The 57,671-nt window shown below is 33.9% G+C and carries 56 protein-coding genes and 1 riboswitch (2 of these 57 only partly in view); of the genes, 10 read left to right on the top strand and 46 right to left on the bottom strand.

The annotated features are described in order from the left end of the window. The 11 genes from BW731_RS04655 to BW731_RS04705 form a co-directional block, all read right to left on the bottom strand. On the bottom strand, positions 1-283 hold the 5' portion of the coding sequence (locus BW731_RS04655; protein ID WP_079346157.1) for a YjbQ family protein. The gene continues 233 nt to the left of window position 1, outside the view; the window shows 283 of its 516 coding nt (coding positions 1-283); its start codon is at positions 281-283; its stop codon lies beyond the left edge, outside the window. 1 nt (position 284) lies between these two features. Further along, on the bottom strand, positions 285-974 hold the full coding sequence (locus BW731_RS04660; RefSeq protein ID WP_079346159.1) for a triose-phosphate isomerase: 690 nt from the start codon (positions 972-974) through the stop codon (positions 285-287). Further along, positions 971-1,810, bottom strand: coding sequence for a class II fructose-bisphosphate aldolase (locus BW731_RS04665; protein WP_079346162.1), 840 nt, complete (start codon positions 1,808-1,810; stop codon positions 971-973). The genes BW731_RS04660 and BW731_RS04665 overlap by 4 nt, the downstream gene beginning before the upstream one ends. 11 nt (positions 1,811-1,821) lie before the next feature. Further along, a complete protein-coding gene (locus BW731_RS04670; RefSeq protein WP_079346164.1) occupies positions 1,822-2,103 on the bottom strand; it encodes a PTS sugar transporter subunit IIB in 282 nt (93 codons plus the stop codon). Between the two features lies 1 nt (position 2,104). Then, the gene (locus tag BW731_RS04675; RefSeq protein WP_079346166.1) at positions 2,105-3,445 is read right to left on the bottom strand and encodes a PTS galactitol transporter subunit IIC; all 1,341 of its coding nucleotides are present in this window, start codon (positions 3,443-3,445) and stop codon (positions 2,105-2,107) included. 14 nt (positions 3,446-3,459) lie between these two features. Further along, positions 3,460-3,945 carry a PTS sugar transporter subunit IIA gene (locus tag BW731_RS04680; RefSeq protein ID WP_233120438.1) on the bottom strand — a complete coding sequence of 162 codons (486 nt, stop codon included), beginning with the start codon at positions 3,943-3,945 and terminating at the stop codon, positions 3,460-3,462. After that, the gene (locus BW731_RS04685; protein WP_079346168.1) at positions 3,930-5,861 is read right to left on the bottom strand and encodes a BglG family transcription antiterminator; all 1,932 of its coding nucleotides are present in this window, start codon (positions 5,859-5,861) and stop codon (positions 3,930-3,932) included. The genes BW731_RS04680 and BW731_RS04685 overlap by 16 nt, the downstream gene beginning before the upstream one ends. Before the next feature lie 399 nt (positions 5,862-6,260). Continuing rightward, positions 6,261-6,752 (bottom strand): LURP-one-related/scramblase family protein, encoded by a 492-nt coding sequence (locus tag BW731_RS04690; protein WP_079346170.1) that lies wholly within the window; start codon positions 6,750-6,752, stop codon positions 6,261-6,263. 70 nt (positions 6,753-6,822) lie between these two features. Then, positions 6,823-7,503 carry a YjjG family noncanonical pyrimidine nucleotidase gene (locus BW731_RS04695; RefSeq protein ID WP_079346172.1) on the bottom strand — a complete coding sequence of 227 codons (681 nt, stop codon included), beginning with the start codon at positions 7,501-7,503 and terminating at the stop codon, positions 6,823-6,825. A gap of 88 nt (positions 7,504-7,591) precedes the next feature. After that, complete coding sequence (locus BW731_RS04700) at positions 7,592-8,116, bottom strand: folate family ECF transporter S component (RefSeq protein WP_079346174.1); 525 nt, start codon at positions 8,114-8,116, stop codon at positions 7,592-7,594. Between the two features lie 39 nt (positions 8,117-8,155). Then, a riboswitch (THF riboswitch) is annotated at positions 8,156-8,260 on the bottom strand. A 61-nt stretch (positions 8,261-8,321) separates the two neighbouring features. Next, positions 8,322-8,699 (bottom strand): methylglyoxal synthase, encoded by a 378-nt coding sequence (locus tag BW731_RS04705; RefSeq protein WP_079346176.1) that lies wholly within the window; start codon positions 8,697-8,699, stop codon positions 8,322-8,324. Positions 8,700-8,815: 116 nt separating this feature from the next. Here BW731_RS04705 and BW731_RS04710 point away from each other — a divergent pair, with 116 nt between their 5' ends. Beyond that, positions 8,816-9,922 carry an ABC transporter ATP-binding protein gene (locus tag BW731_RS04710; protein WP_079346178.1) on the top strand — a complete coding sequence of 369 codons (1,107 nt, stop codon included), beginning with the start codon at positions 8,816-8,818 and terminating at the stop codon, positions 9,920-9,922. A gap of 48 nt (positions 9,923-9,970) precedes the next feature. On the opposite strand, the gene BW731_RS04715 is transcribed toward BW731_RS04710, so the two are convergent. From BW731_RS04715 to BW731_RS04750, 8 genes are all read right to left on the bottom strand, one after another. Beyond that, complete coding sequence (locus BW731_RS04715; RefSeq protein ID WP_079346180.1) at positions 9,971-10,537, bottom strand: hypothetical protein; 567 nt, start codon at positions 10,535-10,537, stop codon at positions 9,971-9,973. 79 nt (positions 10,538-10,616) lie between these two features. Further along, a complete protein-coding gene (gene rsmA / locus BW731_RS04720; protein ID WP_079346182.1) occupies positions 10,617-11,501 on the bottom strand; it encodes a 16S rRNA (adenine(1518)-N(6)/adenine(1519)-N(6))-dimethyltransferase RsmA in 885 nt (294 codons plus the stop codon). Then, the gene (rnmV, locus tag BW731_RS04725) at positions 11,494-12,069 is read right to left on the bottom strand and encodes a ribonuclease M5 (RefSeq protein WP_079346184.1); all 576 of its coding nucleotides are present in this window, start codon (positions 12,067-12,069) and stop codon (positions 11,494-11,496) included. Before rnmV ends, rsmA begins: the two co-directional genes overlap by 8 nt. Next, entirely contained in the window at positions 12,062-12,838 is a 777-nt protein-coding gene (locus BW731_RS04730) for a TatD family hydrolase (protein ID WP_079346186.1), read from the bottom strand. Before BW731_RS04730 ends, rnmV begins: the two co-directional genes overlap by 8 nt. A gap of 78 nt (positions 12,839-12,916) precedes the next feature. Beyond that, positions 12,917-14,926: a methionine--tRNA ligase gene (metG, locus tag BW731_RS04735; RefSeq protein ID WP_079346188.1), complete on the bottom strand. Its 2,010-nt coding sequence runs from the start codon at positions 14,924-14,926 to the stop codon at positions 12,917-12,919. Positions 14,927-15,055: 129 nt separating this feature from the next. Then, the gene (locus BW731_RS04740) at positions 15,056-15,673 is read right to left on the bottom strand and encodes a DUF1054 family protein (RefSeq protein WP_233120439.1); all 618 of its coding nucleotides are present in this window, start codon (positions 15,671-15,673) and stop codon (positions 15,056-15,058) included. Positions 15,674-15,756: 83 nt separating this feature from the next. Next, positions 15,757-17,145 carry an MmgE/PrpD family protein gene (locus tag BW731_RS04745; RefSeq protein WP_079346190.1) on the bottom strand — a complete coding sequence of 463 codons (1,389 nt, stop codon included), beginning with the start codon at positions 17,143-17,145 and terminating at the stop codon, positions 15,757-15,759. A 24-nt stretch (positions 17,146-17,169) separates the two neighbouring features. Beyond that, complete coding sequence (locus BW731_RS04750; protein ID WP_079346192.1) at positions 17,170-18,135, bottom strand: AEC family transporter; 966 nt, start codon at positions 18,133-18,135, stop codon at positions 17,170-17,172. A gap of 239 nt (positions 18,136-18,374) precedes the next feature. Here BW731_RS04750 and BW731_RS04755 point away from each other — a divergent pair, with 239 nt between their 5' ends. The 8 genes from BW731_RS04755 to BW731_RS04790 all read left to right on the top strand — a co-directional run bounded on the left by BW731_RS04755 (position 18,375) and on the right by BW731_RS04790 (position 26,897). Beyond that, entirely contained in the window at positions 18,375-20,588 is a 2,214-nt protein-coding gene (locus tag BW731_RS04755; protein ID WP_079348564.1) for a glycoside hydrolase family 3 C-terminal domain-containing protein, read from the top strand. Positions 20,589-20,758: 170 nt separating this feature from the next. Beyond that, positions 20,759-21,355, top strand: a complete 597-nt coding sequence (locus tag BW731_RS04760) for a TetR/AcrR family transcriptional regulator (RefSeq protein ID WP_079346194.1) — start codon at positions 20,759-20,761, stop codon at positions 21,353-21,355. 13 nt (positions 21,356-21,368) lie between these two features. Continuing rightward, positions 21,369-21,773, top strand: a complete 405-nt coding sequence (locus BW731_RS04765; RefSeq protein ID WP_079346196.1) for a DUF2871 domain-containing protein — start codon at positions 21,369-21,371, stop codon at positions 21,771-21,773. A gap of 62 nt (positions 21,774-21,835) precedes the next feature. Further along, positions 21,836-22,903, top strand: coding sequence for an ABC transporter permease (locus BW731_RS04770; protein WP_079346198.1), 1,068 nt, complete (start codon positions 21,836-21,838; stop codon positions 22,901-22,903). A 6-nt stretch (positions 22,904-22,909) separates the two neighbouring features. Continuing rightward, the gene (locus tag BW731_RS04775) at positions 22,910-23,590 is read left to right on the top strand and encodes an ABC transporter ATP-binding protein (protein WP_079346200.1); all 681 of its coding nucleotides are present in this window, start codon (positions 22,910-22,912) and stop codon (positions 23,588-23,590) included. A gap of 139 nt (positions 23,591-23,729) precedes the next feature. Further along, positions 23,730-24,683, top strand: coding sequence for a glycosyltransferase family 2 protein (locus tag BW731_RS04780; RefSeq protein ID WP_079346202.1), 954 nt, complete (start codon positions 23,730-23,732; stop codon positions 24,681-24,683). 2 nt (positions 24,684-24,685) lie between these two features. Then, complete coding sequence (locus BW731_RS04785; RefSeq protein WP_079346204.1) at positions 24,686-26,464, top strand: hypothetical protein; 1,779 nt, start codon at positions 24,686-24,688, stop codon at positions 26,462-26,464. Further along, entirely contained in the window at positions 26,457-26,897 is a 441-nt protein-coding gene (locus BW731_RS04790) for a GtrA family protein (RefSeq protein ID WP_079346206.1), read from the top strand. Before BW731_RS04785 ends, BW731_RS04790 begins: the two co-directional genes overlap by 8 nt. 25 nt (positions 26,898-26,922) lie before the next feature. Here BW731_RS04790 and BW731_RS04795 read toward each other — a convergent pair whose 3' ends face one another. From BW731_RS04795 to BW731_RS04855, 13 genes are all read right to left on the bottom strand, one after another. Next, positions 26,923-27,789, bottom strand: coding sequence for a MurR/RpiR family transcriptional regulator (locus BW731_RS04795; protein WP_079346208.1), 867 nt, complete (start codon positions 27,787-27,789; stop codon positions 26,923-26,925). Between the two features lie 28 nt (positions 27,790-27,817). Continuing rightward, complete coding sequence (anmK, locus tag BW731_RS04800; RefSeq protein ID WP_079346210.1) at positions 27,818-28,939, bottom strand: anhydro-N-acetylmuramic acid kinase AnmK; 1,122 nt, start codon at positions 28,937-28,939, stop codon at positions 27,818-27,820. Further along, positions 28,924-29,847: a BadF/BadG/BcrA/BcrD ATPase family protein gene (locus tag BW731_RS04805; RefSeq protein WP_079346212.1), complete on the bottom strand. Its 924-nt coding sequence runs from the start codon at positions 29,845-29,847 to the stop codon at positions 28,924-28,926. Before BW731_RS04805 ends, anmK begins: the two co-directional genes overlap by 16 nt. 79 nt (positions 29,848-29,926) lie before the next feature. Beyond that, complete coding sequence (locus BW731_RS04810; protein WP_079346214.1) at positions 29,927-30,241, bottom strand: PTS lactose/cellobiose transporter subunit IIA; 315 nt, start codon at positions 30,239-30,241, stop codon at positions 29,927-29,929. After that, positions 30,241-30,972, bottom strand: a complete 732-nt coding sequence (locus BW731_RS04815; protein WP_079346216.1) for an alpha/beta hydrolase — start codon at positions 30,970-30,972, stop codon at positions 30,241-30,243. The genes BW731_RS04810 and BW731_RS04815 overlap by 1 nt, the downstream gene beginning before the upstream one ends. Further along, entirely contained in the window at positions 30,969-32,063 is a 1,095-nt protein-coding gene (locus tag BW731_RS04820; protein ID WP_079346218.1) for a DUF871 domain-containing protein, read from the bottom strand. Before BW731_RS04820 ends, BW731_RS04815 begins: the two co-directional genes overlap by 4 nt. Positions 32,064-32,077: 14 nt before the next feature. Beyond that, the gene (locus BW731_RS04825; RefSeq protein ID WP_079346220.1) at positions 32,078-32,374 is read right to left on the bottom strand and encodes a hypothetical protein; all 297 of its coding nucleotides are present in this window, start codon (positions 32,372-32,374) and stop codon (positions 32,078-32,080) included. A 68-nt stretch (positions 32,375-32,442) separates the two neighbouring features. Continuing rightward, positions 32,443-33,741 (bottom strand): PTS sugar transporter subunit IIC, encoded by a 1,299-nt coding sequence (locus tag BW731_RS04830; RefSeq protein ID WP_079346221.1) that lies wholly within the window; start codon positions 33,739-33,741, stop codon positions 32,443-32,445. A gap of 21 nt (positions 33,742-33,762) precedes the next feature. Continuing rightward, the gene (locus tag BW731_RS04835) at positions 33,763-34,068 is read right to left on the bottom strand and encodes a PTS sugar transporter subunit IIB (RefSeq protein ID WP_071456110.1); all 306 of its coding nucleotides are present in this window, start codon (positions 34,066-34,068) and stop codon (positions 33,763-33,765) included. 193 nt (positions 34,069-34,261) lie between these two features. Further along, positions 34,262-35,221, bottom strand: coding sequence for a siderophore ABC transporter substrate-binding protein (locus tag BW731_RS04840; RefSeq protein WP_079346223.1), 960 nt, complete (start codon positions 35,219-35,221; stop codon positions 34,262-34,264). An 18-nt stretch (positions 35,222-35,239) separates the two neighbouring features. Then, positions 35,240-35,998 carry an iron ABC transporter ATP-binding protein gene (locus tag BW731_RS04845; RefSeq protein ID WP_079346225.1) on the bottom strand — a complete coding sequence of 253 codons (759 nt, stop codon included), beginning with the start codon at positions 35,996-35,998 and terminating at the stop codon, positions 35,240-35,242. Continuing rightward, positions 35,995-36,951, bottom strand: coding sequence for an iron chelate uptake ABC transporter family permease subunit (locus BW731_RS04850; RefSeq protein ID WP_079346227.1), 957 nt, complete (start codon positions 36,949-36,951; stop codon positions 35,995-35,997). The genes BW731_RS04845 and BW731_RS04850 overlap by 4 nt, the downstream gene beginning before the upstream one ends. Next, the gene (locus BW731_RS04855; protein ID WP_079346229.1) at positions 36,948-37,895 is read right to left on the bottom strand and encodes an ABC transporter permease; all 948 of its coding nucleotides are present in this window, start codon (positions 37,893-37,895) and stop codon (positions 36,948-36,950) included. The genes BW731_RS04850 and BW731_RS04855 overlap by 4 nt, the downstream gene beginning before the upstream one ends. A 143-nt stretch (positions 37,896-38,038) precedes the next feature. On the opposite strand from BW731_RS04855, the gene BW731_RS04860 reads away from it, so the two are divergent. Beyond that, a complete protein-coding gene (locus BW731_RS04860) occupies positions 38,039-38,503 on the top strand; it encodes a YueI family protein (RefSeq protein ID WP_079346231.1) in 465 nt (154 codons plus the stop codon). Positions 38,504-38,535: 32 nt separating this feature from the next. On the opposite strand, the gene BW731_RS04865 is transcribed toward BW731_RS04860, so the two are convergent. The 14 genes from BW731_RS04865 to BW731_RS04930 form a co-directional block, all read right to left on the bottom strand. Then, positions 38,536-39,912: an aldehyde dehydrogenase gene (locus BW731_RS04865; RefSeq protein WP_079346233.1), complete on the bottom strand. Its 1,377-nt coding sequence runs from the start codon at positions 39,910-39,912 to the stop codon at positions 38,536-38,538. A gap of 98 nt (positions 39,913-40,010) precedes the next feature. Continuing rightward, complete coding sequence (locus BW731_RS04870; RefSeq protein ID WP_079346235.1) at positions 40,011-40,853, bottom strand: Cof-type HAD-IIB family hydrolase; 843 nt, start codon at positions 40,851-40,853, stop codon at positions 40,011-40,013. An 82-nt stretch (positions 40,854-40,935) separates the two neighbouring features. Next, positions 40,936-42,405: a glycoside hydrolase family 1 protein gene (locus tag BW731_RS04875; protein ID WP_079346237.1), complete on the bottom strand. Its 1,470-nt coding sequence runs from the start codon at positions 42,403-42,405 to the stop codon at positions 40,936-40,938. Between the two features lie 43 nt (positions 42,406-42,448). Continuing rightward, positions 42,449-44,335, bottom strand: coding sequence for a beta-glucoside-specific PTS transporter subunit IIABC (locus BW731_RS04880; protein ID WP_079346239.1), 1,887 nt, complete (start codon positions 44,333-44,335; stop codon positions 42,449-42,451). A gap of 130 nt (positions 44,336-44,465) precedes the next feature. Further along, a complete protein-coding gene (locus BW731_RS04885; protein WP_079346241.1) occupies positions 44,466-45,314 on the bottom strand; it encodes a PRD domain-containing protein in 849 nt (282 codons plus the stop codon). 195 nt (positions 45,315-45,509) lie between these two features. Further along, positions 45,510-47,792 (bottom strand): bifunctional glutamate--cysteine ligase GshA/glutathione synthetase GshB, encoded by a 2,283-nt coding sequence (gene gshAB / locus BW731_RS04890; protein WP_079346243.1) that lies wholly within the window; start codon positions 47,790-47,792, stop codon positions 45,510-45,512. 125 nt (positions 47,793-47,917) lie between these two features. After that, positions 47,918-49,864: a PTS fructose transporter subunit IIABC gene (locus BW731_RS04895; protein WP_079346245.1), complete on the bottom strand. Its 1,947-nt coding sequence runs from the start codon at positions 49,862-49,864 to the stop codon at positions 47,918-47,920. Positions 49,865-49,875: 11 nt separating this feature from the next. Beyond that, the gene (gene pfkB, locus BW731_RS04900) at positions 49,876-50,796 is read right to left on the bottom strand and encodes a 1-phosphofructokinase (RefSeq protein WP_079346247.1); all 921 of its coding nucleotides are present in this window, start codon (positions 50,794-50,796) and stop codon (positions 49,876-49,878) included. Further along, on the bottom strand, positions 50,793-51,545 hold the full coding sequence (locus BW731_RS04905; protein ID WP_071456096.1) for a DeoR/GlpR family DNA-binding transcription regulator: 753 nt from the start codon (positions 51,543-51,545) through the stop codon (positions 50,793-50,795). Before BW731_RS04905 ends, pfkB begins: the two co-directional genes overlap by 4 nt. A 103-nt stretch (positions 51,546-51,648) precedes the next feature. After that, positions 51,649-53,343, bottom strand: coding sequence for an arginine--tRNA ligase (argS, locus tag BW731_RS04910; RefSeq protein ID WP_079346248.1), 1,695 nt, complete (start codon positions 53,341-53,343; stop codon positions 51,649-51,651). Between the two features lie 227 nt (positions 53,344-53,570). Further along, complete coding sequence (gene argF / locus BW731_RS04915; protein WP_079346250.1) at positions 53,571-54,593, bottom strand: ornithine carbamoyltransferase; 1,023 nt, start codon at positions 54,591-54,593, stop codon at positions 53,571-53,573. Positions 54,594-54,698: 105 nt separating this feature from the next. Next, positions 54,699-55,181 carry an arginine repressor gene (locus tag BW731_RS04920; RefSeq protein WP_079346252.1) on the bottom strand — a complete coding sequence of 161 codons (483 nt, stop codon included), beginning with the start codon at positions 55,179-55,181 and terminating at the stop codon, positions 54,699-54,701. A gap of 85 nt (positions 55,182-55,266) precedes the next feature. Further along, positions 55,267-56,778 (bottom strand): phosphohexomutase domain-containing protein, encoded by a 1,512-nt coding sequence (locus BW731_RS04925; RefSeq protein ID WP_079346254.1) that lies wholly within the window; start codon positions 56,776-56,778, stop codon positions 55,267-55,269. 247 nt (positions 56,779-57,025) lie between these two features. Further along, positions 57,026-57,671, bottom strand: the 3' portion of a protein-coding gene (locus BW731_RS04930; protein WP_079346256.1) for a hexose kinase. It continues 290 nt past the right edge of the window; only the last 646 of its 936 coding nucleotides appear in the window; its start codon lies off the right edge, out of view — the gene reads right to left on this strand; the stop codon is at positions 57,026-57,028.

Here is a 57,671-nt window from a genome sequence, read left to right on the forward strand (position 1 = left end):
GTCCTGGATAACGATAATCAGTATTTTCACTCAATTCTCTTGGAATGATTTTATCTAGTATTCTATTTAAATCAACTTGTAGATATTCATCTCCATTAAAATCTTTATCATGAACATACTCTTCAAAAATAACTGAACATGTTGTATGTGGTGATTGAACAATACATACCCCATTTTCAATACCTGAATCCTCTACAATACTTTTTATCTGTTCAGTTATATTATGGTAGGTAACACGACTTCCATTTGACGTCAAGACTAACTCATCAGTATATACTGTCATATTATTTTTCCTCTCTATAATTTACTAACTCAATTAGCATGGATTCAAGCATTTCAATTGGATTTTCTGCTCCAATAATACCACTAGTTCCACCGGTAGCATCTGCTCCAGACTCTAAAGCCTTTCTAACATCTTCTGGAGAACTAATTCCTGCTGCTTGCAATACCTTTATGTTTGGATTACTTTCTCTAACCGCATCATTTGTTTGTCGCATATAATCTATACTACTAGATTGTCCTGTCCCTATTAATTCAGTTGGTTCACATATCATAATATCGGGATTTAAAATAGATATAGCTTTTGCTTCAGCAATTGAATCGGCACAGACAATCGTCAGAATACCTAATTCATCTGCTCGCTTCATTATTTCTACTAATTCATTTACTTTAACTGGATGTTCTGCATGATTTAAAAAAGTCGCTTGCACACCACTTTCAACCAATGATTCTGGTAAAATATATCCCATACCTCTACCAGGTACTAAAGAATCCATGTGCTGAGTCGTTATAATCAATTTCTTTGTTGCTTGACTTATTCTATAACAATCAGCATATTGTGCTGTAAACAGAATGTCTACATCATACTTTTCAGATAGTTTATCTGCCTCTAATGCTAACTCTAATGATTTTTCACCATATAGATATGCTTTAGGATTTACAACAAAAAACGGACTTCTTAACTGTTTTTTCATATAGATACCTCCATTGTATGAAACACATCAAAATAATGCTCTAACGTCTGGCTCATTGCATGGTTTGCTTCTTTTTTTAATTGAATATAGTCAGTAGGTTGACACTTCTCTATTTCATTCATTGCTGATGTTAGAAAATCTGTAAAAATATTAATCTTACTCATTCCCCCAGTAGCGCATCTTTCTAAATTGTAATCACCTGATGAAGATCCGCCATGCAATACTAACGGTGTACTTATGTTTTCTCTGATTTCGTTTAATCTTCCGAAATTAATTTTTGGTTCACCATTATAAAATCCATGTGCAGTACCTATAGATATAGCTAATGAGTCTACTTGAGTTTCTATAACAAATTGTTTGGCATCTGATAATTCTGTATAAATACTATCTGTTTTTTCAGAAGTTTCATAATTAACACCAGATCCGACATGTCCTATTTCTGCTTCCACTGATATACCCTTAGGTCGTGCGATTTCTACAACTTTTTTTGTTTTTTTGATATTTTCCGACAGACTATCTTTAGAAGCATCTATCATTACTGATGAAAATCCTAAATCAATAGCTTTTTCTATAACAGAAAATGTTTCCCCATGATCTAAATGCAAAACAACTGGCATAGTGCTTTTTTTTGCCAAGTACTTCCCAATCAAAGCAGCTTCGTCTAATGACATCATCTCCATATGAGATTCGGCAAAAGCTAATATCAATGGTTTTTTCAATTTCTCAGCAGTTTCTACATAACTTCTCGCAGAATCTAAGTCAATGAAATTAGTTGCTGGTATTGCAAATTTTCTTTCTTGAGATACCCTGAATAATTCTTTAGAATTGACTAACACTAAATCCCCTCCTATGAATTAATTTGTCTATCTATTTCCTCAAACATTGCTTCTGTGCCAACTCCGGTAAGTAGAGGTATTCCCATAATCACTTTATCTTTAATATTCTCTGGAACAACCGTTGTACTAATAACAACATCATAATCATCTATTTTATTAACCTCATCAGCTATCTTTGATTGATAAAGTTTTATGTCTGTATAACCTTTTTCTTTTAACCAATCTTTTACTTTATTTGTTACTATTGTTGACGTTGCTACTCCAGTTCCACACATAATTAATAATTTTTTCATACTAAACCATCTCACCTTTCTTTTTGGGCAATACTTTATTTACATAAATCAATCCGGCTAATACTATTACTCCAATGATTGCTAGGCCACCCCAGCTTAGGAGTTTTGTTAATCCAACATACATCCAAGTTGTCCATAATCCACCTTCAGCTAATGCTGTAATCATAGAATTACCTTGTAAATCAAAATTCGCTGCTTTTGCAGAACTTGTTACTAATGGTGCTACCCATGAAGTAACATATAAGATAGTCACCATATAAATTGAACCACCAATAACTGTTCTAATAATATTTCCGCCAAAAACTGCTGCCATTAAACAAATTAAAAATGGAATAGTTGCTAAATCACCAAATGGCAATGTTGTATTACCTGGTAAAATTACTGCTAATAAAATAGTGATTGGAACTAATAATAATGAAGATGATAAAACTGCTGGATGTCCTACTGATAGTGCTGCATCCATTCCTATATATAACTCTCTTCCAGGGAATTTCTTTTGAACAAAAGTATTCGCAGATTCTGAGATAGGTGTTAACCCTTCCATTAATAACGCTACCATTTTCGGCATTAATACCATAACTGCTGACGTTTTTACTGCCAATTGCCCAACTCCTGCAACATCATAGCCAGCTAATAGACCCATAACTAATCCAATCATGAATCCCATGACAGTCGAATCTCCAAAAACACCAAATTTCTTTTGAATCGTTTCTGGATCCGCTTTCCAATTTTTCAAACCAGGTGTTCGATCAAATAACCAGTTCAACGGAATCGCAAATATAAAACCTGGCGCTGCTGTTCCATGTGGGAAAGTTATGTTTGGGAATCCATAAAATTTATTAATCACTGGACCCAAAATATCCCCAAATAACAGCATCATCATTATATAGATAACGGTTGCGAAAATCCCAATCGCAAAATTTCCAGTTAAAGCATATACTAAAGAAGAAACAAACGCTGCATGCCAAATATTCCAAATATCAACATTTAATGTTTTAGTCAGTCCTAAAACTATTAGTAAAATATTTAACCCCACTCCAATTGGAATAGCTAAACTTCCTAATACCGTTCCATAAGAAATTGCTGCTGCTGCTGGCCACCCTACATCAATAGTAGTTAAATTCAATCCAAATCTTTCAACCATTTGTTGTGCTGCTGGCCCTAAGCTGCCTCCAAGTAAATCAATTACTAAATTTAATCCTACAAATCCTACCCCTACCATCAACGCAGAAGTAAAAGCTTTGCCTGGTTTAGTCCCTAGAATAATACCGAAAATTAAAATTAAAATAGGTAAAACAACTATTGAACCTAAATCAACAAACCATTGTAATGCGTTTAACATGTGATTTCCTCCTTTTATATTAAGATTTGTTGTTTCATAATTAATAAAAATTCTTCTTCTTCCACTACATTCAATAAACTTTCCATCACTTGTTCATTCTGAAACATCGTAATAAGTTGTTGTAGCATACTTAATTGCTCATGAGCTTCTTTTAAAGCCAACATAAAAATCATGTTTACTTCTACTTCATTATCTAATGTTCCCATTTCATTAAAAATAACTGGTTTATTTAATTTTAAAAAACCTAGTTGTGATTTATTAACAAACTCGCTATCAGTATGTGGAATAGCTACTCCATACCCATTTATTGATAACCCTGTAGGATAAACGGATTCTCTTTTTAAAATATTTTCATAAAAATCTGCTGTTACTAATCCTTTTTCTTGTAATAATAAAGATAAAATTTCTAATCCTTCTTCTCTATTACTCACTTCTTGATTTAAAACTATTATCCTTTCATCAAAAAACACTTTATTCATCCCCTCTACTTTGTTAAGCAATCTTTAAATTCCTTCTTACATTTAGATTCTATTAATTGATTTAATTTTTTTTGATTTTTAAACAAATCATAAAGCGTAGCAATAATATTTTTAGCCTGTCCCATATCGTCTTCTGATATTAAAACCAAACACACAATTTGTATATCCAACATATTCCATTTGATAGGTTTCGCTAGCGTTAAAAATACTATTTTAGTTTCCTTAACAGTTCGAGGGTCTGCGTGAGGAAATGCTACTCCTATATCCATCTCAGTACTTCCGTTTATCTCCCTTTGAAATAATGTTTCTCTAAAACTATTAGTTACCTTATCAGCATTTTCTAATTCATTAGAAAGAAAAGTCAAAATCTCTTCCTTGTTATCAAAATTCTTTCTTAGATATACATACTGATTATCTGAATAAGTTATCAATAAATCTTTATTTAAATTACTTTCTGACGAAAAATTTTGTTCAAATTGATCAATTGTTGAAATTCTTGAAGTAATACTTGATATTTCTTCATTTGAAGGTAACGGTGATACGAAAATAACTGGTACATTACTTGATACTTCTCTATCCAACGAAACAGTAGATATAATTAAATCTATTTGTTCTAAATCATATGACTTAAGCGCTCTCTCATCAGAAACTTCTAAAATAATCCTATTTGAAATATTTCTCTCAATTCTATTTAAAATCAACTCAGATGTTACAAAACCAAAGGAACAAACTATCAGTACATGTTTTGTGATTTCTATTTTTTCATATGCTAGCTGAAAATGAATAGTTAAAAAACCGATTTCATCCTCAGGTAAACTCACATCAAGTGATTCTTCGAGCCCAACCGTTGCATATTGGACTAAGCTATACATTGTTGAATACTGCTTTTTTATATTTTGTAACAATGGATTTCTTATATATACGCCAGTTTTTAACCTGTGTATCATAGGAACAATATGAGATATTAAAGACTTAATTAATAAATCATCTGTAGATAAATCTACCTTTAGCCAATAGTTCATTTGGCTTATCATTGAAATCACTTGATGTCTAAAATATTCATCAGCGTTATTGTTAATAGAGAATGGTTGTATACCATGAGAAAATAAACTAGAGCTTAAATAGTACGTATCATCAGTGCTAAAAAATATTCCTAAATCGTTATTAATCTTTTCTATTAAAGATAAGCTACTCATATATAATTCCATCGTTTGTATTTCAGAAAACATCATTTTCTTTTTCTCTTCCAAGTGATACCCTAATCTAACTCTAGAAATAAATACTAAAAGAGATATTTTTAAGGATTCTTTCATGTAATTACTAAGAGTTAGCTTATTAACTGAGATAATATCTTCAATATAGAATTCAACTTTTCGTATTAACTGATCATCAAATATAAAATTTAGCTTGTCTATAGACCATATATCATCTTTTTGAAAATTCTTAATATAGTTTATAGCAATATTTTGTATCACCGATTCATCCGCTTGTTCTAAATCATAGATATTGACCTGTTTATTTTTAAAATAACTTACGATTTCATCTATATCATTTTTAATTGTCTGAGCACTGACATAAAATTTTTCAGCATACTGAGAATAAGTATTCTTTTCCTCAGAAAACAACTCATAACCTAGAATAGATAGTTTCCTATTTTCCGTTGTATAAGCATTTTCTATCCAACTAACTTTATAGAGTGCTAATTGATTTAATTTCGAAATATCTTCTTCATTTAATTCTAATTTAATACCTTTTCTTGGTTTCTTTATCAACTTTGCTTCTATATGTAAAGATTTAAAAAGAAAGTCTATATTATCTAAATCACCATATATTGTTTTAGTCGATACAGACAACTGATCCTTAAAAAAAGATGCAGGTTGAAAATCATTTTGTTTTATTAATAAGTGTAATAACTTCTTCTCCCTTTTTTTTAACATTTTACAAACACCTCCGGAAGCGCTTCCTATACTTACAATTTACTCTATTAACTACCCGTAGTAAATCAACTATTAGTTCTACATTAATGTGGAACTTATTCAAATATAAACATGTATAAGGTTCTTTAAATAAATAACTAAATTAATACAATATATTAAATATAACATCATTGACTCAAACAATAATCATTTGGCTTGTTATTTTCCCTTATTTCTATATAATAACTTCAAGATGTATCTTTTATATACAATCTAAGTCAAACACTATTAAGTTATATGCTGCCTATACCTATACCTAAACCCGAAATCATCCTAACTATCCGTCTCAAAAAACACTTATAAAATAACAAAAAGAAGACTTAAAAAATCTAAGTCTTCTTTTCTTAATATCAATTAATATTATTTTAGTGTCTTCACTTTGGCTTCTACTTTTTTGACTGAATCTAATGCTAGCATTAATCCGATTGTTTCAGCCTCATTGGATTTTTCAAAAACAGTAATTTCATAAGCATCACCTAAAGCGGTCCATCTGTTTCGCACTTTAGACACCTTACGATAACCTGACATCACATCGAAGTCCATTGACCACCAATCGTCATGCACTTCTAAACCATCACTAGTTATCTGAAAAGACATTTTAGAAATTGAATCTGATTGTGCGACTGTAAATATAATGCGTTCACCAACGACCACATCTAAGCAAGGTAATGTTGACCCAATGTGTCTTTCCACACGCACAAATTCTTCTCGTCTATCATCATAAACCTTATAACAAGTCAATCCATCGTCTTCAAAACACTCAATGGTATAAATTTTATCCCCGTTTCTAGTGATAATTTCCTTCTTGTTTTCATTAGTATAATCATCTTTTAACATAAATAGTTGACGCATAAACGTGCACCTCTTTAATAGTTTATTATACCAATCAAATAATTCCCCGTAACGATTACTTTTCGTCCAACTACACAAATTTCAATACATCTTTTATTAAATCTACTTTATATGTATATTTTCTATCTGATGTCTCTGATCCATTACTAAACCAAATCGAATCAATCCCTACTCGTTTAGCTCCTTCAATATCTGATGACAGACTATCTCCAATCATAACAACAGTTGACAAGTCTTTTATCCTAGCGTCATTAAAGATATAATCAAAAAAACGAACATCAGGCTTTTCAAATCCTACTTCTTCAGAAATATATAAAGCATCAAATAAATCACTCAAACCTGCACTAGCCAAACGCTTTCTTTGTGTTTGACCAACACCATTTGTTCCTGCAAATACTGTATAACCATTTGATTTTAGTTCTCTTAATAAATCAATGGCTCCATCCATCACATCATTTCTTTCTTCAAGAAAACTGCGATATTGTTTATCAACCAATACGCCATCAACCACAATGTTATTTGCTAAAAAGAATCGTTTAAAACGCTCCTTTAAAACAACATCCTTACTGATTTTACCATCTTCTAATTGGTCCCACAAGTCGTGATTAATCTCTTTATATTGATTAAACGTTTTTTCATTAAAAACTACGCCATAAGTAGCGAATACTTTTTGGAGTGCATAATATTCTGATCGACTAAAATCAAGTAACGTATTATCAATATCAAATATAACATACTGATATTTTTTCATGTATACCCTCCTTTTTTCTTACTACTATAATTTATAACATAAAAAAAAGCAGCGTGTCCATATACACTCTGCTTTTTGTATGATTTTTTTATGAAGCAAATTTAACCAATTGCTTTTGTATAACTTTTACATTAGCTAACCAATAAGTTCCAATAACATGGACAACCAATAAAATCAGAGAACTCACAATACGGCTTGGAATGTTTGCCACAATACCTGGACCATACATTAAGTATAACCAAAACGTATTCATTCCTAAGTTTACAACTAGCGTCACCATCACATTGACTGTAATAATGCGTTTTAGTGTCATTTCTTTTTTATAGTAGAATAATCCATATAAAAAGGCTGACAAAAAGGCTGACAACGTAAATCCTGGGAAAAATCCTGCTGTCACTGGAAATAATGTAATCCCAATAAAGTCAGCTAAGGCATTTCCTATCCCTGCCACAAGTGGCGAGAACATCATACACATCAACACAACCGCTACAAACGTAAAACTAATACGAACAAACGGTGTTTGAATCGAAATAAATCGTGTTAATACGATTTGCAATCCCATTAATACCCCCATCAATGCGATCGACTTTGGTGTAAAATCATTTTTGCTCATTCTAGCATCTCCTTTTATTTAGAGTTGCTACATCCATTATGCAGCGAATGCAGAAATAAGGCCGCAAGCACTCCACTTGTACTTTTCGTCCACTAAGCAACATCCCATCCTAGTGGCACTTGACGCTATATTTCCTACTCTGTTAATTGTTTTACACATCGTACTATATCATAATGAAAAAAAATTACAATAAAGACTATCGTAGTCAAATTTTCGCCAAATTCTCTAACTCTTTAAACAGTAACATCGCAGTGCTTTTATTTGTTGCTAGAGGGATTTCATAGACATCGCTTAGACGAATCAACGCTGTGACGTCCGGTTCATGTGGTTGGGCTGTTAATGGATCTCTTAGAAAAATAATCATATCCATCTCGCCTTCTGAAACACGTGCTCCTATCTGTTGGTCTCCTCCTAAAGGCCCTGATTTAAATCGGTGAACATTTAAATTCGTTGCTTCTTGAATTCTAAGTCCTGTAGTACCTGTGGCAAATAATTCATGTCTACTTAATACTTGCTCAAATTTTTTGGTTAGTTCAACCATTTCTTTTTTCTTTTTATCGTGTGCTATCAGTGCTATTTTCATTTTTTTCTCTCCTTTTCGTCATATTGCCCAAAAATCTAGGCAAATTTACATTGTAAGCGTATTACTCAATTCATTATACTGTATTTAATAAAACAAATGAAAGAAGGAAATACACTATGGTAGAAATTGCTTTAAAACACATTTATAAAAAATATGATGGAAACCCTAATTACTCAGTAACTGATTTTAATTTACATATTGAAGACCGTGAATTTATTGTATTTGTCGGGCCTTCTGGTTGTGGTAAATCCACTACTTTACGTATGGTAGCTGGTCTTGAAGATATTTCAGAAGGTGAACTTTGGATTGGTGACAAATTAGTCAATGACGTTGCACCAAAAGACCGTGATATCGCAATGGTTTTCCAAAACTATGCGTTATACCCTCATATGACTGTCTACGATAATATGGCATTTGGTTTAAAACTTCGTAAATATGACAAAGAAGAAATCAGAAAACGTGTAGAAAACGCTGGTGAAATTCTTGGTTTAACAGATTACTTACAACGAAAACCCGCTGCTTTATCAGGCGGACAACGACAACGTGTGGCATTAGGTCGTGCGATTGTGCGTGATGCGAAAGTATTCTTGATGGATGAGCCATTATCAAACTTAGATGCAAAACTTCGTGTGGCAATGCGTGCAGAAATCGCAAAACTTCATCGTCGTTTAGAAACAACCACTATTTATGTTACCCATGACCAAACTGAAGCGATGACCATGGCGGATCGCATTGTTATCATGAAGGATGGTTTCATCCAACAAATTGGGACACCAAAAGAAGTGTATGATACTCCTAATAATGTTTTTGTTGCCGGTTTTATTGGTTCACCTGCTATGAATTTATTTAACGTTGAATTAACAGATAATGGTCATATAACTGATGGTCATGATTTAAACGTTAAGTTGCCTGAAGGAAAATTCAAAGTATTACGGGAACAAGGATATGTTAATAAACCATTAATCTTTGGTATCCGTCCAGAAGACATTCATAGTGAATTATTAGCCAAAGAAGCTTCACCAAATAGCATCATTAATTCTGAAGTTGTGGTATCAGAATTACTCGGTGCTGAAACCATGCTTTATACCAAAACGGGTGAAACAGAGTTCATATCAAAAGTGGATGCCCGATCAACTTATCGTCCAGGAGAAGTGATTGAATTAGCCTTCAATTTAAACAAAGCTCACTTCTTTGACCCACAAACAGAACAAGTTATTAGATAATATATAATAAAGACCAAATTTTCATTTGATAGAAAATTTGGTCTTTTATTATTTATTTTTTGCTGCTAAGTAAACTGGAAACGAAAATCTTGTCCCTATTTTTTGAGCAATCATATACGCAATAGAAAAATCAATCAAACTATGGACAAATCCACCTACTCCAACCAACAAAATGACTGATTGGAAGAATCCCATTGTATAACTTGCTTCACCTAACCCATCTGTCATAAAGAAGACTGTGACAATCAGCGTTTCAAATAAAGCATGGATTAACCCTAATACCACATTGAAGACAACCATTTTTTTAGGTGAGTAAATGATATTGGGTCTTTTTTGTAAATAAAGTGCACCAAAAAAAGCAAAAATCACATGCGATAGTGCCCTCATTCCAATAATAAATGGCGTTGTCATAAAGAAACCAAAAGCCGTTCCTAACGCAACCAGCACTGCAACTAATGGCGAAACGAACATTGCTAACATAACTGGAACATGACTAGCTAATGTATACGATGCTGGACCAATCACAATTCTCACTGGCATAATCATTGGAATCATAATCCCTAAGGCAATCAAAAACGCTGCATACGTCATCATTTGTACCGAATTCTTTTTCATTTTTTTCTCTCCGTTTATCATTTATTTATATGATAAACAATGCACAAATTATTGTCAATGAACAATCATTACCGTAATTTTATTTTTTATTCGTGATTAATGCGTTTGATAGTTTACCAAATTCTTCAATACTTAATGTTTCACCACGACGTTTTGGATCAATACCACATTCATCAAGTGATGTTTGTAACCAGTATTTAGTGTCCTCATCTTTTCCAAAATGACTCGTTAAATTATTCCATAATGTTTTACGACGCTGTGTAAACGAAGCACGTGTTAATTCAAAAAAGAATGTTTCATCTATGACATCAACAATTGGTTTATCTCTTTTTTCTAACTTAATAATCGCTGAATCCACATTTGGCTGTGGGACAAAAGCTGTTTTAGGCACGATAAATGCAAGTTTTGCTTCCATATAGAATTGCACTGCGATTGATAGCGATCCGTACGCTTTTGTTGACGGTTTTGCTGTCATGCGATCCGCCACTTCTTTTTGCATCATAACAACCATTGTCGTGATATCTCGTGGTGACATCAATAAATGCATCATGATGGGTGTCGTAATATAGTAAGGCAAATTGGCAACGACTTTGATTGGTTGCTCTTCATCGAATACTTTTTTTGCTTCGGCCACGACATCAGCTTTTAAAATATCTTCATTAACGACTGTAATATTATCATAAGGTGACAATGTATCTTCTAATACCGGAATTAAACGTTGGTCGATTTCAAATGCTAGCACTTTCCCAGCATGTCTTGCTAAATGCTCCGTTAAAGCACCAATACCTGGACCAATTTCAATCACACCATCTTCTTTTGATAAATCTCCTGCTTCTGCAATTTTTCTTAAAATATTTGGTTCGGTTAAAAAGTTTTGTCCTAAACTTTTTTTAAACGAAAAGCCATGTTTATTCAGTATTTCTTTCGTTCGACTAGGTGTTGCTATATCTCTATATTCATTCATTCGTTTCACCTTCTATTATCTCTTTCATTGCCACTAAGAATGTTTCTTTGGGTATTTGAAACATGCTCAATCGTTTCTTTAGTTGCTTGCCATTTGTATAGCCAATATTCAATTTTTCGCCAAGTTTCTCACGCCTTACTCTTGATCCGTTTCCAGCTATCAGACCAAATTGTATCAAATCTTCTATCGCTATCTCTGATTCAAATGATTCAGTCGTAGGTGTCGACACGTCTTTTAACGCTTGTATGATGGCTTCATTACTGGCATGTTCTACACCTAAACTACCATGTTTCTTTTTCGGTGCTCCTTTTTCTCTAGATATAAAAGCATGTTTAGCATCAGGGGCGACAGCCATAATCTGCTTACGGATTTTTTCACCAGGAAAATCTGGATCAGTAAACACAATCACACCACGCACACGTTGAGCGTGTTTAATTTTATCCAACGTTTCGTTATTTAACGCCGAACCATTCGTTTCTATCGTGTCAACGTCTAACACTTGCTGCAATCGTTTTGTATCATCTTTTCCTTCTACAACCACGATTTCTGATATTTTTTCTTTAGTCATTTTCTTCTAACCTAAACAATCTATGTGCATTTTTTGTTGTTTCTTTTGCCACTGTTTGATAAGGTAAATTTCTTAATTCAGAAATTTTATCAACGACATAATGTGTATACCCAGGTTCATTACGTTTTCCACGATATGGCACAGGTGCTAGATATGGGGCGTCTGTTTCAACTAATAATTTATCCATCGGCACAATTTTAGCTGCTTCTTGAACGTCTATCGTCTTCTTAAACGTCACAACACCACTAAATGAAATGTGCATCCCTAAATCTAGGAAACGCTTTGCCCACTCACTATCGCCACCAAAACTATGCATGATACCACCAATATCTTGAATGCCTTCTGATTTTAAAATCTTATAAGTATCTTCCATAGCATCTCTTGTATGAATACTAATTGGTAAATTCATCTCTTTAGCAATCGCAATTTGACGGCGAAAGACTTTTTCCTGTAAGTCAGGTTCATCATTCATCCAATAATAATCTAATCCAATTTCTCCCAATGTCACAACACGAGGATTCGTTAATTTTTCTTGTAAGTCTTTTTCAATTTCTTTTGTGTAACTCCCTGCTTCAGTCGGATGCCACCCAATAATACTATGAATAAAAGGGTATTGTTCACTTAACTCTAACGAGCGTTCAATCGTTGGTGTATCAAATCCTACTACTGCCATTTCGCTGACACCAAGCTGTTTTGCTCGCTCAATGACTTCTTTATAATCGTCATTAAATTGTTCTGCGTTTAAATGTGTGTGTGTATCAAAAATCATAGTTTTCACTCCTATCACGATGATTTTAACATAAAAAGAGATTGAAAAAGACCTCTTTTCCAATCTCTTTAACATTTTCTATCCAACGATACTGCCGTTTTCTGCTCCTTTTGGTGCTTCAACAACATATAATTTTCCATCTGAATTTTCAGCTGATAAAATCATTCCTTGACTGATATGTCCGCGGATTTTTCTTGGTTTCAAGTTAGCGACAATTACCACTTTTTTACCAATTAAATCCATTGGTTCAGGATAAAATTCTGCAATTCCTGATAAAATTTGGCGATTGCCCTTGTCACCAGCGTCTAATCTAAATTGCAATAATTTGTCTGCCCCTTTAACTTTTTGACAGTCTAAAATTTCAGCTACTTTTAACTCAACTTCATCAAATGTTTCAAATTTTACTTCTTTATCTTTAACAGAAACAAGCTCCACATCTTCTGGTTTCCACTCATCTTCTTGGCTTTGTTGATTCATACTTTGAGCCATTTGTTCTTTGATGTAAGCTACTTCTTCTTCAACATCTAGACGTGGGAAAATAGGCGTTCCTTTGCTAACAACTTTTGTTCCAGAAGGAAACTCACCGAAACGAATATCAATCATAGAAACTGTTTCAGCATCTAATCCTAATTGGCTAAAGATTTCTTTTGGTGCTTGCGTCATAATTGGTTGCAATAAGATAGCAGAAATACGTAGACTTTCAGCTAAATGAACCATAACACTATTTAATTCTGTTTGTTTTTCTTCATCTTTTGCTAAGTTCCATGGCTCAGTCTCATCAATGTATTTATTCGCACGAGAAATCAGACGCCATACTTCACTTAACGCAATGTTAAACTCTAATTTTTCCATTGCTTTGTTGTATTTACCGATCACATCTGCAGCAGTTGTTGATAATTCACTATCAAAATCTGTTACTTGAGATGCGTAGTTTGGTACCACACCATCACAATATTTATTAATCATTGCAATCGTACGATTTAATAAATTACCTAAGTCATTGGCTAAATCATAATTCACACGAGAAACAAAATCTTCTGGTGTAAACACGCCATCTGAACCAAACGGAATTGCACGCATTAAATAGTAACGTAACGCATCTAATCCGTAACGTCGTACTAACATTTCAGGGTAAACCACATTCCCTTTTGATTTAGACATTTTGCCATCTTGCATCACTAACCAACCATGAGCAAAAATTTGTTTTGGTAATGGCAAATCAAGTGCCATTAACATAATTGGCCAGTAAATGGTATGGAAACGGACGATTTCTTTACCAACCATATGAACATCAGCCGGCCAGTATTTTTGGAAGTTGCTGTCGTCGTCTGTACCATAACCTAAGGCTGTAATATAGTTTGATAACGCATCAATCCATACATATACAACATGTTTTGGATCGCTTTCAACAGGAATTCCCCATTTGAAAGATGTACGGCTAACAGCTAAGTCTTCTAAACCTGGTTTAATAAAGTTATTAATCATTTCATTTTTACGAGAAACTGGTTCGATAAAATCTGGGTGTTCTTCGTAATATTCTAATAAACGGTCAGCATACTTACTCATTTTAAAGAAGTAGCTTTGTTCTTTAACAAGCTCTACTTCATGACCACTCGGAGCTAGTCCACCAATAACTTTTCCATCTTCATCTCTAAAGACTTCAGCTAATTGATTTTCAGTGAAATATTCTTCATCTGATACTGAGTACCAACCTTCATATTCACCTAGATAAATATCTCCTTGATCTAATAAACGTTGAAAAATCTTTTGAACAGATTGTTTATGATCTAAATCAGTTGTACGGATAAATTTTGTGTAATCTATATCCAATAATTTCCACAACTTTTTAACGTCCATTGCCATGTCATCCACATATTCTTGTGGTTTTACACCTAATTCTTCGGCTTTTTGTTCAATTTTTTGACCATGTTCATCTAAACCAGTCAAATAAAAGACATCAAACCCTTTCATTCGTTTATAACGAGCCATTGCATCACAGGCTATTGTAGTGTATGAGCTTCCTATATGTAATTTTCCACTTGGGTAATAAATCGGAGTGGTGATATAAAAAGTTTTCTTATCTTCCACTGTTCATCCTCCTTTAAGTCACTTAGAGCAAACCTCTGCGACACATAATCACCGTTCATTATAGCATAATTCACAAAAAAAAATTAGTATTAGTGAAATTTTCAATCTGTCTAGTTTGCTTATTTCCTATTAATTCGTTAATTTACAACAAGCTTGATAAATTGGTATAAGTGACACATAGGTTTCTAATATATAAGTAAATAATTCTTCTGTCGTTTTAGTGCCAAACGTTTCTTTATGAATGACACGCCCAATTTGAAATTCACCTTTTTTAACTTCTTTCCAACGTGTTAAATCTTTTATTAATTGTTCTGATTCTAAAGCATGATAATTATTTTTCGTGTGATCAGTATTCACCACAAAATCTTTTGGAAGTTGCTCAAACCACTGTAAATTATCTAAACACGCTTGAGACATAAGTGCTTCATTTTGTGGGTTATCAATAAATGATAACCATATAACTACATATTCCGGTGTAATCCCTAATTGAAAATGTGGGTATTTTTTATAGCCACGATTATCTCCACCCATTGCACTCCACGTAAAATTAGGTGCATTTGTTGTGCGTCGTCTATGTTGGGCTATATGGATAGGCAATTTTTCACCCAGCAAAGGCTCTAACTCACCAACAACTTTCTCATCAATTGATTGAAAAACAGGTTGAATTTTTTCACGAACACCAATCATCCGACTATCTAATCCTTCTATATTAAAAACTTCAAAACATGCTTCATTAAACATTAACATATACTAACTCCTAACAAATATTATCCACTAAAAAAGCGGTCTAAATAGATTACCTTAAATCTATCAGACCACTTTTGTTCTGTCTATTTATTTGTTGTTGGATATTTAATTTTAGTTAAAATATCAAACAAGTCTTTTGTCGATCTATTTTCAATATCTTTTACGACTGCTTTTAATTTTTCAGCCAATAATGGATCAATATATCCTTTTGTTAAACGGTCAAATTTATCAACAGAGTCTTCCCATGTAAATGGTCGACAAGGCATACCTGGATAATTGCTTACCTCATGAGTAGTAACTGTACCATCCATTTGTGTAATGGTAATACGTGCACAAAAATCTTTTGGATAACGTTTTGTAAAGTCAACATCCGGTTTAACAATGACTTTTTGAAGAAGTGCTTGAACATCAGGTTTTATAATACGTGATTCTTCAAACTGTGGTTGCATCACTTGTCCATCTAGCACAGCAACAGCTAACAAGTATGGTAGGGAATGATCAGCTTGTTCTTTTGTTGTGATTGCTGCATCTGCATTACCATATAATCCACCACCAGAAAAATCATAGGTAATTTGTGGGACATCTGCTTCAATTGATTTGATACTTTCAGATTTAATAGGCGTTTTGGCTAATAATTCTAATATACATTCTATAGCTGATTGCGTATGAATCATTGCAACAAATTTTTTAATGGTTGATTGTGGCACACCTTCATAATTTTCATGTTCCCAATCAATATCGATTGGTTGTCCTAATAAATGTTCAATCCCTTGAGGCTCTTCTACAATAGCTAGAGGCCCTTCTACCCCTCTTTTAGCTAAGTATAGTGCGTTAAAGGCCCCTAATGTTGATTGAGCTGATGCAAGTCCTTTCCATTCTGATAAAGGTTTCGAGCGAATACCGGCAAACGAAGCATCACTTGAAGCTGCCATCGCAATGGCATTAGCAATCGTCTCACTATCCAATCCTAATAATTTACCGGAAGCCGCCGTAACTGAAAAAGCAAGTTGTGCAGTATGGTCAAATCCACGTGTCATAAAATTAGCTTTTTCAACTAATAACGTTTGAATTGTCCAACCAATCGCCACTCCTAGCATTAACTCTTTTCCACTTGAATTGGCAATGGAAGCTGCTGTTAAAATACCACCAAAGTTATCTGCCGTATGTGCGGTTTCCTTGGGTGCAAGAATATTATCCATCGCATCAACGTAACGGACAAGAGCAGTATGCCAAAACGCTGCAAAAACTGGACTTGATGTCCCCCCTGCAATAAGTGGTGCTATACCACTTGGTGAAAATTCTCTTACTTGATCATGGCAAGCATTTACCGGTCCTGCTCCTAAAGCTGCAATCTGACAACCTAACGAGTCCAAAATATGTACAGGAATTTGTTTTTTTGACTCGTCAGATAAATCGTCAAATTTAGCACGAGTCGCATAATTGGCAATGCGTTCAATTTTAGTTAATGTCATAATATATTTCCTCTTTTCTTTTAATTAAACATTTAATAGCGCAATAATCGCTGTCACTGTCACAAGCATGCCAACGGTTGAAAAAGCCAGAATAGATGATGCTTCTTGTTGGTATTGTTTGTATCGAGTTGCAAGTAACACAATCATAGGACCAGAAGGCAAAGCTGATAACAATAGTCCTTGATCAAATGTTGTACTACCCTTGGTCATATGTAACAATATAGCCACTCCAATAAATAATAAAGGTAACCCGATATTTTTTAATAACGCAATCGTAACAACTTCTTTAGTTAATTTAAATTTATTCTCTGCAATGGTCATACCTGCTACAAAAATAGCAATCCCAGCAGTAGCTTCACCAATTAATTTTAAAGAACTAGTCACAATATCAGGCATATGAATATCTAAAAACACTAAAATAAACGCAAGTAGTGGTGCCCAAACAAAGGGTGTTTTAAAGATAGCGTCAAAAATAGATTGACTGATCATCTTCGGTAATGACGTCCTTTGATCTGAGGATGAAATATTTAACTTAATGATTATGGTCGCAAGTGGCACAATAAAAACATTCAATAATAAAGCGATGATACTGACAGATACTCCACCTGATTGTCCATATATACTGTCTAATAATGCTGGTCCATAAAAAGGCCCAGCTGAAAAACTAACTGCTAACCCTGCGATAGACGCTTCTATCATATTTCGTTTAAAAATATATTTAGCAACTAATAAACCAATAAAATAAGCAATTAATAAACTAATCAATAGTGAAAAAAATAAATCAGTATCACCTAATAACTGAACTTTCGTTACACTAATGGTTCCAACAAATAACGACGCTGGTAATGCAAAATTCAAAACCAACTCATTGATGACACTTATTGAATCACTAGATTTACCAAACGCTTGTTTTTTTCCAGCAAAAAAACCAAGTGCTAACACAAAAATAATAGGTGTCACAATTGTGATAGACTGTAGAATATGAGTCATTCATAGACCTCCTTTCGTAAATTATTCATAGAATACTTTGGATATGAGAATGATTATCGGTTATTTTGATGTTTTTATATGAAATTTCTACAAATTTTTTTATTGACTTAAGATATATCAAACCATAATAAAAATATTTATTAGCACATCGTCATAATTAAAAGTATTATCTATTCGTTATTAAATAAAATCAGTGTACACTTAATCTATATTACATTTCTAAAGGAGGTTATATGATCATGACATTTGATTCTAACTATCTACAAGCACTTACTCTTGAAGAAAAAGCAGCTATTGTAACTGGAATGAACTATTGGTACACACACAATATTGATGAAAAAAACATTCCTTCAATTATGGTAACAGATGGGCCTTCAGGTTTAAGAAAACAAGCTGATAAAGGGGATGCTCTTGGATTAAATGATAGTGTTGAAGCGATTAGTTTTCCAACCGCTTCTTTGACTGCTAGTTCATTCGATAAAGAAATGCTTTATCAATTAGGGAAGCAACTTGGACAAGCTGCTAATGCTGAAGGGGTATCTATCCTCTTAGGTCCTGGCGTTAATATAAAAAGAAATCCATTAGCTGGAAGAAATTTTGAATACTTTTCTGAAGACCCTTACGTAGCTGGAACACTAGGTGCTGCCTATGTTAACGGAGTCCAAAGTACAGGAACTGGTGTCAGTGTCAAACACTTTGCTGCAAACAACCGAGAAAATCAACGTTTTACCTCATCATCTAATATTGATGAAAGAGCGCTTCGAGAAATTTATTTACCTGCCTTTGAACACATCGTCAAGCAGGCTTATCCTGAAACGTTAATGTGTTCTTATAACAAGTTAAATGGAGAGTTAGTTTCACAAAACAAACGTTTGCTAACAGATATTTTAAGAAACGAATGGGGATTTGAAGGATTGGTCATGTCTGATTGGGGAGCTGTGGCTAACAGAACAAAGTCTCTTCAAGCAGGAATGGATTTAGAAATGCCCGGCCGTGGTGATATTTCGATTGATGATATAGTGTCATCTGTACAAAATGGTAATCTAGAAGAATCCGTGCTAGATCAATCTGTATTAAGAGTGTTGAAGTTAGTCGATAAACATAAAACAACAACTTCAGTAAAATATGATAAAGAGGCACAGCATGCGTTTGCTAGATGCGTTGCTGCAAACTCATTTGTCTTATTAAAAAACGAAAACCAAACTCTACCAATTGATAAAAAAGACTCTATTTTAATCGTCGGTGAATTAGCTGATAAACCACGTTTCCAAGGTGGCGGTAGCTCCCATGTTAATGCTTATAACGTTGTGTCTCCTCTTGAAGCTGCAACTAATTTAGGCTTATCAAATTATGCAAAAGGCTACTCAATAGATAAAGATGTTATCAATGAAGCTGATATTAAAGAGGCTATCAACAAAGCAAAAGAAGTTGATAAAATTGTCCTGTTCGCTGGACTACCAGCTTATTTAGAATCAGAAGGTTTTGATAAAACAACCAATGATTTACCACAAAATCAAATCAGACTCATTGATGAGTTATCTAAATTAAATAAACCGATCATCATGGTATTACAAAATGGTTCTGCTATTAATATGCCTTGGGTAAATGACGCTTCTGCTATTTTAGAAACGTATCTTGGGGGAGAAGCAATCGGAGAAGCTACTTGGGATGTGTTAACTGGTGATGTTAATCCTTCTGGTAAATTAGCCGAAACATTCCCTGTAAACTTAAGCGATACCCCAAGTTTCGGGACATTTAATGCAAGTAAAACTGATGAAAACTATCATGAGAGCATTTTTGTAGGATATCGTTATTATGATTTAAAACAACTTGATACATTGTTCCCATTTGGACACGGATTAAGTTATACGACATTCAACTACTCTAACATTTCAGTAAAAGAAGAAAATCAATCTGTCGTAGTAACATTTACCATTAAAAATACTGGAAGTGTTGCTGGTGCTGACGTGGCACAAGTATACGTTAGTAATCAAACAAGTAACATAGAAAAACCGGTGAAAGAATTGCGTGAATTTGAAAAAGTATTCTTACAACCTGGTAAAGAAAAAACTATTTCTATTGCATTAAATAGACGAGCGTTTAGTTGGTACAACGCAGACAGAAAAGCTTGGCAAGTCGATAACGGTCAATATGATATATTCGTTGGCTCTTCTTCAAGAGATATCAAACTAAGCGAAGCCTTTCAATTGACATTTGGTACTGATATTGTTGAATCTATTACTCCCGATAGTTACCTTAGTCAAATAATTGACCAACCAAATCCTGTTGTTACGGATGCTTTAAAGAAAACAGGTATTTATGAGGCTATTCAAACTTTATTAACAAACAATAAAAGAAATATCGAACTACTCGAAAACATTCCGCTTCGTTCAATGGCAATGATGGGGATTACTGATGAAAAAATTAATGAGTTTCTGAAATTAATTAAGTAAAACTATTAAATACTGATAAATAAAGACTTTCAAAAGAAACAAGAGGCCATTTTTAGCCTCCTTTTGAAAGTTTTTTTAATTTATTTTCATTTTCCGAGCAATAAAAGTGACAACTTGTAACTCTTTATGATATGATTTTTTTAAGTTAAAAATTGAAAGGAGGATATTATATGCCAAAGGATACATTCCTGAATCTACCTGCACCCAAAAAAGAAAAAATAGATATGATTTTGCTTGATACATTTTATAACCAATCTGTCAGCCAAGTAAAGGTGTCACATATCGTCGAGCAGATGGAAATGTCTAGAGGAGCATTTTATAAATACTTTGTTGATTTGGAAGATGCTTACGATTACATTGTTAAACAGCAATCTATTCTAATTCATCAAGATATTATTGATTACATTAATCAGCATAAAAGTAATTTTTTCCACGGGATTGAACAATACCTTGTCTTTTGTTCCCATCTAGAAACGGATAGTGCTTATTGGAAAGGACTATTACTTCTAACTCGAGCTGACTACCAACGAACAATGAAGCGTTTAGATCTAGATGACTCTTCACACATGCTAATGGAATGGATCAAGTTATTGGAAAACAACGAATTCACAATCCATGAAACTCAAGAAGCTGTCAGTTTCCTTTACTTTATTATGGAAATTGTCATGAATTCCTTAACTGATTTCATTATCAATAATTGGACACCAGAGGAGTTAATATTGGATTATCACTATAAAATAAAATGGATTACTAAAGGAATTAGATAGGGGGAGTATTTTCATGCAAAAATTAGCAAGAGCAAGTTTAAGTTATATGATTATTGGATTAATTAGTGGCGTTTATTTCCGTGAAATGACAAAATTCAATGATTTTGAAGGTTGGACACAGTTAAGTGTTATCCATACACATACACTTATTTTAGGAATGTTTTTCTTCTTAATCGTTTTACTACTGGAAAAAAGTTTCAATTTAACTAAGCACAAAAATTTCAAAAAGTTTTATGTCATTTATAACATTGGGTTAGGTATAACGTTGTTGATGATGTTAACACATGGAACAATGACTGTCTTAGGTATTGAAAGTTCCGCAGCAATTAGTGGAATCGCTGGTTTGGGACATATTATTTTAACAGTTGGATTGGGTTTCTTTTTTCAAGTGTTATTACAATCAGTAAAAAATAGTTAATTATTTTTATCACTATCAAGTGACATAATGTTACTCGATAATCAGAACTGGAGGAAAAATTTATGTTTTTAGCCTTAAAGGAAATGGGTTATTCAAAATTACGATATAGTTTAATTGTTGGTATTATGTTTCTAATTGGATTAGTAGTATTTTTATTATCTGGTCTAGCAGATGGATTGTCACAAGAATTTAGGCAAGTAGTAGATGATTGGGACGCAAAAGAAATTGTCCTATCAGATGATGCCAATAATATTTTAGCTGCATCACAATTAAAAATAGAAGATGAAAAAGATATTTCATCAAATGACAAAGCCCCACTGTCACTTTATAGTGGTGCTATCGGTAAAAAAGGCGATAAAGTAAATATCAGCTTGTTTGGGACAGACAAAGATGCTTTCTTTTTACCAAAAGTAACAAGTGGTGACACAATAAAAAATGACAATGAAGTCATTATTTCACAAAATCTTGCGGATAAAGGATTCAAAGTAGATGACTCAATAGAAGTTGGAAGTAACGATTTGAAAGTTAAAGTCGTTGGGATCTTCCCTGCTACTTCTTATGTTGCAACTCCCGTAATGTACTCAACTGTCAAAACAGCAACTGAGATAAAATTCGGTGAAGATATGGTAAAAAACACTGATAACTATCCAATCAATGCTATATTAAGCAACGATAAGGAGACAACTTTATCAAGTGATTCATTAACTAAACTGTCAACTGAAGAGTTCATCAACAACTTACCTGGATATACTGAACAAAGTTTAACGCTTGATTCTATGATTTATGTCTTGTTTGTTATTGCATCAGCTGTTATCGGTATCTTCATGTATGTTATCACACTACAAAAAACTGCTATTTTTGGTGTTATGAAAGTTCAAGGAATTAATTCTTGGTTTATTTCTAAATCAATTTTAGCTCAATCATTTTTAGTGGGTGTATTTGGAGTAGTACTCTCTGGTGTTGCTACTTATTTCTTAAGCTTAGTATTACCTGACGCGATGCCATTTGCTATTAACATTACGCAATGGTGTATCTATGGTGCCATTCTTGTCGTTGTATCAACAATCGGTGGCTTATTCTCAATCGTCACTGTAAATAAAGTTGACCCTATTAACGCAATTGGAGGTTAGGAAAAAATGAAAACTATTTTAAATATGTCTCATATCACAAAAAAATTTGGTAAAGGTCACAATGAAGTGACTGCCTTAAATGACTTAAATTTTGAAGTTAAAGAAGGAGAATTTATCAGCGTCATTGGTCCTTCTGGTTCAGGAAAAAGTACTTTCTTAACTATAGCAGGTGGTTTACAAAGTACAACAACAGGTAATATTACTATTAATGATATTGATTTTACAGCTTTACCTGAAAAAAAACGTGCTAAATTACGTTTTGAAGAAATAGGTTTTATTCTACAAAGCTCAAACCTCATTCCTTTCTTAACTATAGAGGATCAATTTACGTTAGTTGGTAAAGTAAAAAAAGAAAAAGTTAATAAAGAAAAACTAGACGAATTACTTAAATCTCTTGATATTGATCACTTAAGAAAAAGTTACCCAAGTGATTTATCCGGTGGTGAACGCCAACGTGTGGCGATTGCTCGTTCTTTATACAATAACCCTAGTCTTATTTTAGCAGATGAACCCACTGCTAGTTTGGATACGGAACATGCTTATAATGTCGTGAAACTACTTGTCAAAGAAGCTCACGACAAGAAAAAAGCAACAGTTATGGTAACCCATGACATTCGTATGATTAAATGGAGTGACCGAGTATTTCAAATGGAAGATGGAACACTTAAAGAAGTACATGACTTTTAATTATAATACCTTAGTCTTATAATAGACTAGGGTATTTTTTGTCTAACTTATTATATAGACTATCTTTTCATACTCATTTCATTTAAAATATATTTATTGCACTTTTAGATAATTATCTACTAATAAAAAGGAGTACATTATGACTAAAAAAATGCTTTCCATCGTTGTCCCTTGTTACAATGAACAAGACACGATTATTCCCTATATTACTCGTATGACTGATATAGAAAAATTATTACCAAATTTAACGTTTGAATACTGGTTCGTCAATGACGGATCAAAAGACAATACCTTAAACGTATTAAAAGAAGCCACTATTTCATCTAATAAATACAACTACCTTTCTTTTTCCCGAAACTTTGGAAAAGAATCTGCTCTTTATGCCGGCCTTGAACATGCTAGAGGAGATTATATCACTGTTATGGATGTTGATTTGCAAGACCCTCCAGAGCTTTTACCTAAAATGGTTGAACTAATAGAACAAGGAGAACATGACTGCATTGGTACTAGACGTGTTACACGTGCTGGGGAACCTAAAATCAGATCATTTTTCGCAAAACAATTTTATAAAATTATCAATAAAATATCCGATGTTGAAATTGTTGACGGCGCAAGAGATTACCGACTTATGTCTCGTCAAATGGTTGATGCGATACTAGAACTTAAAGAATACAACCGATTTTCAAAAGGAATATTTAGCTGGGTTGGATTTGATACTTATTACTTAGAATTTGAAAATATTGAACGTGTTGAAGGTGAAACGTCTTGGTCTTTTTGGGACTTATTACAATACTCTATTGATGGCATCATCTCATTTTCAGAGTTTCCACTAAAACTCTCAACTATTCTTGGATTTATTTCATTTATCGCGTCCATTATCGCTTTGATTTTTATTGTAATACGTGCTCTTATTTTCGGGGATCCAACATCAGGATGGCCATCTCTTGTTTGTATTATATTAGCACTAGGTGGTCTACAACTTCTCTGTTTAGGAGTTGTGGGACAATATTTAGGTAAAACATTCCTCGAAACGAAAAGAAGACCTATTTACATCGTCAAAGATCAAAAGATTTCACCTTTAGAGGAGGATTAGTTGTGCTAAGTGCTAAACGTGTTATAAAAAAAAGACTTCCTTTTATAACCATTACCTTAGTAGCGTTATTTATTTTATTACCGCAAATCAATACACGGTTTATCCCTGTTGGATCTGATATATCATTTCATTATAATCGTTTCTATGATTTAGCTGAGCAAATCAAATCAGGAAACTATAACTACTATATGGCTTTATATGGCTTTAATAGTAGTGGCAGAATTATCAATGCCCTATATGGGTATGATATCGCCTTCTTGAATGGTTTAATATTATTTTTTACACAGTCATGGTTAAAATTCCAACTCGTCTCATCATTCACGTGCCTTATCATAGCCGGGAGCGGTATGTATGGTCTCATGAGAACACTAGATTGTACAAAAACATTAGCCACGATAGGCGCAGCGATTTACATGGCAAGTGCCCCAGTGATGTATTATGTACGAGCTTTAGGTTTTTCTAGCTGGGGAGCGGCATTTTTACCATTTATTTTTATTCAAGCCATCCGCTCAGTAAAAAATAGAGATAAACCGATCAACTTTGTCTTTTTAGCCTTATCTATGAGTTTACTAGTTAATACTCATACACTAAGTGCTGTATTAGCAACTTTAGCGATTATTCCTTTTTTCCTTGTCAGTTTCATTCAATCAGACAGAAAACTTAATTGGATAAAAGATATGATATTAGCTATTTTATTATTTGTCTTCTTATCGCTAAATACATTAACGGCTTATTTGGAAGTCTTTTTATCAAATAATATTTTACAACCCTTTATTCCAAAATCATTTGTGACAAATGCTACCTATATCTCTATAACAGAAATGTATGGCAATCGAAATATTGGTATCTTTTTTGGGGCTATATTTATTTTCCAACTCATTTATTTTATTCGTAATATTAAACAGACGTCTTTACTAGAGAGATTAATGACCATTGTTGGTGGAACATTCTTACTCTTATCAACATCATTATTTCCATGGGATAATATAGTAGCAACACTACCTTTTCTATCTATTATTCAGTTTCCATTTCGTTTTTCTGTAATTTCATATGTGCTACTAATTCCTATGTTTTTAAAAACAATCACAGCATTTGAGAGAAATCTTTCTAGTAAACAATCAAAAATCATGTCGACTTCCCTACTTATCCTAGTCGGCTTCATATTAGTCGAAGCTAACAGCAACATGGTCAAAAATGCACAACGTTGGCAAGATGATCCTGTCGCTATGGGGAACAATCGATCTAATCTGATTGAAACAGAGCCAGATAATATTAGAAATAACCTTAGATCGCCTGACTTAACGAAAGTATTTGACACAATAGAAAAGGGAACACCAGATTACCTTCCTATATCAAAAAATACAACTAGCCAAGAGCTATATAGCAAAATCGATCCATATGAAGTTTATGAAAAAGAAATATTTGATAATCAAAAAAACATTACAACGACTATACTAGATAATGGAACGATTCAATTAATTTGGAACAATAAAAAAAACTCATCAAAGAAAAAACAGTTACCGCTCATCGTCTATGAACATAGCGTGATTGAGTTAAATGGCAAAATACTAGATAAATCAGAGTACGACACATCTGATATTGGTAGTTTAATCATCCAACCAAAAAATGGTAAAAATACTATCATATTATCTTACAAACCAGTTATGAATATGACTTATGTACTAATAATTAAATTGATTGCGACCTTACTGACGATTGGTTATTGTTCCATAAAAGCCTATTCTAAACTGTTTATTAGAAAAGAGAGAGTCTATGAATAAATTAAAACATTTTTTTACTAAAACATTAGGACTATCTGACACACTATTTGAGTTATTTATGTATGTCGTGATGGGCGTTATGACAACGATTATTAATATTGTCGTGTTCTATCTCATTGAAGGGGTCCTACAACTTAATTATATTTTCGCAAACATCGTTGCATGGATTTTTTCTGTGCTATTTGCCTATATATCCAATAAAAAGTATGTTTTCGCTCATGAAGACAATCAAGAGACTATCAACGTAAAAGAGATGATGTCCTTCTTTTCGTTCCGCTTATTATCTTTAGGCATTGATACTGTTGTTTTATTTGTCTTAGTCAAGTGGTTACATCAACAACCAATGATTGCTAAAATTATCAGTAATGTGGTTGTCTTAATTGCTAACTATGTATTTAGTAAATTTATTATCTTTAAAAAACCATCCAATTAAGTCATTAGACCCAATTGGATGGTTTTTATTTTTTACTAGTACGACGTTTGTATTCATCTACTAACGTTCTAGATTCTCTAATATTTTCCATGTTTTCATCGTAGTCTTTTAAAACATATACATGGAACAATAAATCAATCAAAATAAATTGAGACATCAATGAACTCGTAGCAGCACTTCTTAATTCTGCCTCTTTGGATTTCACCGTTTGAATAGATAAATCAACTTGTTTGCTCAATGTATTCATCCCAAATTTTGAAATACCAATTGTCTTGATGCCATGCTCTCTTGCAATGTGATTAATTTCTAGTACTTCTGATGTTTCCCCCGAATTTGAAATACCAATAAAAATAGAACCAGGTACAGCTGAAGTTAAACTGGCTATTAGCAAGTGAACATCTGCAATACAGATACAAACTTTCCCAATTCGATTCCACTTTTGAGCAATATTTTCTGCGACAAGATAAGATGATCCTATCCCGTAAACATAGACAAATGGTGCAGAAGAAATCATCTGTACTGCGTCATCTAACACATCTTCACTAACTAATTGAATCGTTTCTTGCATTGATTGATAAGCATTTCCTAAAAGTTTTGCCTTCACATCCGATATTTTCTCATTTGGTAATATGTCTGAATACTCTTTGGGAACATCCCACTGTCTTTCAGCTGATAATGCTATTTTTAATTCTGGAAAACTCGGAATATTAATTGATTTACAAAAACGAATGACTGAAGCTGGACTAGTTTGCGACTCTTTTGCCAACTCACTTGCCGTCATTTTCATCACATCTTCCGGTCTTTCTAATACCAAATTCGCTATTTTTTGTTCCGAATGTGTTAAATCATTATAAAGACTCTCTACCCTTTGATGAATATGTTTACTTTTCATATTTACCCTTCCCTTTTAACTTATTTACCTACCATGTTATTTTCCCCAAAATAACTTCTTTAGTCGCACCAGTAGCACTTGGCACGTTACTTGTTTTGCCTAGAAGCGTTCGATGTCCCAACACAACCATGGCAACAGCTTCTTTTGCTTCTGATGATTGGCCTAAATCTTCTTGTGTTTTAACTGACACAAAAGACGGCACTTCTTCTTGAATCATTGAAAGTAACGTTGGATTATAACTTCCACCCCCACCAATGATTAAGTCAGTATTGTCTATAAAAAAAGAGGCCAATGATAACGCAATCGCTTTTGCAGTAAATTTTGTTGCTGTTGCAATCCAATCATTCGCTGATAATTCATAAGTATCAAGCAGTGCGGTGACATAGTGCTGCCCAAAATCTTCTCTTCCTGTTGTCCGTGGCATAGGACGACTAAAAAAGGAATGTGACATCATGTGTTCTAAAACTTTTTCTGACACACGACCTTGCTTAGCATATTGGCCATTATCATCATACTCTTCCTGATAAAAATGGCGCACTAATTCATCAATTATCATATTACCTGGCCCTGTATCAAAAGCCGTTATCTCCTGTATTGTAGCATTTTTCGGAATAATTGTGGCGTTTGAAATACCGCCAATATTTTGTAAAATCTGCTGTTTCTCTCTGTCGTTATACAAAATAAATTCTGAGTAAGGAACAATCGGTGCCCCTTGCCCACCAACAGCCATGTCTCGGTATCTAAAATCAGACACCACTTTAACTCCAGTTACCTCAGTAATCACACTTGACTCCCCTACTTGCAAGGTGGATGCGATTAAATTATCTTCTGAAATAGGTTGATGGTATAAAGTTTGCCCGTGAGAAGCAACAAAGTCTATTTTTCTTCCTAATCTTTGATGTTTTTCTATCATTTTTTTAGCTGCTTCACCAAAAAAATAACCTAACTCAATATTTAAGCCGCAAATTAAGGCAACATTTGATTGATTTATATCAATAGCATCTGTGACTTTTTTCTTTAACTCATCAGAAAAAGGTATGGTAAAAAAATCCTCTAACTCATAACTAGACATGCCTTCATCATATTTAACTAGCGCTACATCTACACCATCGAGTGATGTGCCTGACATCAATCCTATTGCATACCCCACGGAAACCCCTCCAACTCTCGCATTTTATAATAATAATAAGCTCCTTTAGCACAGGATGACTGTTTATGACAATAAGTCACATTTATGTCACTGTCTTCCAAACAGTTATGAAAACTAGAAAAAACTTGTGCATTTTTTTCTATGACACTTCCATTTAATCCAATTTCTAATGATTCTTTAGATAACTTACTCTTTCTGAGCATTTCTTCTACTGCGATTCCTAATTGAATACCTGCTTGTTTCAATAAAAGTGTTGCTTCTTGATTTCCTTCTTCGCTCATTTGTGCGATAACCGTTGTCAAAGAAGCAATATCTGTTTTAGACAACATATAAAGACGTTTAGTCAAAGAAAACACATCTTTTACATCAAAAAATTTAAATATAGCAAGCGTTAAATTACTTGGCTGAAAACTATTATCCTCGTCACTCAGCGCTAATTTTATTGCTTGTTTAGCTATCCAATAAGCACTACCTTCATCACCAAATAAATGCCCCCATCCACCAATTCTGTACCATTTATGTTGATGTAAACCTAACACCACAGAGCCAGTTCCAGCAGTCACACAAATGCCATCTCTTCCTTTTAATATAGAAAAATGAGCTAATTGTCCGTCATTAAAAATATAAATAGTTGGATGTATTGTCATCAAATCATTGGATACTTTTTCTTTTAGCCCACCTGCGTCAACTCCTGCAATACCAAGAACAATCCCCTTACAATGACTTCCTTCAAGTAACTCAAAAATAGATACTATACTTGACGTGATGTGGCTCATACCTAAATCATAATCCACTACCAGATTACCAAAACCAGAAATCGCACTTGCTACTTCCTCACCTGTTTTTACATTATAAGCAAAAGCTTCTGTTTTTGTTCCACCGCAATCTAAGCCAATGATATACTCCATTATTTCACCTAATTTCTACTCACATTTTATTTATGAAAAAACAAACGATTGTCGTGTTGGACGAATCGTTTGCCTCTTACTATTTCCCTCGTAACTCGTTAATTTCTTTTTGCATGATAATCATTTGTTCAATCAATGTCTGTTCTGACATAGTAGTCATCAATTGATCTTGTGCGTGAATCATTAGTAAGCTAATTTCTACACTTTCTCCTCGAACATCCATTTGAACTAATTCCGTTTGAGTATTATGAGCTAGTACCATTTCGTCTTTAGATTGTTTCAACAGCTCGTCTACTTTTTCGTATTCTCCCTTGCGACATGCTTCAAGTGCTTCATAAGCAAAACCTCTAGCATTTCCACCGTGTACAATAATATTAAAAATTTGTTCTTCCATTAGTTGTTCCTTCTTTCAATTAATTGATTAAATTCGTTTATAATTTGACTTAACTGTCCATCCCAATAATCCCAATTATGTTCTCCTTCAGACACATAAAAAGAATAGTTAGGTAAAAAACTGCCTATTTTATTAGAGAAATCCAAGCTATCCTCAATCATAAAATCATCTTTCCCACAACAGTGAATGAGATGTGTTTCTAATCCAAGATGATGTAAATCTGATTGGACTAGATTAGGCCATGCCTCTTTTTGAAAAACAGTTCCCAATTCTTTTTTAGTTTGAGGAATGTGATTGGCTAATGTATCCATTACTAATAGTGGAGATAACATCGCTGATCCTCTATATCTATCAGGATATTTCTCTAATAATTTGAGTACGCCGTATCCACCCATTGATATACCAATGATAAATTCATTTTTAATATTAAAAGGATGAATTCGTTGCATCATAATAGGAAATTCCTGACTCACAAAAGTTAAGACATCACCAAACGCATCAGAGTTAGCATAATATGAATTCCCCACATCCACAGAAAAAGCGATGAAAGACGTTCCTTGAATAAACCGTTCGATTGTTGTCTGATTTAAAAAACTTTTAGCGTTACCACCTCGTCCATGAAGCAAATAAATGACTGAAACCTCTTTTCCTAATTCATTAGGAAAAAAACCACAATAAGTCACATTTTTGGCTAGTACAGTTGAGTAACTATCCCCTACTACTATACTCATTGTGAGACTTCGTTAAACCCAAATTTTTGCCAAGGTTGAATGTATGATAACAATACTCTATCATTTGGTGTAATATAGCCTACAACATTTGATTTACCTGAATTTTCCATTGGTAATAGAGCAATTTGCAGTTCACCTGCATAATGAGCATATAAAGATGTTTCAATAATAATATCGCCCTCAGCCATATCTTCTGTATTAAATGGTTTAAAGTCATGTCCTTTATATTTCACACGACTTTGTGTCGAACGAATCACATAATCAGACACATCTCCACGATTAAAATGAAACTCTTCTAAAATTATTTTTCTCTCTAACTCAGGTGTGTCTTCTCTTATCACACAATCTAATGTTAATTTATAAGGGTTAATCTCACTTAGTGCTTTCAATTCTTCTTCTGATGCAAAAGCGTTGGCGATAATCACATCATCAATCAAATCTGTTGCCCAAAGGTGTTTGGTTTGTGTTGTAATTGGCCATTCTCGATGCATTTCTAACGTACATAATCCCTCTTCCACGGGCCATGGACCTGTTTTCGCTGTTGGCGAATTAACAAATGCCGCTGTTCTAATGCCATTTTCTTTATAAACCTTTGTTGTTTCAATAAAGTGATCATAGCTCAATCCTGTATAACGATGCGGATAAAAATTATGACACCCTAAGAGTTTATTATCATTGGCTTGATAACTTAGAATATTTTCTAAATAACGTGTTCCTGAACTAATATTTAACTCAATATCTAGATTTTGAGGATTAAATGTCATGATTGATTCTTCATTTCCTGTAAATCCCATATCTAAACGAATCCCATCAGCACCAATCTCTTTAAAAAATTCTAAATTATCATAACTAATACCCAACTCACCAAATACTTTAGGACTAACATCAGCTACTACTTTCATACCTAGTGACTTAGCAAAAAAAATGGTCTCAGAAAAATCACTCACGATTTTTTCCTTTTCTTCTGGATTTACTGATAACAAACAAGTGAATACACGTTTAAAACCATATTTTGCTGCTAATTTCATATACTCTTTAATGTCTTCAACCGATTGATGATTCGGGTAAACCGAAATACCTAATGTTCTCATAAATATGCTCCTATCTATTTCTTTTTATTAGAGGGTGGTTTCACCATTCCTCTATGTTGGCCTCTTTCGACCATCAGACGAGATGTTTCAAAAAACATAATGGCAAATAAACCACACAAGCCATATAAAATATTCAATACAAAAGGTGGAATATTAGAAAATATCATTAAAGGAATCAAGATAATAAAAAATGAAATAAATCCTGAAATCCATCGATTCGGTAATTTATTTTTCTTATCTAACCATCTAGTGATTCCAACACAAGCTAATACATACGCTATAACGAGTACTATATAAATCATTTTTATCATCTTTTTTCTCTCCCTTAATACCAAAAGCTGACTAGATGAACTAATCAGCTTTTTAACTATCAAACTTTTTAACCTTCTGTCGCCATCTCTTCTTGTTCTTGTTTAATTAAAGTATTGTCATATGCTTTAACAAATGGATAATATAATGCTAGAGCAATTAAAATATTAATTACTACCAATACAACCGCACGCCAGTCATTTCCTGTTGATAAAAATGCCCCAATTGGTGCTGGTAGTGTCCATGTTACATTCAATACAAAACCATTTACTAATCCAAATTTCACAGCAAAATAACTAATTGTTGTTGTAATGAGTGGGATACAAATGAATGGTAATGCTAAAACTGGGTTCATAATTAATGGAACACCAAAAATAAGTGGCTCATTAATATTGAAAATCCCTGGGATAAACGAGAATTTCCCAACTTCTTTTAAATACGTTGATTTTGTAGCAAACATTAATAATAAACAAAGTGATAATGTCGCTCCTGCCCCACCAATCGTCACTGTCCATTGATAAAATTGTTCTGGTGCAATATATGGTAATTTCGTTGCTGATACGCCATCAGATAATGCTTGTGCATTAGCATCTAACATTAATAACCACATTGGTCTAACAATTGACCCAATCACACTCATCCCATGTACACCCGCTGCCCATAATACGTGGATTAAGAACATCGGTAATAAAACACCAAATAAATTATTTCCTAAAACTTCTGTAATAGGAGAGAAAATACCTAATAATAGCTCATTAATATCTAATCCTAAAAGAACGCGTAAAATCCATGTTGTTGTGATAATAACAGCACCTGGTATCAATGCTTCAAAACTTCGTGATACAGATTCGGGTACTTGTTCTGGCATTTTAATCATTAAATTCTTTTCTTTAAAGAATCTCAGAACTTCCACAGCAAAAATCATCGCAAGAATTGCTGAGAACATTCCAGCTCCACCAAGGTATCCCATTGGCATAACCCAACCGATTCCTTGACCTTCAGGAAGTAGTTGATCGACATTTAATGGTACCGTTAACATTAAGAATGTCGCTAAAGAAAGGACACCACCACTAATACCATCCAACTTGTATGATTTCGCTAAACTATACCCCATACCATACGCTGCATAGATACTCATAAGTCCCATTGTAATACGGAAAGGCACAACAATTTGTGCTGAGTATGGCGCAATCGCTTCTGCCCATGATGGCACTGGCGGATTTGCAATAACTAAAAAGAAACTACCAATAAGAATTAAGGATAATGTTGAAATAACTCCATCTCTAATAGCTTTTAAATGCCTTTGTTCAGCTAATTTTGCCATTGGAGGCATAAATTTTGTTTCTACCCAATTTAAAAATTTCTCCATTGTCTTCTCCTTGTACTCAACCTATTTATGTTTTTTTATTTGTTCTAATGTTTTTGGTGCACCAATTGGTGTGTAACCTGTAGGAGCAACTAATTCAATTGGAATATTTTTTTCTTTTGCCAACTCTTCATAACGACTAAATTGATGTTTTACTTGAGGTGCAACTAATAGTAACTCATAATCTCCTTGATTTAATGTTTCTTCTACTTCACCTGAACCCACTGCAATCATATCTAAGTCAAATCCTTGTTTCTCTGCTTCTTTAAGAATTGCTTTAACCACTATTGCACTTGACATTCCACCTGAACATACCATTACGACTTTCATACTTATTGCCTCCTATAATGTTGTCTATTGTTTTCGTAAAACAATTCGACTATATTTTAGTTAACTCAACTTCGTTATTTTGAAATCAAATTACATTTTTATTATACAGTTATCGAAATAAAATTTCAATAGATTATAAATGTTATTTTTATGAATAAAAAAAGAGGGCTTTATGCCCCCCTATACATACTGACTATTTATAAGCTGATTCGACATCTTCCATCATCATTTGCGTAGCTTTAATCCCTCCACCTGCTAAGTACCATACATCAGGTGTTAAACTAATTACTTTTCCTTCTTTACCAGCTGTTGTTTCTTTTACTAAAGCATTATCTGCTACATTATTTTTACTATCATCCCCACCAATTGCTTTGGTACGGTCAACAACAAATAAAATATCAGGATTTTTCTCCAATACATACTCATAAGACACTTCTTGTCCATGTGGTGATGGTTCAATTGCTTCGTCTGCTGGTATTACTCCAAACCCTTCATAGATGATACCAAAACGTGATTCTGGACCAAATACTGATAATGACCCTTCATTCACTAAGCTCATCAATCCTTTTTTACCACTTTCTTTGGCAATTTCTTCTAATGCTTCACGTTTTGTTGTCAGTTCATCGACTTTTTCTTTTGCCACATCTTCTTTATCAAAAACTGTTCCCAATGTTTCAATATTTTCTACTGTCGATTCCCATGCTTTTTTGTTATCTACTGATAAGTAAAGCGTTGGTGCAATGTTTTCTAACTCTTTTTGCATGTCTTGTTGACGACCTGATATGATGATTAAGTCAGGCTGCATCGCATTAATTTTTTCCATATCTGGCTCTTTAATTCCACCAGCTGATTCTAAATTTTTAAAGCTAGATAAATAACTTGGTAATGTTTTTGTTGGTGCACCAACAACTTTATCTGCTTCACCTAATTCTTTAATCGTATCAAGAGCTCCCATATCAAATACCACGACTTTTTTAGGATGTGATTTTAACTCCAGAGTCTCTCCGTTACTATCAGTTACCTTCACTGTTTCTTGTGCCTCACTTGATGATTTTTCTGTGTCTTCTGTCGCACTTGATGAGCCACATGCCCCTAACATCATCACCCCTACAACAACTAAACTTGCTAGACTCCATTTTTTTACTCGTTTCATCTATCTCTCTCCTTTTTACTATTCATTAAAATATAAACAAAATCGCTTTCCTTCTAATTCGCATACGCGCATGTTCATGTCATACAACTCGTCTAGTACCTCTTTGGTAATAATGTCATCGGTAGGACCTGCTTTAAATATCTCGCCAGATTTCATCGCGACGATATTATCAGCGTAGCTTGCTGCAAAATTTATATCATGTAAGACAATCACTACTGTTTTTTTTGCCTCATCAACTAAACGACGAATTGTTTTCATCAACATCACCGCATGATTCATATCTAAATTATTTAGCGGCTCATCCAAAAAGATATATTCTGTATCTTGTGCTAGTACCATCGCAATATATGCTCGTTGTAATTGTCCGCCTGACAATGTATCAATGGTTTCTTCTGCCAAATCATCTAAACCTAGATAAGCAAGAGACTCATTAATCTTTTCTTGATCAAGTTTTGTTAACCGTCCCTTACTATGTGGAAACCGACCAAATGCAACTAATTCCCTTACAGTTAAACGTAATTGAACCCCATTTGCTTGCTTTAAAATTGATAGTTTCTTGGCAAGTTCATGTTGATTCCAAGCTTTCACTTCCTGCCCTTCTAAATAAATTCCCCCTTGGTCTTTATCTAACAAACGACTCATCATACCTAGTAGCGTACTTTTACCAGCACCATTTGGTCCAATAAACACAGTGAGTGTTTGTGGTACCACATCATAATCCACCGTATCGACAACTTTTTTGCTTCCATACTGTTTCACTACTTTTTCGATGTTCATTGAAGTGTTTTCCCCCTTTCAGAGAGTAATTTCCAAATAAAGTACACACCACCACTAAATTCAATCACGACACTTAATGTCGTATTCATGTGGAATATATGTTCCACTAAAAATTGACCTAATACTAGCATCAAAATACTTAATAAAGCACTAAAAACAAATAAATAACGATGCTTATACACAGGTAATATTTGATACGTTATGTTGGCTACAATAAACCCTAAAAAGGTAATCGGACCAATTAATGCCGTCGAGAGTGCCACGCTTAAACTGATTAAAAATAAAATGAACCAACGAAATCGTTGTACATTAATTCCTAAGTTAATCGCCTGACATGTTCCTAAATGAAACACATCTAGTGTCGGTGACACAATCCAGAATAATAAAATAATCCCTATCACAATTGGTATAACCATATAAAGAAGGGATACATCCACATTTGAAAAACTCGCAAATAGTTTTCCTTGTAGCTTATCGTATTCATTTGGATCCATCAGAACTTGTAAAAAAGTACTAACACTTCTAAAAAATGTTCCTAGAACCATCCCTATCATCAATAATAAAAATAAATCTTGTGACTCTTTTCTAAGTAAAAAACCAAATAATATCACACTAAATATCACCATCAACCCAACGTTTAAACCAAACATTATCATGGGATGAGTGGGTGTTTGACCAAAATAAAAGAATAGTGTGGTCTGAACTAAAACATAAAGGGAATCAAATCCTAAAATACTTGGCGTTAAAAAATGACTTTGAGTAATAGTCTGAAAACTAATTGTTGAAAAGCTTGTTAATAACCCCACAATGACAAACGCCAATAATTTTTTCCCTCTAAGCGTCAAAGCAAATTGCCAATTGCCATAAGTCTGATAAGTCATAAATAATCCAATACTTAATAGCACGAGCAATAATAACATCACTAATCTAAAATAAATCTGTTTATGTTTCATTTCTTTGCCCCCTTAACAAGTAAAATGACAAAGATAAAACTTCCTAAAGCTCCTACGATTAAACTAACTGGTAACTCATATGGTGGATAAATCACACGGGATAAAATATCGGCTATGACTAAAAAAATACTACCTGAGACAGCTGTCATCCAAAGCGTATCTTTCATATAATCACCTAACATCAACGACACAATATTTGGAATAATCACACCAAGAAATGGTAGCCCACCAATAGTAACTAACACCACACTACTAGCAACTGAAATTAGTAATAGACCGATTAAATGAACAAGTTTGTAATTCATCCCAACAGAAATAGAAAATTCCTCTCCCATTCCTACTATTGTAAATTGATAAGCATATAGGTAACAAATTATCAATACAGGTACTGTTACATAGATTAATTCATAATTTCCTTTTGAAATAGTGGAAAAACTTCCCTGTAACCAAGAAGTCATGTTTTGAATCAATTGATATTGATAAGCAAAAAATGTGACAATCGACCCCACAATATTCCCAAACATCACCCCTACAAGTGGCACCATCAATTGATTTTTACCTGGTAACACACGTATCAACTGAATAAATAGTACTGTTCCTAAAAAAGCAAAGATAAAGGCAACTAACGATTTTACTAGAATAGTACCACTTGGAAAAAACAGCATAGCCACAAGCATACCAAGCCTTGCACTATCCATTGTTCCAGCCGTTGTCGGTGAAACAAATTTATTTTGTGTCAGATGTTGCATGATGAGTCCTGACACACTAATTGTTGCACCTGCAATAACTAAACTAATCGTTCTTGGTACTCTTGTTGTCCACAGCACAAGAGATTGTGTTTCACTAAGCTGAAAGATATCTTGAATAGGAATGCTTTGAACGCCAATAAATAAAGATAAAACAGCTAGTAATACTAAGCTTATTATCGGGATACTCTTTTTCATCAAAACTCTCCTAATTGATAATGATTTTCATTTACAGTCAATTCTATCCAAGTTTTAGTCTAATTGCAACATTTTTTCACAAATTTTTTCTAATGAATTATATGTTATACTTAAAATGATTGAGCTATAAAGGAGTGGTTAACATGGCGAAAGATATTCAAGACTATCTAGACAAAGGGATGTACGGCACCCCTCAACTAAAGCCTGACGAACAAAAAAAATATCTCGGAACATTTAGAGAACGCGTTGTATTTATTTTGTTCTTATCCGAATTAAGTTCGAATTCGTTTGAGGAGTTTGCAGTCAATCAATTCAAACAATATCCAGGTGGAACTTTACTTGTTAATGCGTTAGTGAAACCAACGATTCAGAAAAAATTGATTCATCTAACTCAAGAGAACCAAGTGTTGCTAAAATTAGTCGATACTGAACATACGACACTAGCTGATGATTCTATTGCAGTTGTTTATTCTCTTAATCACGCTATTAATAAAGAAGAGATTGAGATGCCTTTTAAAAAAAGAACCCCTAGTGCTTCTACTGCTAAAAATACCAACCAAACTCATTCAAGTGGAGGATTTTTTAGTGGATTATTCTCAAAAAAATAGTACCCTAAATCGAAAAAATTTAGGGTACTATTTTATTTTAATACGCGTTTAATCCATTGAAGATGTTTATCTGTATATGGTGGATAAATAAATGGCGTATCGAGTTTCGTTGAAGTTAATATCGCACGTTTATGTGAGAAAGTATCAAAACTGTATTTTCCGTGATAATTCCCAATACCTGATGTTCCGACTCCTCCAAAAGGCAAGTGGCTGGAAACTAAATGGAAAATAGTATTATTGATGCTCACTCCACCTGAAGATGTTTGGTTTAATATCGTTTCTTGTTCTTTCTTATCACGACTAAAAATATAGAGAGCGAGTGGTTTTGGTCGCTCATTAATAGGATGTATCACATCATCTAATGACTGATAAGATATAATTGGCAACAAAGGGCCAAATAGTTCATCTTTCATCAATGGTGATTCCCAACTGGCATCATATAATGTTGGGGCAACATAACAAGAAGAAACATCGTATTCTCCACCACTAATTAATTCTGATGCTGATTCATTCATTAAATGAACCAATCGCTTAGTGTGACGCTCATTCACAATACGTGAAAAACTGGGACTTTTTTTAATATCCTTCCCATAAAAACGATGCAACGTTTTTTGACATTCTTCTATAAATTCTTTTTTTACTGCTTCTTCTATGACCACATAATCTGGAGCGACACATGTTTGACCGGCATTCATCATCTTGCCATATATCACGCGTCTAGCTGCTAAAGATATATCTGCTTGAGATGTAATAATTGTGGGACTTTTTCCTCCAAGTTCCAGCGTGACTGGTGTTAAGTGTTCTGATGCTGCCTTCATCACACTTTTTCCAACAGTTGTACTCCCTGTAAAGAAAATATAATCAAACGGCTGCTCTAGTAATTCCATCGTGGTTTCTTTCTCTCCTAAAAAAATATTCACATAAGATGAAGGAAACAAATGATGAATCATTTTTTCTATCACTTTCGAAAAAGTTGGTACCAGTTCAGATGGTTTTAAAATAGCTGTATTACCTGCAGCTATTGCCCCAACTAGTGGTTCAATTAATAATTGAAATGGGTAATTGAATGGTCCAATAATCAATACGACACCATATGGTTCACTGACAACACGACTTTTAGAGGGTTGTAAAAACAATGGTGTTCGTTTCTTTTCATCTTTCATCCATTTACGCAGTGATTTTTGTGTCATGCGAATACTATTTAGAACAAAACCGATTTCTGTCGCATATGTTTCTAATGGGTGTTTTCCTAAGTCTATTCTTAACGCATCGATAATTTCTTGTTCGTATGATATAATTCCTAATCTCAGTTTTTCAAGTTGTTCTAAACGAAAGGTTAACGTCTTTGTTTGTTGGGAATAAAAGAACTCACGTTGCTTTTTATATGCTGATGGAATTGTGGCTGTCATGAAATATCGTCTCCTTGCTTTCAATAGTTGTTACTCATAGTGTAGCAAATAAAAAAGAAAAAAACTGTTTTTCGTTTTTTTCTTTAAATGTTATTTAATTAAATCCAACCATTTTTCTTTAAACTCTTCGCAATACCATCATCATCGGCACTATCTGTTATTTCAGAAGCGAGTTGTTTCAAATTATCTGTGGCATTGTCCATTGCAATACTGTAATCAACCGCCTCAAACATGACTATATCATTATCTCCATCACCAAATGCGATGGTTTGTTCTTTAGTCATGCCAAGTTTATCTAACACATACTCGATAGCTAGCTTTTTATCGACACCTTTCACCGCAATTTCTCCGCTTTCAGGTCCAAATAATTCAACCGTTGAATGGTACATGTAACACTCATCACCGAATTTATCCGCAACGTCAGAAAACGATACGGTGTTATTGATAAAGGAGATTTTATTGACATTAGTATAGTCTACTACATCATTTTTATGTTCTTCTAATACTGCTTCAAACCAACTGACTTTTTCTGCCAATCCATCATAATCCTGATTTGTTTTCTTAGCAATCATTTTTATTTCTTCTCGAATTTTACGAACACAATTATCACTGCCATACAAACCGTCATTTGTTTCTAAGTAATAACCAATGTCATGTTCTTTAAAGTATGACAGAACTTCTTTGACAATCCTTTCGTCCATTGTTTGATGTTGGACCACTTCATCATTAATCACAATGTAGCCGCCACCAGCACCAATAATGCCATCAAATCCGACTTCTAAAATGCTATCTAAGATTTCTGGTTTAGAACGACCTGTACAAATATATGTTAAATTCCCTTTATCTCTAAATGCTTGTATACTCTCTTTACTTGATGGTAAGACTTGTCCACTACTATCACACAATGTGCCATCAATATCAAAAAAAGCTATTTTCTTCATATTTATCTCCCCTTATTTAATCTCTTGTGAAAAAATCAAGTCTAGATAAATTATCTAGACTTGTTTCATTTATTATACCATCTTATAAGTTTTCACCATTAGATTCAATGATTTCTTTATACCAGTAGAATGAATCCTTACGATATCTTTCTAAACTCCCATTTCCTTCATCGTCTTGATCAACGTAGATAAAGCCATAACGTTTACTCATTTGTGATGTTCCACAACTGATTAAATCAATACATCCCCAAGTTGTATAACCCATCAAATCAACACCATCTTTAATGGCTTCTTTCATTTGTTCAACGTGTTGACGGATATAATCAATTCGGTAATCATCATGAATTTTACCGTCTTCTGTCAACTCATCTTTCGCTCCTAAACCATTCTCACAAACAAATAATGGTTTTTCATAACGGTCATATAATTTCATTAATGAAATACGTAATCCGATTGGGTCAATTGGCCACTCCCATTGTGATAATTCTAAATGTTCATTTTTAATTGGGCTATCGAAAGATCCGGCAAGTTTAGCTGCATCTTCTCTGGCTTCTGTTACGTGAGACATGTAGTAACTAATTGCAACATAATCAACAACACCTTCTCGGAGGATTTCTTCATCTCCTTCTTCCATTACAACGTGAATATCATTGTCCGCAAAGTATCTTGCCATATAAGTTGGGTACTCTCCACGTGCTTGAACGTCTGGGTAGAACATATTTAATTGGTTAGATTTTAATGCTTGTAATTGGTCTTCTGGTTTTGTTGTTAAAGCATATGATTCGATTTGGTTAATCATACAACCAATTTGTGCATCTGGAATAATTTCTTTACACGCTTTAACTGCCAACGCACTTGCTAAAAACTGATGATGTGATGCTTGATAGGTTGCTTGTAATTTATCTTCTGGTGCGATTAAATCTTCTAAAACGCCTGCTCCAGTATACAAACTATTTAAGTTCATGTTCATTTCGTTAAACGTAATCCAGTATTTTACTTTTGACTTATAACGAGTTAAAATCACGCGAGCATATTTTTCAAATAATGGAATTAATTCACGGCTCACCCAACCATTGTATTTTTCTGTTAATGTAATTGGCATTTCATAGTGAGACATTGTGACAAGTGGTTCAATACCATATTTAGCACACTCATCAAATACTTTATCATAGAATGCTAACCCTTCTTCATTTGGTTCTGATTCTAATCCTGTTGGGAAAATTCTTGCCCATGAAATAGAGATACGGAATGTTTTAAATCCCATTTCTGCCATTAAAGCAATATCTTCTTTATAACGATGGTAGAAGTCAATTCCCCAACGTTTTGGGAATAAGTATTTTTCTGGGTTTTCTTTGTATTCAGCTAATTCTTTCGATGTCACGTTAAATGTAAAGTTATCTACTTTACCTGTTGCATATGGGTCTTTATAAGCGGCATAATCAGATGTTGATAGACCTTTTCCGCCCTCATTATATGCTCCTTCAATTTGGTTGGCAGCTGTTGCGCCACCCCATAAAAATCCTTTTGGAAATCCTGCTTGTAGTTGTTTCATTAATAATTCCTCCCATTTTTTGTTTGATCTATATATAATTTATTTAGCTAACAACAATTAATACATCTTCTTGCCCGGCAGTGACGGTATCTCCTTCGCCTAGTGCTGGAACAATGTCTAAAAAGTTCGGTGTGTTCGTTACAATAATTGGGGTAAACAAACTATATTCAGCTTCCTCAATTACCTTTCGATTAAATGATAATAATTTATCGCCATGTGTTACCACATCACCTTCCTTAACAAAATACTCAAATCCTTTTCCCTCTAACTCAACAGTATCTAATCCAACATGAATTAATAATTCCACGCCATCATTTGATACTAAACCAATTGCGTGTTTTGAAGGAGTTGTCATAGTGACTGTTCCATCAAATGGCGCATACACAAAATCTCCTGAAGGAATAACACCAATTCCTTTTCCAACGACACCTGAAGCAAACGTATCATCTGGGCAAGTTGCTAATTCTTTCACTTCACCTGTTAATGGTGATAAAACTTTATGAGATTTATCTTTCGTTATTATTGGTTGAGCAACTGGTGTTGTCGAGGTATCTGCAGTAACGTCTTTTTTATCGCCTAACTCAAACGGTACTAACATCGTAACGATAAGTCCTACAAAGAAACTTGATAATACTCCAACAACTGCCCATAAGAAGTTATTTGTTCCATTTTCAATATAGGTTGGTAAAGCTAATAATCCTGGAACCGCGAAACTGAATGTTTTAACGACAAACAATCCATATATTGCCCCACCAACAGCTCCACCGGCCATACTGGCATAGAACGGTTTTTTGAGTTTCATTGTTACCCCATAGATAGCTGGTTCAGTAATACCAAATAATGCTGGAATAAAAGCAGAAACCGCAATTTGTTTCATTTTTTTATCTTTTGTTTTAATCAATACGCCAAGTGTCGCACCTGCTTGCGCTAAGTTTGCCACTAAATTTAATGGTAATAACATAATGTCATATCCTAATTTCCCAAGACTGGCAAACGTTCCCGGGAAAAACGCATAGTGCATTCCTGTTACAACGATTAATGGCATCAATCCTCCCATTAAGGCTCCAGCAACGGGACCTGCTACACCAAAAAGTTTCGTAAAGAACATCTCTAAGTAAGTTCCAATAAAGGTACCAAGTGGTGCGATAAATGCTAATACTAACGGTGCTGTAATTAATAATGTCAGTAACGGAACAAAAATAATGGTTAATGATTTCGGTACGATTTTTTTCGAATATTTTTCAACATAACTCATTAACCACACACCTAAAATAATCGGTAAAACAGATGAGGCATAATTATTCATAGGGATATTTAAAAATCCTAAAAACGTCACACTGCTTACTTCTCCAGCATCAGCAAGAGCCATGATTTGTGGATACATCAAGATACCGGCCAACGCTCCAGCTAGAGATGGATTTGTTTTAAATTTATTAGCGGCTGAAAATGCTACTAAAAATGGTAAGAAGTGGAAAGTCGCATTAGATATTGCATCTAATATCATATATGTCTGACTTTCAGCATTTAGCATATTAGCCCAAACTAGAATAGCCATGATTCCTTTTAGAAGACCACTACCTGTAATGGCTGCTAAAATTGGTGTAAAGATACCTGAAATAATGTCAAATAGTTTATCTAGAATGTTTCCTGATGATGAATTAGTACTGTCATCATCGACGATACTTCCATGAGTGATTTGATCAACTTCATTAAAAACATTAGCTACTTCACTGCCAATAATGACTTGGAATTGGCCACTTTGAAATTGCGCTCCCATCACACCATCTAATTGCTTAATTGCTTCGATATTAATTTTTTTACTATCTGCTACATTAAATCTTAACCTTGTAATACAATGCCAATTTTGAGTGATATTTTCCTTGCCACCCATTTCTCTTACAATATTTTCTGCTAATTGACGATTATCCATCGCTTTTTCCTCCTAGAATATCTATTTAGAATTAAATTGTTTGAAAATAAAAAACCTAAACAAACAGCCGCAACACATACTAGTGTTTACGAATTGCTTGTTTAGGTTTATGCCAATAATTGTTGCACGCCTAATCCAATGCTTGAGTGTCAGAAACCACTCGTTCTATATGTATAATTAAATAAATCAATTCATCATTGCTCACGTCTATATTATAGTCAGAATTCAACATTTCTTTAATTACCAAACTACATGCATAACTTTTAGGGTATTGCTCTTTGATAATATCAAATAATTTCTCATTCTCATTACTTTCTTGTACCTTATTATGCAAATGTCTGTTCATAAAATAGCGTATGTGCGTGACAAAACGCGAATAATTCAAACTATCTTTTTTCAGTGATACATTAAACAACGTCTGAATACTTTTGACAATACTTTTTAAAATCTTCGTAATAAAAATAGTTTCATCCATTGATTCCACACCATCTTGTGCATTGACAAAATGAAGTGCCATAAACGCAGCTTCCGATGATGGTAATGATATCTCTAACTCTGTTTTGATTTGTTCTAATGCATATTTTCCTAATTCATGCTCTTTTGAATACAAGAAGGGAATTTCCCATTGCATCGTATTTTCAGGTAAATCAATCCCTTGTTTTTGTCGATCAATCGCACATTGGATATGATCGGCTAATGCTATCATTAAGCTACCATTTAACTTTTTATTTAACTGTCCTTCCCCATATGTCACAATTTTTTCAGTAACATCAAGAACATCTGGTTGAATACTTTCAATAATAGCAACCATATTTTGATTATCTTTGCTTAAAAATGTCTTAGTTATCAGTGATTTATCTACTAAGTCATTCTTTTTCTTTTTAAATCCAATACCTTTACCAAATAACACAAACTCTTCATCATGCTCACTTACTGCTAATACTAAGTTGTTATTCAAAGACTTAACTATCGATAGAATTTAAATCACCTCATTTAAGGAACAAAAAAACACCAAATCAAAGTAGTCCTTCTACAATGGATTTGGTGGTGCCTGATCGTATCAGTTACACTCCGTCTATTCTATAAATAAACTATAACACCATTAGAAAGCGGTGTCAACTATAAAAGATAAAAAAATCTAGGTTTGAATCTAGATTTTTTTAATAGATAGTAGTTATTTTTTTAATTCTGGATATAATAACAACAACACATCCATCGTGAGTCGTTGTCCAACACCTGCATAAGGATAAATATGCATATGCATTGCTGGATTGAAGTTGGCTTCAATAATCCCATATGTTTGAGTATCTTCTTTATTACCATTGATTGAACTATCAGGAATAATTAAATCAATACCACATATTTTAGCTCCTAACGCTTCTACAGCGGACTCAGCTATCTGTTTATAATGTTCATTCATCTCTTCTGTCACATCTAGTGAATCGCCACCTGTACTGACGTTGGAGTTTTCACGAAGATAAACACGTTGATTTTTTTCAGGAATGCTTGCTTTAGTCAATTTTTGTTCTTTCAACATCAGCTGTTCAATATCACCTAACTGAATTTTTTCTAAAGGCGCTCTATGATGTGTCCCACGTAGACTATCTTTATTTTTTTCAGCTACCAATTCTTCAACAGTATGTTCCCCGTCACCAAGGACATTCGCTGGGGTTCGCAACATAACCGCACGCGTTTTTCCATCTAATACAAAGAATCGATATTCAGTACCAGGTAAAAATTCTTCAACTAAAATGCTATTGTCTTCACTAAATGCAATTCGAACCGCTTCATCATAATCTTCCTTTGTCGCACCATCTTTGAAAATAGAAATACCTAAACCATAATTCGTTGTTTTAGGTTTTACAACAATCGCACTATCTTTAAAAATCGGATAAGAAATAAGCGCCTCATCTACTGTTGAGAATTCTTTTCCTAAAGGAACATGGAATCCTGCTTTATCCAATACTTTTTTAGTGACTGTTTTATTCTCCATCATAAGAGGTACAACATAAGAATCACGACTCGTCATATTCGCATTTTTAACATACTCAACTTGCCCGTTTAATGATAATTTTAAAAACTGATCTGTTCTATCTAACACATCAACTTTGACACCTTTTTGTATCGCATCAAACATAAAAATTTGTGTTGATAATTCCATGTCTCGGTAACCAGCTAACTGATATGGTTTAGCAAATGCTTCATCATAATATAAATCAGCAAAATAACGACCTAAGTCTTCGTTTGTCCAACTTTTTTCTGCCATTAATTCTAACATTTCTCCTGCTAATGTTTTAGTTGGATGATCCATAACATGTTTCATTTCATTAAGTAAATCCGTACAGTCAAATGGTGTCGATAATTGCTCGTTTAATTCGGTCATTTTTTCTAGTAACCAAGACCCTTCTTCATGTAAAAAGGTCTTATCTAAAGGATGCTCTAATGACACTTTATTGTTATACTCCGTTCCTAAATCTAACATATGAGTGGCATCTATTGATTCTTCATCTAAGAACAACAGCGTTAGTAAGAACAAGTGTAAAAATCGCAGTGTTTTTTTTGAAATACCAATACGTTCAAATGGATCTAAGTCAATATTTCTAATTTCAATATAACTTACACCTCGAGTTAAAAGTTCCTCTACTTTATCACTGCCACGTAAACGAACAGACGAATAAAATTCTTTCGTTTCGATTAACTCACCATTATCTACTAATTCTTCTAAATCAGATACATATTGCTCGATTGTTTGATAGGACACAGCAATCTCTGGCCGATTTGTATAACCATACTCGCTATTTCTAATACTACGAACAGGTTGTTCTGGTTCTTTATCTGTAAAATATCTTTTATCAGCAAACGGACTTGCACCAAATAAATAAGTAATTAGCCAACGATAGCGTAAATATTGACGAGATACTTTTAAGTAAACATCCGTTCTAAACGCTACAAAGTCAGTGTAATCTGTTTGCAGTTGGAACAAACTCATTAATAAATCATGTGAGAACTCAAAATTATAATGAATACCACTCACCATTTGTTTTCTCTTACCATAGACTTTCGCTAAGTAACGACGGTAGTTAATATCTCCTTGATGTTCTAATTTTGCAATTTTAATATCACGATCATCTTCTGGTAAATCAGGTGGCATGCTAATTGGCCACAATCTCTCGCCATCTTCCATCGAACGCATCACAACGTCATGTAAGGCTTCTAATTGCTCGATAGCACCTTGATCTGTATCAAACACTTGAGTGATTAATTCAGTTTGTGTTTCACTAAAATCAGTTTGGATGTATGGATGAAAACTACGACTTCCTAAAGAAGACGGATGATCAGTTGTTGCCAATTCACCATTAGCATCGACACGCTGGCTTTCTTTTTCTAATCCTATTTTAAACCCAGAAAGAACGGATTGGATTCTTTCATCTGTTAAATATGTTTGTAAACTTTTCATTGTTATTGACCTTTTCCCTTTGTCATTTCTATGAAATATTATATCATTCTATGTTTTTAAACCATAATTTTTTGTTTATCCCACATAAAAAAGCCAGCCATCAAATGTGATGACTGACTATAACATTAAGCATTTGCTTTTGCATGTTTTCTTTTAAGTAATGTTCCTAAAACAAGGGCACTAATGAATGCTCCTAAAATAATAAATAGTAAATACATTAATGGATTACTTACTAATGCAATAACAAAGATACCACCATGTGGCGCCATTAATTTAATTCCTAATGACCCAACTAAACCACCTGTAACAGCAGCTCCAACTACAAAACTTGGAATCATACGTAATGGATCAGATGCAGCAAATGGAATAGCTCCTTCAGTTATAAATGAGAATCCCATGATTAAGTTTGGTAAAGCTGATTCTTGTTCTTTTTTAGTAAATTGATTTTTGAATAACATAATCGCAATAAAAATTGCTAACGGTGGAACCATACCACCAGCCATTACTGATGCCATTACCACACTACCACCACTTTCAACAGTCGCAGCAAGTGTGCCTGTACCAAATAGATAAGCTGCTTTATTAATTGGACCACCCATATCAATAACCATCATACTTGCAAGTAACGCACCTAATAAGGCAGCATTACCACCTGAAAGGTTTGCTAAAAAATTGTTCAGTGCGTTATTAATAGCTGACATTGGAATATTTACAAACAACATCAAGAATCCTGTAATTAGTAAACCAAACACTGGATAGAATAAAATAGATTTAATACCATCTAATGCTTTAGGTAGTCCTTTGAAGATAAATTTCAAGAATACAATCACATAACCAGCCAAGAAACCGCCAACCAATGCTCCTAAGAACCCTGATGGAATAGTATCTGTCAATTGTCCAAAGGCAACCCCACTTGCTGACATTGCTCCTGCTGCAAAACCAACTACTAAACCAGGTCGATCAGCAATACTTGATGCAATAAAACCAGCTAACACGGGTAACATAAAACCAAAAGCAGTGTCCCCAATTGTTTTAAAGTAAGCAGCAATCGGATGATATGATCCTAATTGACTTAATTGGTCTTGTGGCACACCAATCATTTGGTCGATTAAGAAAGCCAAAGCAATTGCAATCCCACCACCAATAACAAATGGTAACATATGACTAACACCATTCATTAAGTCTTTATAAATTTTAGCACCAACTGAACCAGAGCTTGATTCTTCTCCTTCCGATTCACTTGCATTGGCTGAACTATGGTAAACAGATGCACTACCGTCAGTTGCTAAACGAAGTAATTCTTCTGTTTTCTTAATCCCATCACTTACTGGACGGTTAACTAATTTTTTACCATCAAAACGCGCCATTTCAACATTTTTATCAGCTGCAACAATAACCCCAACTGCACGAGCGATTTCATCATCAGTTAATTTATGTTTAACCCCTTCAGAACCGTTTGTTTCAACTTTAATGTTAATGCCCATTTCTTTGGCTTTGTTCTTCAATGCATCCTCAGCCATGTATGTATGAGCAATACCTGTTGGACAAGCTGTAACCGCCACAACAAATGGTGCGTCTTCTACTTCTTCTACCACTTCTTTTTCTTCTTCATCTAATTTTTTCTCTGCTTTATCAATGATTGATAAGACTTCATCTGCTGTATTAGCTGCTTTTAAGTCAGCAATCATCCCTGGGTTTAATAACAAACGAGATAAGCTAGCTAAGGCTTGTAAATGTGTGTCATTAGCGCCTTCTGGAGCTGCAATCATAAAGAATAGATAAGTTGGTTGACCATCTAATGCTTCATAATCTAATCCTTCTTTGCTTCTTGCAAATAAAACAGTTGGTTTAACTACTGCTTTGTTTTTCGCATGAGGCATGGCAATCCCATCACCTAAACCTGTTGTTGTTTGTGCTTCTCTGGCTAGGATACCTTCTTCAAACACTTCTTTGTCGTCAATGCGACCTGTGTCGTATAATTTGTTGACCATTTCTGTAATAGCACCTTTTTTATCAGTGGCTTTTAGGTCTAAAATCATACACTCTTTAACTAATAAGTCATTAATTTTCATTTTACTTCCCCCTAGTATTCTTTTATGACGTCAATTTCAACACGTGCTAATTGGTGTTTAATTTCTTCTTCTGTTGCTAAATCTGCACTAAATGCTGTTGCACTTCCACAAGCAATCCCTGTTTTAAATGCTGTTACAGCATCACTACCTTGACTTAATTGACTAACAAACCCTGCTACAACAGAATCTCCTGAACCAACTGAGTTAACTAGTGTACCAGTTAATCCTTTTGCTCGGTAAATACCTGTTTCATTAAATAAAACTGCTCCATTGGCACCCATTGAAATAATGACATTTCTAGCACCTTGTTGAACAAGTTTTTCCCCATAAGGTAGCATGTCTTCAATGGTTTTAAATTCAACATCATAAAGATCTGCTAACTCATGTTCGTTTGGTTTAATTAATGATGGTTTGTATTTTAAAACATCAAATAAACTTGCATCACTAATATCCACTACAAATGGAACATGTTGTTCATGAGCCATTTTGGATAATGTCACATAGATATCTTTTGGCACTCCCATTGGTAAACTACCTGATAAAATCAACCAATCTTCTGGTGTCAAACTACTAATTTGGACATTTAAGTCATCTAAATCTTCTTGCTTAATAGAAGGTCCTAATCCATTAATTTCTGTTTCTTCTTCACCTTTTAGTTTGATATTAATGCGTGTGTCCCCTGACACATGGATAAACTCATTTTGAAGACCATGATTAATCAGTTGTTCCTCAATAAAAGTTCCTGTAAATCCACCAATAAAGCCAAGATTTCTTGATTGAACACCTAATTGAGCCAACACTCTGGATACGTTGATTCCTTTACCCCCAGGAAACTTGTATTCTTTCGTTGTTTTGTTCAATTTACCTTCTTCAAATCCAGGTACATTGATGACATAATCAATTGCTGGATTTAGTGTTAATGCATAAATCATTTTGTTACCTCCTTTATAGTTGCAACCCCTTGATACTGTGAGCGTTGTTTCTTTGTTAACTGATTCGTTATGATAATCCCTGTATCAATTGACTCGATTTGAGAAAAATTTAGCTTATCAAACTTTGTATCATCAACTAAAAAATAAACTTGTTGTGCTTGATGAACTGCCGTACGCTTCATCATGGCTTCTTCTGGATCAGCTGTCGTTAAGCCATAAACTGGGTGAACGCCATTCGCACCTATGAAAGCCTTATCAAAAAAATACCGCTTCAACTGCTCGCCACCAAACTGACTAACGGATGCTGTTGTGTTCTTTCTAATATTTCCACCGATTATAATCGTATCAAAACCTAAATCAGTCGAAACACACGCATGATGCACGGAATTTGTTACGATTGATACATTTTTTTCTTTTATAAGTGATAATAATTCCAAAGTTGTTGTTCCAGCATCGATATAAACAACATCACCTTCTTTTATTAATGATGCAGCATATTGCGCAATTTCTTGTTTCTTTTGAACGTTTCTGGAAGATTTTTCTTTCATCGTTAATTCCGGTTCTAAACGAAACGTTAACTTAGCCCCGCCATGAATTCGTACTAGCCAACCTTCTGCTTCTAATTCTTGCAAATCTCTACGAATAGTCGATTCAGAAACACCCAGTTCTTCAATCAACTCACGAACTTTAATTACTTTTTTTGCTTTTAACTCATCTAAAATTTTTGCTTGTCTTTCCTCAGTCAACATAACTCTCACTCCATACCTGTATTATACAATCACAAACAGTCAAAATCAATCAAAAACCGTCAAAAATTATATAAAAAAAGAAGAGGTTTCCCTCTTCTTTCTGTTACATGTTATCTGGCGATTGAATACCAAGTAAGCGCAATCCTTCCTTAAGTACCACGGATACTGAATAGACTAAAGCAAGGCGTGCATCTTTTTGACTGTTATCTTCTAATATTTTTGTTTTTGAATAATACTTATTAAATTTTTGAGCTAAATCAATCACGTATTTAGCCACTACTGAAGGCTCATATTTACGATAAGCTTCTTGTACTTTAGCTGGGAAATTATATAAAGCCTTCACAACTTCCCATGATTCATCATCTGATAGTGTGTAAGTTGCTTCACTAGTTGGAGCGATCCAGTCAGCTTTTCTTAAAATACTTTCACATCTTGAACGAGTATACTGGACGTATGGGCCTGTTTCTCCTTCAAACTGGATAATATGGTCTAGGTTGAAGTCGAAATTATTTAGACGATCATTTTTAAGGTCATGGAACACAACTGCTCCAACACCCACTTGATGTGCCACTTCTTCTTTGTTTTCTAATGTTGGATTCTTTTCGTTAATAATGTTTTGTGTTGCATTAATGGCTTCATTCAACACTTCTTCTAACAGAATAACATTTCCTTTACGTGTCGATAACTTTTTACCATTTGATGTAATCAAGCCAAATGGGATATGTTTGATATCATCTGACCACTCGTAACCCATCTCTTTTAAAACAGCTTTTAATTGTTTAAAGTGAATAGATTGCTCGTTTCCTACAACATAAATTGATTCGTCAAAATCATAATTTTCTTTACGATACATAGCTGCCGCTAAATCACGTGTAATATAAAGTGTTGCGCCATCTGATTTTCTAATCAACGCTGGATTTAAATCATATTTTTCAAGATTTACAATATCTGCACCATCATCAGAAACCAATAATCCTTTCTCAAGTAAACTATCAATAACTGGTTGCATTTTATCATTGTAGAAGGCTTCACCATTATATGAATCAAACTCAATCCCTAACATATCATATACTTTTTGGAATTCTTTTAGTGATTCTTCACGGAACCATGTCCATAATTCAATAGCTTCAGTATCACCATCTTCTAGCTTTTTAAACCATTCACGTGCTTGATCATCAAGTTCAGGGTATTTTTCAGCTTCTTCATGGAAATGAACATATAAAGCAAGTAACTCACTAATTGGGTTTTCTTTGACTTTTGCTGCGTCTCCCCATTTTTTATAAGCCACAATTAATTTACCAAATTGTGTTCCCCAGTCACCAACGTGATTGATTTTAACCGGTGTATAACCCACTTTGTCAGCTAATTCAGCTAATGAATTTCCAATAACTGTTGAGCGTAAATGTCCCATTGACATTGGTTTGGCAATATTTGGTGAAGACATATCAATAACAACATTTTTTCCTTGACCAAGTGTTGAGTCACCATAATGATTTTTCTTAGATACTACATCATTTAATACCGCATTACTAACTTCAGATTTTTTAAGGAAGAAGTTAATGTAACCACCCATTGGGATGATTTGTTCATAATTTGTTGTATCAACATCTTTTGATAATTCTTCAGCGATCATATTTGGTGCTTTTCTTTGGATTTTAGACAAAGAAAACACTGGGAAAGAATAGTCTCCATGATCACTTGATTTTGGTTTTTCAATTAGATTTAAAATATCCTCATAGCTTAATTGCTCACCTAATACTGCTGCTAAGTCTTTAGCAATCATCTCTTTAAAATTCATAAAGTGAATCCTCCTCGTATTAATAAAAAAACGTCATCCTATTAAGTTTTGTGTCTTAATAGGAGACGACATAAATAGTCATAAATGAAGCCTTATTTTTGAAACTTATCATTTCTTTATAGTAATCACTATTACTCCATGAACATTATCCATATCGGGTTTATTATAGCAAGAATTACCTTAAAAATCTAACTAAAAAATCAATTCCATTTTTTGTTCTATCGTTATCAAACTTTTGGTATAAATAAATTACCTAGAGTAGCTGCCATAATAGCTTTTATCGAGTGCATTCGGTTTTCTGCTTCTTCAAATTGGCGGCCATATTCACTTCTAAAAATATCATCTGTTATCTCCATCTCTGTGATACCAAATGTATCAAAAATCATCTGGCCGAACTCAGTTTTTGTATCATGAAAAGCTGGTAGACAATGAAGCACAATTAAGTCATCATTAGCATTACCTGTTTTTTCAATCATATCTCTGTTAATTTGATATGGCATCAATAATTCTACACGTTCTTTGAATTTATCTTCTTCACCCATAGAAACCCAGACATCTGTATATAAAACATTTGCACCACACACAGCTTTGGCTACATCATCGGTAATCAGTAATTGACTGCCGGATTGTGTCGCAAATTCAGTGGCATACTCTGTGACTTCTTGACTTGGAAACAATGATTTAGGTGCACAGATTCGAACGTTTACTCCTAAAATCGCCCCTGTTACTAGCAAACTATTTGCCATATTATTGCGTCCGTCACCTACATAAACAAGCGTAATCCCTTCTAAATACCCAAAATTTTCTTTTATTGTCATAAAATCGGCAATCATTTGTGTGGGATGCCACTCATCAGTCAAGCCATTCCAAACCGGGACACCAGAATATTTCGCTAAATCTTCCACAATTTCTTGGCTAAAACCACGAAATTCAATCCCGTCAAACATACTCCCCAACACAATTGCTGTGTCTTCCACTGATTCTTTTTTACCAAGTTGAATATCATTTTTCCCTAAATACTCTGGGTGTGCTCCTAAATCAATCACAGCTGTTGTAAATGCTGCTCTGGTTCTAGTAGATGTTTTTTCAAATAACAAGGCAATATTTTTTCCTTCCAAATAACGGTGTGGAATATTTTGTTTCTTTAATTGTTTTAAGTGAATACTAAAATCAATCAGATATTCTAATTCTTCTTTGGTAAAATCCTTTTCTGCTAAAAAACTACGACCTTGAAATAAAGATAAACTCATTGCTATCTCCCCTTTTCATTAACCTGAGTTTTAACATACATCAACTATATAAGAATCCACTTTGAAACAACTTAAACTCTGTTACAAAGTGGATTATGTTTACTATTATTTTTTCTCTGGTACAAACTGTTTGAAGTAATCATTCACGATTTCAGCATCTTCTTTTGATTTTGATAATATTAAAATCGTGTCATCTCCCGCAACACATGCGACTATCTCAGAAAACGACTGTCTAAAACTATCAATCAATACACCTAACAGTTGACCATTACCAGGTAACACTGTCAACACATTGATAAATTCAATTTGAACCAATGATACACCTGTTTCTCTGATAACATTTTTCAAACGTTCTTCATCTGTCAATTTCTTTTCTGTAGACGTATCATCATCCAAAATACGATAATACGACCGACCGCTAGAATTATGACTTTTTATAATATTTAACTCACGCATATCTCTTGATATAGTTGACTGAGTTGTACGGACATTTTCTTTTTCTAGACATTTAATCAATTCAGATTGATTTTCAATGTTATTCTCTGATATTACTTTTTTTAAAATAGATTGTCGTGTCTCTTTATTCACGTTAACTCTCCTTACTATCAGGCTTTGACGTATAAATATAGTAAGAACTTATCTTTATACGTCATCTATCCTACTAGATAGTGGCTTACCCCTCAAGTTCTTTGTTTAATTGGTCTGTATTTAAAAAATCATAACGAGAGAAAAATGATAGTAATGTTTCTAAGACTGCTTTATTTTTACCATCGACATCATTTTCTACTTGAAGAACGAGTAATGGCTCATGCAAACTCATTCTTAGTAAAAACCATCCTTGACCAAAGTTATCAGAAACTGTCGTACGAATGCCTTCTTCATTGTCCATATCAATGATAAATCCTGGTGTTTCTGCCACTAAATCATGCATCGCAACAATGATTGATTCACCTAATAATTTATAATCTGCTCCACTTATTTTGAAACGCACTTCAGTTGTTTCAGCTGGTTGTTTTAAGTCAGCGATTAAATCACTTAGTTCTAAATTTTGTTGTTTTAATTTTGGTAGTAACATTAATATTTTAGCTACCACATATGCCCCATCATCTAAAAAGTAGTTCTCTTTAAAAGCGGCATGTCCACTTGTTTCGATTGACAATGGCACATCAATTCCTTGTGAGTTTAACTCAATGCCTTTATTTATCACATTACGGTACCCACAAAGGTAGCGCACTTGTTTTCCATTTAAACCTTCAATAAATGTTTTTAAGTGACTTGATGTAGGAGAATTCGTCACAATCGTTGCTCCCGGATAGTCATTTAACACAATCGTTGCTAATACCGCTATCAGATTATTTCGGTTAATGACTTCACCTGATTTGTCCACTACAGCAGCACGGTCCACATCAGTATCAAAAATCACCCCTAAATCAGCATGGTTTGCTAATACGGCTTCTTTAATACTTGCCATTGCTTCTTTATTGTCAGGATTAGGAATATGATTTGGAAAATGACCATCAGGATCTAAAAATTGGCTTCCAGTTATATCTGCTCCTAGAGTTTCTAATACCTTCTCGGCAAAAAATCCTCCTGCTCCATTTCCAGCATCTAGCACGATTTTAAACCCTTCAAGCGGTTTATCACTTTGCGTTTGGGCAATAATTTTATCAACTAAATCTTTAGAGTAAGCTGATAACACTTCTTTTTCTTCTACATGGCCTACAACGTTTGTTTTTTCAAACGTTTCTGGGGCATGTTCTAAAATAAACTCAATATCTTCATGCTCTGCTCCACCATCTTTAGTAAATAATTTAATACCATTATAGTAAAACGGTAAATGGCTAGCTGTAATCATGATGCCACAATCTGCATTAAATTCTGGAAATTGTGTTGCCATAAACATTGCTGGTGTTGTAGATAGACCAACATCAATCACGTGAATATCTTCAGTCATAAACGCATCAATTAACCATTGTTTGATTGACTCACCTGATAAGCGACTATCTTGACCAATCGCGATGGTAATCGGTGTATGTGTGACACCTTTTTCCTGTTTCAACCAAGTGATAATCCCTTTAGCGATTCTCTCTACCTGTTGTTGTTCAAGATTTGCTGTATACCCTTCTGCTGTAATGGCAACCCCACGTATGTCAGATCCATTTTGTAATTGATTCAAGTCTGTCATAAATACCCTCCTATTTACGATAAAGTAAGTTTTACATATCTACTTTACCTATTTACAACATTATATCATCAAAATGGCGCAATAAGCGGTATCTCTTAAAAATTTTAAAGGGCTTTAATTTCTTTTACAATCAAGTCCAAGCCCTTAGTCAAATTTTTTAAAGACAAACAAATAAGCAACAAAAAACCGTCGGCTTTTGTTGCTTATTTGTAATTATTTTTATACATTCACATCTTTTGATATAACATTATAATTTATAGACACTGACTTGATTAAATAAATCATCAAATTTAGTTTTATCAACACATCCCGTTGTGTCTTCCATCGCATTCAACATACCTAATGTCATCGCATACTTCAATACTTCCTCAATTGATTTCCGCTTGGATAAACCAATTGCTAACCCTGCCACAGTTGAATCCCCACTTCCCACAGGATTTTTTACTGGGATACTAGGAATCTCTACTCGGTAAAACGACTCATCAAACTTTACAAATGCACCATCTTTACCTAATGACACCATGATTAATGGCACACCATCAAATAATGAATGGCTTAGAATGTCTGAAAAATTAGTATAATCAGCTGATACTTCTTCCCCTAATAAGGTTTGCAACTCATCACTATTAGGTTTAATCGCATAAGGTTTAACAGATGATTCTAAGGCAAGTTTTAAACTTTCTCCTGATGTATCGAGGATAACCTTTATATCTGTAGTAGATAACAATGACAATAAGCGACTGTAATAATCCTTTGATACCCCTTTTGGTAAACTGCCGGATAATGTGGCAACATCACTAGATGCTGCCAATGTCAAAAATGTTTCTTCAAAGGATGACAGCTCCTCAATTGAAATGGTTGGGCCTGCTTCTAGAATCTCTGTTTGTTTATGG

This window comes from Vagococcus martis, from assembly GCF_002026305.1.
In the GTDB taxonomy this organism is placed as follows: Bacteria; Bacillota; Bacilli; order Lactobacillales; family Vagococcaceae; genus Vagococcus; species Vagococcus martis.

Coding starts and splice junctions, on each gene's coding strand:
- BW731_RS04660 (WP_079346159.1), bottom strand. CDS start 974: ATGAAAAAACAGTTAAGAAGTCCGTTTTTTGTTGTAAATCCTAAAGCA.
- BW731_RS04670 (WP_079346164.1), bottom strand. CDS start 2,103: ATGAAAAAATTATTAATTATGTGTGGAACTGGAGTAGCAACGTCAACA.
- BW731_RS04675 (WP_079346166.1), bottom strand. CDS start 3,445: ATGTTAAACGCATTACAATGGTTTGTTGATTTAGGTTCAATAGTTGTT.
- BW731_RS04685 (WP_079346168.1), bottom strand. CDS start 5,861: ATGTTAAAAAAAAGGGAGAAGAAGTTATTACACTTATTAATAAAACAA.
- BW731_RS04690 (WP_079346170.1), bottom strand. CDS start 6,752: ATGCGTCAACTATTTATGTTAAAAGATGATTATACTAATGAAAACAAG.
- BW731_RS04695 (WP_079346172.1), bottom strand. CDS start 7,503: ATGAAAAAATATCAGTATGTTATATTTGATATTGATAATACGTTACTT.
- BW731_RS04700 (WP_079346174.1), bottom strand. CDS start 8,116: ATGAGCAAAAATGATTTTACACCAAAGTCGATCGCATTGATGGGGGTA.
- BW731_RS04705 (WP_079346176.1), bottom strand. CDS start 8,699: ATGAAAATAGCACTGATAGCACACGATAAAAAGAAAAAAGAAATGGTT.
- BW731_RS04710 (WP_079346178.1), top strand. CDS start 8,816: ATGGTAGAAATTGCTTTAAAACACATTTATAAAAAATATGATGGAAAC.
- BW731_RS04715 (WP_079346180.1), bottom strand. CDS start 10,537: ATGAAAAAGAATTCGGTACAAATGATGACGTATGCAGCGTTTTTGATT.
- rsmA (WP_079346182.1), bottom strand. CDS start 11,501: ATGAATGAATATAGAGATATAGCAACACCTAGTCGAACGAAAGAAATA.
- rnmV (WP_079346184.1), bottom strand. CDS start 12,069: ATGACTAAAGAAAAAATATCAGAAATCGTGGTTGTAGAAGGAAAAGAT.
- BW731_RS04730 (WP_079346186.1), bottom strand. CDS start 12,838: ATGATTTTTGATACACACACACATTTAAACGCAGAACAATTTAATGAC.
- BW731_RS04740 (WP_233120439.1), bottom strand. CDS start 15,673: ATGTTAATGTTTAATGAAGCATGTTTTGAAGTTTTTAATATAGAAGGA.
- BW731_RS04745 (WP_079346190.1), bottom strand. CDS start 17,145: ATGACATTAACTAAAATTGAACGCATTGCCAATTATGCGACTCGTGCT.
- BW731_RS04750 (WP_079346192.1), bottom strand. CDS start 18,135: ATGACTCATATTCTACAGTCTATCACAATTGTGACACCTATTATTTTT.
- BW731_RS04755 (WP_079348564.1), top strand. CDS start 18,375: ATGACATTTGATTCTAACTATCTACAAGCACTTACTCTTGAAGAAAAA.
- BW731_RS04760 (WP_079346194.1), top strand. CDS start 20,759: ATGCCAAAGGATACATTCCTGAATCTACCTGCACCCAAAAAAGAAAAA.
- BW731_RS04765 (WP_079346196.1), top strand. CDS start 21,369: ATGCAAAAATTAGCAAGAGCAAGTTTAAGTTATATGATTATTGGATTA.
- BW731_RS04770 (WP_079346198.1), top strand. CDS start 21,836: ATGTTTTTAGCCTTAAAGGAAATGGGTTATTCAAAATTACGATATAGT.
- BW731_RS04775 (WP_079346200.1), top strand. CDS start 22,910: ATGAAAACTATTTTAAATATGTCTCATATCACAAAAAAATTTGGTAAA.
- BW731_RS04780 (WP_079346202.1), top strand. CDS start 23,730: ATGACTAAAAAAATGCTTTCCATCGTTGTCCCTTGTTACAATGAACAA.
- BW731_RS04790 (WP_079346206.1), top strand. CDS start 26,457: ATGAATAAATTAAAACATTTTTTTACTAAAACATTAGGACTATCTGAC.
- BW731_RS04795 (WP_079346208.1), bottom strand. CDS start 27,789: ATGAAAAGTAAACATATTCATCAAAGGGTAGAGAGTCTTTATAATGAT.
- BW731_RS04805 (WP_079346212.1), bottom strand. CDS start 29,847: ATGGAGTATATCATTGGCTTAGATTGCGGTGGAACAAAAACAGAAGCT.
- BW731_RS04810 (WP_079346214.1), bottom strand. CDS start 30,241: ATGGAAGAACAAATTTTTAATATTATTGTACACGGTGGAAATGCTAGA.
- BW731_RS04815 (WP_079346216.1), bottom strand. CDS start 30,972: ATGAGTATAGTAGTAGGGGATAGTTACTCAACTGTACTAGCCAAAAAT.
- BW731_RS04820 (WP_079346218.1), bottom strand. CDS start 32,063: ATGAGAACATTAGGTATTTCGGTTTACCCGAATCATCAATCGGTTGAA.
- BW731_RS04825 (WP_079346220.1), bottom strand. CDS start 32,374: ATGATAAAAATGATTTATATAGTACTCGTTATAGCGTATGTATTAGCT.
- BW731_RS04830 (WP_079346221.1), bottom strand. CDS start 33,741: ATGGAGAAATTTTTAAATTGGGTAGAAACAAAATTTATGCCTCCAATG.
- BW731_RS04835 (WP_071456110.1), bottom strand. CDS start 34,068: ATGAAAGTCGTAATGGTATGTTCAGGTGGAATGTCAAGTGCAATAGTG.
- BW731_RS04840 (WP_079346223.1), bottom strand. CDS start 35,221: ATGAAACGAGTAAAAAAATGGAGTCTAGCAAGTTTAGTTGTTGTAGGG.
- BW731_RS04845 (WP_079346225.1), bottom strand. CDS start 35,998: ATGAACATCGAAAAAGTAGTGAAACAGTATGGAAGCAAAAAAGTTGTC.
- BW731_RS04850 (WP_079346227.1), bottom strand. CDS start 36,951: ATGAAACATAAACAGATTTATTTTAGATTAGTGATGTTATTATTGCTC.
- BW731_RS04855 (WP_079346229.1), bottom strand. CDS start 37,895: ATGAAAAAGAGTATCCCGATAATAAGCTTAGTATTACTAGCTGTTTTA.
- BW731_RS04860 (WP_079346231.1), top strand. CDS start 38,039: ATGGCGAAAGATATTCAAGACTATCTAGACAAAGGGATGTACGGCACC.
- BW731_RS04865 (WP_079346233.1), bottom strand. CDS start 39,912: ATGACAGCCACAATTCCATCAGCATATAAAAAGCAACGTGAGTTCTTT.
- BW731_RS04870 (WP_079346235.1), bottom strand. CDS start 40,853: ATGAAGAAAATAGCTTTTTTTGATATTGATGGCACATTGTGTGATAGT.
- BW731_RS04875 (WP_079346237.1), bottom strand. CDS start 42,405: ATGAAACAACTACAAGCAGGATTTCCAAAAGGATTTTTATGGGGTGGC.
- BW731_RS04880 (WP_079346239.1), bottom strand. CDS start 44,335: ATGGATAATCGTCAATTAGCAGAAAATATTGTAAGAGAAATGGGTGGC.
- gshAB (WP_079346243.1), bottom strand. CDS start 47,792: ATGAAAAGTTTACAAACATATTTAACAGATGAAAGAATCCAATCCGTT.
- BW731_RS04895 (WP_079346245.1), bottom strand. CDS start 49,864: ATGAAAATTAATGACTTATTAGTTAAAGAGTGTATGATTTTAGACCTA.
- pfkB (WP_079346247.1), bottom strand. CDS start 50,796: ATGATTTATGCATTAACACTAAATCCAGCAATTGATTATGTCATCAAT.
- BW731_RS04905 (WP_071456096.1), bottom strand. CDS start 51,545: ATGTTGACTGAGGAAAGACAAGCAAAAATTTTAGATGAGTTAAAAGCA.
- argS (WP_079346248.1), bottom strand. CDS start 53,343: ATGAATTTTAAAGAGATGATTGCTAAAGACTTAGCAGCAGTATTAGGT.
- argF (WP_079346250.1), bottom strand. CDS start 54,593: ATGAGTTTATCTTTATTTCAAGGTCGTAGTTTTTTAGCAGAAAAGGAT.
- BW731_RS04925 (WP_079346254.1), bottom strand. CDS start 56,778: ATGACAGACTTGAATCAATTACAAAATGGATCTGACATACGTGGGGTT.